Genomic DNA, 57,418 nt, shown 5'->3' with positions numbered 1-57,418 from the left:
GAGCGAGCAGCCCGTGGTCGAGCAGATCCCGCAGCCCGAACCCAGCCCGTGGAACCTGCCCAACGCGCTGACCGTCCTGAGGATCCTCCTCGTCCCCGTCTTCGTGTGGTTCCTGCTCCAGGACGGGGGTGAGGACGCGACCTCACGCTGGTGGGCCCTCGGGATCTTCACGATCGCGATCGTCACCGACCGGATCGACGGGGATCTCGCGCGCTCGCGCGGGATCGTCACGACCTTCGGCAAGGTCGCCGACCCGATCGCGGACAAGGCACTGACCGGCGCGGGCTTCATCGCGCTGTCGATCATCGACGTCGTCCCGTGGTGGATCACGGTGCTCGTCCTGGCCCGCGAGCTGGGGATCACCCTCATGCGCTTCTTCGTCATCCGGCACGGCGTGATGCCGGCGAGCCGTGGCGGCAAGGTCAAGACCTTCCTCCAGGCGCAGGCCCTGATGATCCTCATGGCGCCGCTGTGGACGCTGCCCCTGGCCCGCCTCTGGGAGGTCCTTGGCTGGATAGTCCTCGCCGCGGCCGTCATCGTGACCATCGCGACGGCCGTCGACTACGTCCTCAAGGCGATGACCCTGCGGGAGACGAGCGACCGGGCCGAGATGAAGCGGGCCCGCAAGGCGCAGGGCTGACCCTCGTGACCGCGGTCGAGGATGGACCCGACCAGGCGGCGGTGCGCCTCGTCGAGGTCCTCCGTGCCGGCGGCCTGACCCTGGGCTGCGCCGAGTCGCTCACCGGTGGCCTGCTCACGGCCGCGGTCGTCGGCGTGCCAGGAGCCTCGGACGTGCTGCGTGGGGGCGTCGTCGCCTACGCGCCCGAGGTCAAGACCCACGTGCTCGGCGTCGACGACTCGCTCATCGCTCGCGTCGGGACGGTGGACGCCGACGTCGCGGTCGCGATGGCACGCGGGGCGCTGCACGTCCTGGGCTGCGACCTCGCCGTCGCCACGACCGGGGTCGCCGGGCCGGGGCCGAGCGAGGGCCACCCCGCCGGCACCGTCTACGTCGCCTGCGTGATGCGCTCGACGAGCGAGGTCCGGGGGCTCCTCATCGACGGCGACCGGGCCGAGGTCCGGGAGTCGACGGTCCGCACGGCGCTCGAGATGGCCGCCTCGGTGGCGTCGTCGGACCATCGGGGTACGGTGGAGGCCTCGTCATCACCGGACGCCGTCGAGGGAGAGGAGGGCACGCCATGACCCTGCTGCGTGAAGAGCTGGGCGAGGTCCTGCGCGAGGCCCGGACCTCCCAGGGACGCACCCTGCGCCAGGTCTCCTCAGCCGCCTCGATCTCCCTCGGCTATCTCTCCGAGATCGAGCGCGGGGAGAAGGAGGCGAGCTCCGAGCTGCTCGCCTCCGTGTGCGGTGCTCTCGGGGTGCCGCTGTCCGGCGTCCTCGCCGAGGTCTCCGGCCGCCTGGCCGTCGCCGAGAGCGCGAGCGCCCCGGTCGTCCTGCCGGTCGTGACCGACCGGGTCTCCGCCTCCGCCGCCTGAGCCCCTGTCGGTTCGAGGTATCTGCGACCGTCCCGCCGGTCGCCGTTACCTCGACCGGCTGCTCCCTCGACCGCGGGCGGGGCGGCGGGCGCCGAGCGGGGCCTGGGGGCGTCCGTCGTCCGTCGGCGCGAGTCCTCCCTGGCACGTGGGGCAGGAGAAGATCGTGCGCTCCTGGCCCGCTGGCCCCGCCATCGCGACCCGCACCGTCTCGCCGCAGCGTCGGCACGGCCGCCCCGAGCGGGCGTGGACGTAGGCCGTCTCGCCGTGCCGGTAGACGCCGGTGCTCGACTGGACGGCGTGGCCTGTCGCACGGCGCATGAGCAGGTGGCACCGGCGCACCAAGCGGGCCAGGACCTGCGGTCCCAGCTCGTCCGTCCGTGCCCACGGGTGCACCCGCTCGACGAAGAGGGCCTCGCTCGCCCAGAACGTCCCGATCCCTGCGACGAGCCGCTGGTCGAGCAGGCTCTCCGCGACCGGACGACCCGACGCGCGCAACGCCTGGACGACGCTCTCGACGTCGAGGGCCTCGTCGAGGATGTCCGGTCCGAGATGCCCGGTCAGCGCGCCCTCGTCGCTCGTCCGGACGAGGTCGAGCATGCCGAGCCGCAGGCCGAAGGCAGCCCACGCCCCGGCGGCAAGGGCAGCCCGGGTCTGCCGGCTCGCGAGGTAGCGGCGCTCCTCGGGACCCGCGACCCGCTCGACGCGCCACTGGCCCTCCATGCGCAGGTGCGAGTGGATCGTCCAGCCGCCCTCGACGCGGTGCAGGAGGTGCTTGCCGCGGCTGACCACCTCGAGCGTCGTGGCACCGATCAGCCCACCGCCGTCGAGCTCGCCCCACCGCAGCTCCACCCGGCTCAGCGGCGTCCCCGCGAGCGCCGCGTGCAGGCGGCTCGCGCTCCGGTGGACGGTGTCTCCCTCAGGCACGGGTCGTCCTGCGCAGGCGCAGACCACGGGGGGTGGCGTGGAACCCGGCCGTCTCCAGCGCCGCCGCGAGGGGGTGGTCGCTGCCGAGCAGCTGCTGCCCGTCGGCCCGCTCGACGGTGAGCCGTCCGAGCGCCCCTCTCGCCACCGCGTCGGCGAGGCCCGCGGCGGCGCGCGCGAGCACGTCCGGGTTCTCCGACCACGAGAGGAGCGTCCGTCCACCCCGCTCGACGTAGAGCACGAGCCGACCGTCGACGAGGACGACGAGCGCGCCGGCCTTGCGGCCCGGCTGGTGCTTGCCCTCGCGCTCCGACGGCGGCCAGGGGAGGGCGGCGCCGTACGGGTTCGCCGGGTCGGTCGCCGCGAGGACCCAGGTCTGGCCCTCGCCGCTGGCCGAGCGGACCTGATCGACCGCACCCGGGACGGCGAACTGCGAGGCCCCGAGCGACTCGACGAAGTAGCCGCGCCGCACCTGACCGGCCTCCTCCGCCGCGGAGAGCACGCGGTGGATGGCGGCGAAGCCACCGGGCACCGCCTCCGCCGCGACGGCCCCACGGGTGAGCACCCCGTGCCGGTCGATGAGCCCTTCCGCGAAGGCGTGGGTCCGCACGGTCGCGTCGGTCTCGGCCTCGGGGAGCAGTGACCACCGCCCGGCCACCCGGGGTGGGCCGGTGCGGCTCGGCAGCGCCGCCCGTCCCAGGCTCGGCCGCCCTCGGTACCGAGCGCGGGGGGCCTGGCGTCGCTGGGTCCGGTGCGCCGCTCGCCCGCCGGCGAGCAGCCCGCGGACCGGGACGGCGGTGTCACCGGTGACGAGCCCGCGCCACGCGAGCTCCCACAGCAGGTCGGCGAGCCCCTCGTCGTCGGTGGACCCGACCTGGTCGCTCAGCTGACGGAAGAGATAGGAGCCCCCGCCGGTCAGGGCCTCGAGGACTGTCTCGTGCTCCTCGGTGAGGCCCTCACGGTCGGCCGCAGGCAGCGTCAGCGGTGCGCTGTCCGCGAGGTGCAGCGACACCCAGCCGTCGTCGCCCGGGAGCGACCCGTGGCCGGCCCAGAGCACCTCGCCCGTCGAGATGAGCCCGTCGAGCATCGCGGGCGTGTAGTCGCGGACGCGCGCGGGCAGGACGAGCGACTCGAGGGCGGACGCGGGCAGCCGGACCCCGCCCAGCTGCTCGACGACCCGGACGAGGCCGTCCTCACCGCGCATCGTGCCGCCGACGCCCTGCCACCCGGGCAGGAAGGTCCCCAGCTGCTCCGGCGCGACCGGCTCGACGTCGTGGCGCAGCGCGGCGAGCGAGCGTCGCCGCAGCATCCGGAGGACCTCGGCGTCGGAGAAGTCCGCCCCGGTGCCACTGCCGAGCTCAGCCGGGCGCAGGTCGCCCTCGACGACCCGACCGGACTGCACGAGCCGGCGCAGTCCGTCGCGGGCGACGGCGGTGCCGACGCCCCACCACTGCGCCGCGTCCGAGGCGGCGAAGGGGGTGTGCGTCCGGGCGTAGCGGGCGAGGAGGTCACCGAGCGGGTCGGCGACCGGCTCGAGGAAGACCTGAGGGACGCCGACGGGCAGCGAGACGCCGAGGGCGTCGCGCAGGCGGGCGGCGTCCTCGACGACGGCCCACCGGTCGGTGCCGGCGACGCGGACCGGGATGACCTGACGTGACTCCTGGAGGGTCGCGAGCGCCGCCGCCACACCCCCTTCGTCCATGGTCGAGCGCACCACGATGTCGTCGACGCCGAGCGGCCCGAGGACCCGGAGCAGGTCGGCGACGTCCTCGGCGTCACGGGCCTGGCGACCCTCGGCGAGCCGCTGCAGCTCGGCCTCGGTACGGCGCACCTGCTCGACGTCGAGCAGGTCGGACAGGGCGATCTGCTCGCCACGGCCGAGGAGGTCGGCGAGCAGCGCGGGGTCGAGCGTCAGGGCGGCGGCCCGACGCTCGGCGAGCGGGGAGTCGCCCTCGTAGAGGAACTGGGCGACGTAGCCGAACATCAGCGACGCGGCGAAGGGGGAGGGCCGTGGGCTCTCGACGGCGACGAGGGTCACCTCGCGGCGCTCGATGCCCTCCATGAGCCGGACGAGACCGGGCACGTCGTAGACGTCCTGGAGGACCTCGCGGACGGCCTCGAGGACGATCGGGAAGCTCGGGTACTGGCTGGCCACCTCGAGCAGGGCGGCGGACCGCTGCCGTTGCTGCCACAACGGCTGACGGCGGTCGGGACGGCGGCGCGGCAGCAGCAGGGCCCGCGCTGCGCACTCGCGGAAGCGGGAGGCGAAGAGGGCCGACCCGCCGACCTGCTCGGTGACGAGCGGCATGACCTCGGCGGGCTCGATGCGGACGAGGTCGAGGAGCTCCGCCTCGATCGCCGCGCCGTCGTCGAACTCGAGGTCGGGCAGTCGCAGCACGATCCCGTCGTCGCCGTGCATCGCCTGCACGTCGACCCCGAAGCGCTCGCGCATCCGGGCGGAGATCGCCAGCGCCCACGGCGCGTGCACCTGCCCGCCGAAGGGGGAGAGGACCGCGACGCGCCAGTCGCCGATCTCGTCGCGGAAGCGCTCGACGACGATCGTCCGGTCATCGGGCAGGTGGCGGGTCGCCTCGCGCTGCTCGGCGAGGTAGCCGAGGAGGTTGTCGGCCGCCCACTCGTCGAGCCCGGCAGCGGCGAGCCGCTCGCGGGCGGGGCCGGGAGCGAGCGCGCCGAGCTCGCGCACGGTCGCGCCGAGGGCAGCCCCGAGCTCGGCCGGCCGGCCCTGCTGGTCGCCGTGCCAGAACGGCAGCCGGCCGGGCTGCCCGGGCGCGGGGGAGACGAGCACCCGGTCGTGGGTGATGTCCTCGACCCGCCAGGTCGACGTGCCGAGGGTGAAGACGTCGCCGACGCGGGACTCGTAGACCATCTCCTCGTCGAGCTCGCCGACGCGACGGCCGGGTCCCTCGCCGGTCGCGAGGAAGACGCCGAAGAGCCCGCGGTCGGGGATCGTCCCGCCGCTCGTCACGGCGAGCCGTTGGGCCCCGCGCCGGCCCGAGAGGGTCCCGGCGATCCGGTCCCAGACGATCCGCGGCCTCAGCTCGGCGAAGTCGTCGGAGGGGTACGCGCCGGCGAGCATGTCGAGCGTGGCGTGGAGCACCGGGTCGGGGATCGAGGCGAAGGGGGCGGCCCGCCGGACGAGCGTCGCCAGGTCGGTGACGGTCCAGTCGTCGAGGGCGCACATCGCGACGACCTGCTGGGCGAGGACGTCGAGCGGGTTGGCGGGGACAGCGATGGACTCGATGGCGCCCTGGCGCATGCGCTCGACGACGACGGTGGCCTGGACGAGGTCGCCGCGGAACTTTGGCATGACGACGCCGTGGCTCACCGCCCCGACCTGGTGGCCGGCGCGACCGACGCGCTGCAGCCCGGAGGCGACCGAGGGCGGCGACTCGATCTGGACGACGAGGTCGATCGCGCCCATGTCGATGCCGAGCTCGAGGCTGCTCGTCGCGACGACGCAGGGCAGCCGTCCCGCCTTGAGCGCCTCCTCGATCTCGTCGCGCTGCTCCTTGCTCACGGAGCCGTGGTGGGCGCGGGCGAGCACCGTGTCTGCGTCCTCGACGCGCTCGAGGTAGATCTCGTTGAGCCGCGTCGTGAGTCGCTCGGCCAGGCGACGCGAGTTGACGAAGACGAGCGTGCTGCGCCGCTCGAGCACGAGGTCGACGACCCGATCCTCGACGTGCGGCCAGACCGAGGTGCGGGCCACCTCGCCGGCTGCCGCGCCGGACAGGTCCTCGGTGGGCTGACCGAGGTCGCCGAGGTCGGGGACGGGGACGACGACGTCGAGCTCCCACTCCTTCGTCGACGGAGGCTGGACCACCGCGACCGGTCGACCGCCCGCGAGGTAGCGGGAGACCTCGTCGACCGGGCTGACGGTCGCCGAGAGCCCGATCCGCTGCGCCGGCTGCGGGAGCAGGGCATCGAGCCGCTCGAGCGAGAGGGCGAGGTGGGCGCCGCGCTTGGTGCCCGCGAGGGCGTGGATCTCGTCCACCACGACCGTCTCGACCCCGACGAGGGCCTCGCGGGCCTGCGAGGTGAGCATGAGGAAGAGCGACTCGGGCGTGGTGATGAGGATGTCGGTGGGCGTGCGGGCGAAGGCCCTCCGCTCGTTGGCGGGGGTGTCGCCGGAGCGCACCGAGACGCTGACCTCCGGAGCCTCCTGCCCGAGACGGCGTGCGGCGTGCCCGATGCCGACGAGCGGGGCGCGCAGATTGCGCTCGACGTCGACGGCCAGCGCCTTGAGCGGCGAGATGTAGAGGACCCGGCAGCGGGCGAGCCGCTCCTGGGGCGGTGGTGTGGAGGCGAGCCGGTCGAGGGCCCACAAGAAGGCGGAGAGCGTCTTGCCCGAGCCGGTCGGCGCGACGACGAGGGCGTGGCTGCCCCCGCTGATCGCCGACCAGGCCCCCTGCTGGGCCTGGGTGGGCGCCGCGAAGCTGCTCCGGAACCACGCGCGGGTGGCCGGGGAGAAGCGCTCGAGGATGTCGTCGGTGCTCATGCCGGGGTCAGCGTCTCACCTCGGGCCGACAACGCGGGCCGGCAGGCCCCGACAGGCCACGACGACCCGCACGAGCCAAGGCTCCTGCTCAGACCGCGGGCTGCTGCTGGGTGATGCAGTGGATCCCGCCGCCGCGCGTGTAGAGCGGGCGCGCGTCGACCCCGACGATCGCGCGCCCGGGGTAGGCGCTGCGCAGCACGGCGAGCGCCTCCTCGTCGCGTGGGTCGTCGAAGGTGCAGGCCACGACCCCGCCGTTGCACACGAGGTGGTTGATGTAGCTCCAGTCCACCGGTCCCTCGTCGTCGGTGAGGGTCGCCGGCGCGGGCACGCGCACGACGTGCAGCGGATCCCCCTTCGCGTCCGTGGCGGACCGGAGGACGGCCTCGGCCTCCTGGCTCACCTCGTGATCGGGGTGCGCCGGGTCGTCCTGCCAGTGGAGGAGGACGACGCCCGGCTCGCTGAAGCAGGCGACGATGTCGACGTGGCCGCGGGTGCCGAAGTCGTCGTAGTCGCGTGTCAGGCCACGGGGCAGCCAGATGGCGTGCGTCGCCCCGATGGTCCGGGCCAGCTCGGCCTCGACGGCGGCCTTGGTCAGCCGGGGGTTGCGACCCGGGTCGAGCTGCACGGTCTCGGTGAGCAGGACGGTGCCCTGCCCGTCGACGTGGATGCCGCCGCCCTCGTTGACGAGCGACGACGGGAGGTGGACGGCACCGGCGACGTCGCTCACGAGCTCGGCGACGGCTGCGTCGGCCTCCCAGCTGGCCCACTCCTGGGCGCCCCAGCCGTTGAAGACCCAGTCGACTCCGCCGAGCCGGCCGTCGGCGGTGACGAAGCTCGGTCCGATGTCGCGCATCCAGGCGTCGTCGAGCGCCGCCACGACGACGTCGATGTCGAAGGGCGAGTCCGTCCCGAGGTGGTGCCGGGCGATGCTCACGTCGGCGCTCGTGACGACCATCGTCACGGGCTCGAAGCGGGCGACGGCACGGGCGACGGCGGCCCAGGTGGACCGTGCCTCGTCGGCCTCGGCCTCGGTCTCGCCGAGCGTGTAGCCGGCGCTGGGCCAGGCCATCCATGTGCGCTCGTGCGGCTCCCACTCGGCGGGCATCCGCCAGCTGGTCACCTCTCGACCTCGGTGCCGTGGGTCACGGCGTGCGGGTCGACCCGGACGTGCTCGGGCCGGACCGGCTCGGTGAGGATGCCGTAGCTGTCCGGTCGGCGCGTCGAGAGGAAGGGGAAGAGCGCCAGCCAGTCCTCGCGCTGGGCGAGATCGAGGTCGGCGACGAGCACCGCCTCCTCGTCGCGCGGGGCCTGGACGAGCACCCGGCCGTACGGGTCGGAGATGAAGCTGCTGCCGTAGAAGTCGTTGACGCCCTCGTCGCCGGTGCGGTTGGGCACGACCATGAAGAGCCCGTTGGCGATGCCGTTGCCGACGATCACCTGCTGCCACAGCGGCTGGGTGTCGAAGTCCGGGTGGTCGGGCTCGGAGCCGATGGCGGTGGGGTAGCAGAGCACCTGCGCGCCCCCGATGGAGTACGCGCGGGCGACCTCGGGGAACCACTCGTCCCAGCACGTCGGCAGCCCCAGACGAAGGGGGACCGAGGTCGCGACGTCGTGGACCGGGTAGGCGTCCTCGGCGGGGCCGGCGCGGAAGTAGCGGTCCTCGTGGTAGCCCGCGGTGACAGGGATGTGGGTCTTGCGGGTGCGGGCGACGACCTCGCCGTCGGGGCTGACGACGACGGCGGTGTTGTAGCCGAGGCCGTCGGGCGGGGTGCTGGGGTCGGCCCCGTCGGGGCGCTCGGCGCGCTCGTAGAGCGAGGCGTGGACGAAGACCCCGTGCCGGGTCGCGGCGGCGCGCGCGAGGGAGACGGTCGGGCCGTCCTCGAGCGACTCTGCGCCCGGCCCGGGAGGCTCGGTGGGCAGCACGTCGGCGGGGTAGCGCAGCACGGTGATCTCGGGGAGGAAGACGATCTCGGCCCCGGCCTGCGCGGCCTGGCCGACCGCCTCGTCGAGCACGCGAGCCAGCTCGTCGGCGTCCTCACGCCACCGGTGCTGGACGAGCGCGACACGCAGCGGCGCGGCCGCGGGAGGCCCGTCGGGGGCGGGGACGCGGGCGAGGCTGGGCGGGGTGCCGTCGGCTGTGATGAGGCGCACACGCGCACTCTAGCCAGGGACGCCGACAGCACGGCCACGTCCGCACGTCCGCACGTCCGCACGTCCGCACGTCCGCACGTCCGCACGTCCGTAGACTGCGCCGGATGCGGATGAGTCAGTTCTGGGCCCTCATGGAGGGCGAGTTCGGTGCGGGGTACGCCCACACCCTCGCCCGGCACCAGGTGCTCGGCGCTCTCGGTGACCGGACCGCGCAGGAGGCGCTCGTCGCCGGGCAGCGACCCCGCGACGTGTGGGACGCGGTGTGCGACGCCATGGACGTGCCCTCCGACCGGCGCCTCGGCCGGGACGTCCAGATGGACGTCCCCCGCCACGTCCTCGACTCGATCCCGGACTGAGGCGCTACCGCCGCGTGCGGTCCGGCTCGACCCGCAGCGTCATGAGCGTCGTCGCGAGCATGTCGTAGTGCCCGACGAGCAGCAGCAGCTCGATCGCCTCCCGCTCGCTCGTCACCGCCCGCAGGGCCGCCCACTGCACGTCGTCGAGGTCCTTCGTCGCGACGAGGGCGCGGGCGGCCTCCTGGAGCGCGAGCTCGCGCGGGCTGAAGCTGCTCACCCCGGGGCCGCCGAGGAGCGCCTCGATCTCGTCGGTCGTCAGCCCGGCTCGGCCGCCGAGGAGGCGGTGGTGCTCCTCCTCGTAGGTGCACCGGCGGGCGTGGGCGACGGTGAGGATGACGATCTCGGACTCGCGACGGGCGAGCGACCCGAAGGGCATGAGCCGAGCGGCGAAGTGCAGCCAGCCGGTGAAGAGCCCCTTCGTCCGGCCGAGGGTCGTGAAGATCGCCGGCGGCTCGGTCCCGGTGACCCGGCCGGCCGCGCGGGCGAACCCCCACCGCAGCGGCCCGAGCTCGCGGACACTGCCAGGACCGATGCGGGCGGTCACGGCTGCTCCAGGTGGCGGGCGTCGTCGGGCTGGCGCGTCGTGTACTCGACGACCTCGCGACGGGCGATCTCGAGGGACTCGACGAGATGCGGCAGCGGCTTGAGCTCGATGACCCGCTGGGCGATCGCGCGGGCGGGGACGATCGGCGGCACCCAGAAGGGCGCGGCGATCCGGCGGCTGCGGCGGGCGATGCCACGCTCGAGCGCCTTCATCGCGCAGGACACCGGCGCGACCCCGCTCACCGTGCCGCCCCCGGTGAGGCGCGTGCCGGCCTCGGTGGCGAAGCCGCGGCTCGTCATGTCGGTGTCGAGCTCGGAGTAGTACGCGACGCCGACCTTGGCGCCTGACGGCCTGACCTCCTGGCGGAAGGTGTTGCCGATCGCCTCGACCGCGGCCTTGCTCGCCGAGTAGGCACCGAGCAGCGGCAGCTGGACGGCGGCGGCGAGCGAGGCGGTCGCGAGGGCGTACCCGCGGGGGTGGCTGATGTGCGGTCCCGCGGCGCGCAGGGTGTAGAAGACGCCGAGGGTGTTCACGGCGAGGTGGGCCTCCATGACGCCGGGCTGGCCGCCGATGATCGGGAGCTGCTTGGCGATGCCGGCGTTGGCGACGACGACGTCGAGCCCGCCGAGCTCCTCGACGAGCTCGGCGACCGCACGGTCGACGGCATCGGGGTCGGAGACGTCGCACTCGCGCCACGGGGCGTCGTTGCGGCTCGCGACCTCGCGGAGCAGGTCCGGCTCCAGGCCGGCGACGGCGACCCGCGCCCCGTGCGCGGTGAGCAGGTCGGCCAGGCCGGCGCCGATGCCACGAGCCGCCCCGGTGATGAGCACCCGGCGGTCCCGCAGCGCGGGGGTGTGCCGGGGGTTGGGGGCGTACGGGGCCGGGTGCTTCGTCGCGTGTGCCATTACCCGACGGTAACGACGAAGGGGTGCCGCCGCACCCCGTCGTCGGGGCGGGTCAGGCGACCGGCTCGATGAAGTAGCTGTCGTCCATGGCCGGGTGGGGCTGGACGGGCACGACCTGCAGGCGCACCCGCTCCTCCTCCCAGCGGCGCTGCTCCACGGCCTCCCGGGCGTCGTTGACGAGGTTGCACTGCTCCTGGTTGAGGTAGAACTCGAGCAGCTCGCAGGTGCGGTCGAGGCGGGCGAACTTCTCGTAGGAGTCGCCGTCCTCCGCCGAGGCGACGAGCCGGTCGACGGCGCGCTGGACCGTCGTGCGGCGGACCCGGCGCATGAGCTTGGGCAGGAGGTCGATCTTGCCGTCCTCGCTGACGATGATGACCATCGAGCCCTTGCCGTTGCCGGCGAGGTAGCGGATCGCGGAGTTGTAGCGGGCGCCGCGCGAGGAGTCGCCGGTGCCGGTGGCCTCGCCGTCGAGGATGACCCCGACCGCGTGGGTCAGCCCGTCGGGGGAGACGAGGACGGCGCCGTCGATGTTCGTCAGGGTCGTGAAGGCACGCGGCCCCAGGCGGGTCGGGCTGATCGTGTGCGCCTGGGGGAGCAGCCGCTGCCCCTCGGCCTCGGCGTCCGGGTGGACGACGAGCATCGTCCCGTGCATCTGGCGGGTGCACGCCTCGGCCATGCCCCAGATCGCCTGCGCGTCATCGGCGGAGGCCCTCGGGAAGACCCGCTTGAGGGTGTCGATGAAGGTGTCCGGGTCCATGAGGTCGCGCGGCATCCCGGGCTGCCCGTTGTCGACCCGGAGGAAGGGGATGCCGGCGTGCCAGAGCTCCCACGAGCCGTTGCCGACGATCCGGGCGACGAAGACGTCCTCGTCGGCGCGACGGTAGGCATCGTCGTCGACCTGCCCGAGCCCGTAGACCTCGCGGCCGTCGCAGAGCAGCGCCAGGCCACGGCCGGCCATCTCGAGGACCTTGCGGAAGGACCGGGGGACGGTGATCGGAACTGGGTGGTCGAAGGAGATCTCCTCCTGGACGGCCGGGTGGCCGCGGCGGGCCAGGACGATGCAGCCGAGCCCCGCCCGCCCCTCGTAGGTCTGGGCCGAGACCGCGTCGAAGGCGTCCCGGCAGCCGTGGGCGAAGTCCTGCCCCGTCCGGGAGACGGCACCGTTGACGAAGGTGTCCGCGGCCGAGCGGAGGATGGCGCCCGCGTCGACGCCCATGAGGGTCGTCGGCTCGGTGCGGTCGAGCTCGCGGGAGGCGGCCCGCAGCACGTCGTGGACGACGGCCTCCTGGAAGGAGGTGTCGACGGGGTGACCGTCGACGTTGCTCGAGGTCAGGCTCGGGAGCTCCTCCCAGGAGTCCTCGGTGACGGCGAGGACGGGGAAGACCCGGTAGTCGCCGACGACGCAGCTCAGGCCGACGACGACGGCGCGGTCGTCGAACTTCGCGGCGTGGTGGAGGGCGTCGGCGACCACCTGACGACGGCAGCCCTCGAGCAGCGCGGCGTGGTGGAAGGCCCGCTGCTCCTCCGAGGCGTCCTCGGGCAGGTCCTGCTTCTTCAGCTGGCGCTCGTAGAGCCGGTCGGCCTCGTCGAGGAGGTCTCCGAGGTCCTCGACGGCGAAGGACGCCCGGGGCGGCTCGACGAGGACCGGGAGGCCCGGGTCGCGCTCGGGCAGCCCGACGAGGAAGCCGCGGGGGTCGAGCCCGACCCCGGCCCGGTCGAGGGCGTCGTCGGCGATCCGCTCCATCGACCACCGGAGCTCGCGCTGGCCCTCCCACATCTTCCCCACGCCGTGCGATCCTGCCACCTGTGACCAGGCACGATGCAGCCGACCACCTCGACGAGGAGGCATTCACCCCCTTCGTCGAGGGACTCGACTACCCCGTCTACGTCGTGACGACCGCGGCGGAGGGCGAGACCTCGGGCTGCCTCGTCGGCTTCGCCACCCAGAGCAGCATCGACCCGCCCCGCCTGCTCGTGTGCCTCTCCCAGGCTAACCACACCCACGGCGTCGCGCTCGCCGCGACGCATCTCGCGGTGCACCTCGTGCCGGCCGACCGCCACGACCTCGCCGAGCTCTTCGGCAGCGAGACCGGCGACGAGGTCGACAAGCTCTCGCGCGTCGCGTGGACGCCCGGTCCCGGCGGCGTCCCGCTCCTCGACGACTGCCCCCGCCGGTTCGTGGGCGAGATCCTCGCCCGCCACGACCTCGGCGACCACACGGGTCACCTCCTCGCCCCGGTCACCGTCGGGGAGGCGAAGGGGGAGACCCTCGCCTTCGCGGACGTCCAGGACCTCGACCCCGGCCATGACGCCTGAGCGTCGCACGACAAGGAGAGCCATGCCCATCCTGCGCCGCCTGCTGCCCGCCCCTTCACCCTCCGTCGAGGCCGGGGTCGAGTACGCATACCCCGGCGGCGGCACCCCCTTCGTCCGGGCCAACATGGTCTCGAGCGTCGACGGCGCGGCCGTCCTCGAGGGACGCGTCGGTGATCTCACCGGACCGGTGGACTTCGACCTGCTGCTCCTCCTGCGCTCGCTCTCCGACGTCCTCCTCGTCGGTGCCGCGACGGTGCGCGCCGAGGGCTACGGGCCCGTGCGTACCCGCGCCAAGGATCGCGAGCACCGGGGCGACCGGCCGCTCGCGCACCCGCGGCTGGCCGTCGTGAGTCGCAGGGTCGATCTCGACCTCACGTCGAGCGCCTTCACCGAGGCGCCGGAGCGACCGATCGTCGTGACGACGGGGCTGGCCCACGCGGACCGGGTGGCGGCCGCGGAGGAGGTGGCCGACGTCCTCGTCGCCGGCGAGACCGACGTCGACATGGGGGTCGTCGTCGGCCACCTCGCCGGGCTCGGGCTGACCCGGGTGCTCAGCGAAGGGGGACCGCAGATCCTCGGGACGCTCTACGCAGCCGGCCTCGTCGACGAGCTGTGCCTCGCGCTCTCGCCGCGGGTCGCCGGCGGCGGCGAGACGAGCCGGATCACGGCGGGCGCGACCCTGCCGGAGGTCGAGGGGGTGCGCCTGACCGCGGCGTACGAGGCCGAGGACTTCCTGTTCCTCCGGTACCGCCGCGCGGGATAGCGTCACCCCTCGTGACCACGGCCGCCGATCCCGAGATCCTCCGAGCACGCGGGCTGACGAAGACCTTCGGGGACTTCGTCGCGGTCAGGGGCATCGACGTCGACGTGGCGAAGGGGGAGTCCTTCGGCTTCCTCGGGCCCAACGGTGCCGGCAAGTCCTCGACCATGCGGATGGTCGCGGCGACCTCGCCGCGCACCGGTGGCGAGCTGAGCATCTTCGGTCTCGACCCCGACACCGACGGACCGGCGATCCGGGGGCGGCTCGGCAGCTGCCCGCAGCAGGACAATCTCGACGAGGAGCTGACCGTCGAGGAGAACCTCCACGTCTACGGCCGCTTCTTCGGCCTGCCGCGCAGCGTGATCCGCGGGCGCACGGACGAGCTGCTCGACTTCGCCCAGCTCGCGGAGCGGCGCAAGGACCGGGTCGAGCCGCTGTCCGGCGGGATGAAGCGGCGCCTCTCCATCGCGCGCTCGCTGGTCAACAGCCCCGAGCTGCTGCTCCTCGACGAGCCGACGACGGGTCTGGACCCGCAGGCCCGGCACGTGCTGTGGGACCGGCTCTTCCGGCTGAAGCGGCGGGGCGTCACGCTGATCATCACGACGCACTACATGGACGAGGCGGAGCAGCTGTGCGACCGGCTCGTCGTCATGGACCAGGGGCAGATCGCCGCCGAGGGGTCACCGCGCTCGCTCATCGAGCGCTACTCCACGCGCGAGGTGCTCGAGCTGCGACTGCCGCTGGACGGGGACGCCGACCACACCGACGCGGCGGTCCTGTCCTCGCTCGAGGGCGTCGGCGAGCGGGTGGAGGCCCTGCCCGACCGGGTGCTCGTCTACGCCGACCACGGGGACGCGGCGCTGGAGATCGCAACCGACCGTGGGCTGCAGCCGCTCTCGGCGCTCGTGCGCCGATCCACCCTCGAGGACGTCTTCCTCCACCTCACCGGCCGGACGCTGGTCGACTGATGCCCGCCGAAGGGGTCCGCCCGGCGATGACCCGGATGCAGCGGGTGGGCGGGGTGGCCGGGTACTTCCTGCGCGTCTGGCGGCGGACCTGGCTCGGGTCGGTGATGAGCCGGCTGCTCAGCCCGCTGCTCTTCGTCCTGGCCTTCGGCGTGGCGCTCGGCTCGCTCGTCGACGAGAGCTCCGGTGGGGTCGACGGCGTGCCGTACCTGCTCTTCGTGGCGCCGGCGATGGTGGCCGTGCAGGGAATGCTCGACGCGACGAACGAGTCCCTCTGGCCGGTGTACGGGCTCTTCACGTGGAACCGGATGTACCACTCGATGCTCGCCACCCCCCTCACCGTCGGAGACCTTCTCCTCGGGCACCTCAGCGTCATCGCGCTGCAGGGCGCGATCGGGGCCGGCGCCTTCGTGCTCGTCGCGAGCACCTTCGAGGCGTTCACCTCGCCGTGGGCGGCGCTGTGCGTCCCGGTCGGCGTGCTCACCGGGCTCGCCTTCGCGACGACGCTCTTCGGGATCGCGGCGCGGGCGTCCGGTGACGGGGTCTTCAACCTCGTCTTCCGGATCGTCATCACCCCGCTCATGCTCTTCTCCGGGGTCTTCTTCCCGGTCTCCTCGCTGCCGCTCCCGCTCGAGGCGCTCGCCTGGGTCACCCCGCTGTGGCACGGCGTCGAGCTCTCGCGGGACGCGGCGGCCGGGACGGCCGACCCGATGTCGGCGGTCCACCTTGTCGTGCTCCTCGCCTTCGTCGTCGGCGGGTTCCTCTTCGCCCGAAGGGGGTTCACCCGGAGGTTGGTCGTATGACCTCGCTGACCCCTGGCCTGATGCTCTGGCGGACGGTCGTCGCACGCAACGTCATCGCCTTCCGCCGGCAGTGGGCGATCTTCCTCAGCGGCTTCCTCGAGCCGGTCTTCTACCTCTTCTCGCTCGGGATCGGGGTCGGGGCGCTCGTGCCGCTGGTGACGACGGACTCCGGGCGCCAGGTGGAGTACGCGGTCTTCGTCGCGCCGGCGCTGCTCGCCAGCTCGGCGATGAACGGCGCGATCATGGACAGCACCTTCAACGTCTTCTTCAAGCTGAGGTACGCCCGGCTCTACGACGCGATGCTCGCGACTCCGGTCGGGCCGCGCGACATCGCGGTCGGCGAGGTCGTCTGGTCGCTCATCCGGGGCGGCCTGTACGCGCTCGCCTTCTTCGTCGTCGCGGCCGTCGTGGGGGTCGTCGACCTGACGAACCCGTGGGCCTGGCTCTGCGTGCCGGCGGCGGTCTTCATCGGGCTCGCCTTCTCCGGCGTCGGGATGTTCGCGACGACCTTCATGCGCAGCTGGGTCGACTTCGACTGGATCTTCTTCTTCGTCCAGCCGATGTTCGTGCTCTCGGCGACGTTCTTCCCGCTCTCGGTCTACCCCGGGTGGGCGCAGCCGATCGTCCAGGTCAGCCCGCTGTACCACGGCGTCGCGCTGGAGCGCGCGCTCATGCTCGGCGAGGTGGGCTGGGGGACGCTCGGCCACGTCGGGTACCTCGTCGCCCTCGGGGCGCTCGGCATCTGGGGCACCTCACGACGACTCGAGGCGATGCTGCGCTCCTGAGACCTGCGAGGTCGTGAGTCAGCGGGCGTAGCGGCCGACGAAGTTGCGCAGGACGAGGCTGACCGACGAGACGTCGGCGGCGCGGGCCTGGGCGACGAGGTGGATCGCCTCCTCCGGCTCGCAGTAGCCCTGCCCGGCGTAGATCTCGAGCCGGGTCTCGAGGCTGTCGGCGTCGAGCTCGGGGTGGAACTGCGTCGCGTAGACGTTCTTGCCCATGCGGAACATCTGGACCGGGCAGGCGGCGCCGGCGGCGAGCAGGGTCGCACCGTCCGGGAGGACCCGGCAGGCCTCCTTGTGGCCGACGATCGCGTGGAAGGGCGAGGGGATCCCCGCCAGGAGCGGGTCGTTCTGACCGGCCTCGGTCTGGGTGATCTCGATCGAGGTCGGGGGCTCGGAGAAGGTCCGGTCGACGACCCCGCCGTGGGTCGAGCCGAGGACACCGACGCCGAAGCACGCGCCGAGGAAGGGGAAGTCCTCCTCGACGACGCGCCGGGCGATCCGTGCCAGGTCGGCCTCGACGCGCCGCTGCACCTCGCCCTTCGCCTCGTCGGAGACGTTGAAGGGGGAGCCACCGACGATGATCCCGCTCCACGCGTCGAGGTCGAGGTCGCCCAGCGGCGCGGCCTCGAGGCGGTGCCGGACGAGCTGGTGCTCGACGAGCCCGGAGTAGCGCAGGAAGCCGGCGTACTCGTCGTCCGCGGCGGGGTCGTCGGCGCGGGTGGCGAGCAGCAGGAAGGGCCTCACCCGACCAGGCTAGGTCGGGACCCCGACGGTGCGACACGCGGTCCGCGTGTCGCACCTCGCCTCGAACACCTGTTCGGCTACTGTCGTCCCCAGTGATCGCTCCGGCGACATCGGTATCCACAGCCTCACGGCGGCCGCGGATCGTTGTCGGTGGTGCTCTCTAGCGTCTGATCCGACCGCACGACGAGACCGATGGTGCGCCGGTTCGCCGGTGGACGCGCCCGACACGAGAACCCAGAAGGTAGGTACCGCACATGGCTGATGTCACCGCCATCGACGCCAAGCTCCAGGAGCAGAAGCTCAAGTCCCTCGACGCCGTCATGGGACAGATCGAGAAGTCGCACGGCAAGGGCGCGGTCATGCGTCTCGGCGACGACGTCCGTCCCCCGATCGCGGTCATCCCGACCGGGTCGATCTCCCTCGACATCGCGCTCGGCATCGGCGGCCTGCCCCGCGGCCGGGTCGTCGAGATCTACGGCCCGGAGTCCAGCGGCAAGACGACCGTCGCGCTCCACGCGGTCGCCAGCGCGCAGAAGGCCGGCGGCATCGCCGCCTTCATCGACGCGGAGCACGCCCTCGACCCCGACTACGCGAAGAAGCTCGGTGTCGACACCGACGCGCTCCTCGTCTCGCAGCCCGACACCGGTGAGCAGGCCCTCGAGATCGCCGACATGCTCATCCGCTCCGGCGCCCTGGACATCATCGTCATCGACTCCGTCGCGGCGCTCGTGCCCCGCGCCGAGATCGAGGGCGAGATGGGCGACAGCCACGTCGGCCTCCAGGCCCGCCTCATGAGCCAGGCCCTGCGCAAGATCACCGGTGCCCTCAACACCTCCGGCACGACGGCGATCTTCATCAACCAGCTCCGCGAGAAGATCGGCGTGATGTTCGGCTCGCCCGAGACGACCACGGGTGGCAAGGCGCTGAAGTTCTACGCCTCGGTCCGCCTCGACGTCCGCCGCATCGAGACGCTCAAGGACGGCACCGACGCCGTCGGCAACCGCACGCGGGTCAAGGTCGTGAAGAACAAGGTCTCCCCGCCCTTCAAGCAGGCCGAGTTCGACATCCTCTACGGTCAGGGCATCTCCCGCGAGGGTGGCCTCATCGACATGGGTGTCGACCAGGGCTTCGTCCGCAAGGCCGGTGCCTGGTACACGTACGAGGGCGACCAGCTCGGCCAGGGCAAGGAGAACGCCCGCAACTTCCTCAAGGACAACCCCGACCTCGCCGACGAGATCGAGGCGAAGATCAAGGCCAAGCTCGGCATCGGCGTCCAGCCGGTCGAGGCGACCGAGATCGCCGACGTCCCGGTCGACTTCTGAGCGAACAGCAACTGATCACCGTGCCTGAGCACGACCCGGCCGCACGCAGCGCCTCCCTCGAGGAGCTGCGTGCGGCCGTCGCGCGTGCGGAGCAGGGCGGGCGACCGGAGCAGCGCCCGACGTCCGACGGGCCGCCGCCGCCCGAGCCGCAGGATGCCGACGCCGACCCGCACGCCGTGGCTCGGGCGGTCGTCCTGCGCCAGCTCACCGGCTCGCCGAAGTCGCGCTCCCAGCTCGCCCAGGCCCTGCGGCGCAAGGGCTGCCCGGATGACGTCGCCGAGGCGGTGCTCGACCGGTTCGAGGAGGTCGGGCTCGTCGATGACGAGGCCTACGCACAGATGTTCGTGAGGTCTAAGCAGTCCGGCCGGGGCCTGGCCCGTCGCGCCCTCCAGCACGAGCTCCGCTCGAAGGGGGTGGACGACGAGATCGCCCGCGGCGTGATCGACGACATCGACCCCGACACGGAGCGCGAGATCGCGCGCGGGCTGGTCGAGAAGAAGCTCCGCTCGCTGCACGGCCTCGACCGGCAGGTCCAGGTCCGGCGCCTCGCGGGGCTGCTCGCCCGCAAGGGCTACGGCGCCGAGGTCAGCCGTCAGGTCATCGCCGAGGCGCTCGACGCGCTCCCGGAGCACCAGCGGGACTGAGCCGCACCCGCGCGCCCGGCACGAGCTGGGCTGCGCGGTCGCACGACTCCGCGGTGAGCACCGCGATGACGGGGTAGCCCCCCGTCACCGGGTGGTCACTCAGGAAGAGCGTGGGCTGCCCGTCGCTGCTCACCTGGACCGAGCCGCGCACCACGCCTTCGCTCGGCAGCTCGTCGGTGACCGCCCGCCCGAGGGCCGGTCCGCGCAGCCGCGCCCCGACCCGGTCGACGTCGGCGGTCACGGTCCACTCCGCGGTCGTCAGGGCCTGCCAGGCGGCGTCGGTGAACCAGTCCGCCCGCGGGCCCGGCTCCACGAAGAGCACGGAGGGCGCAGCGACGAGCCGCCGGGGATCGGCCGGTCCGGTCGCCGCGTGGTCGACGGCGAGCCGGACGTCGGTGCCCGCCTCACCGGCGGCGAGGACGTCGCCCGGGCGCAGCGGCGCCGGGCCCGTCCCCGAGAGGGTGTCGTAGGCGCGCGACCCGAGGACGGGGTCGCGCAGCCAGCCGCCCGAGACCGCGAGGTAGGAGCGCAGGCCGTGCACCGGCCGGTCGATCCGCAGGACCGACCCGCCCGGCCAGCGCACGACGGACGACGGGGCCACCGCCCGGCCGTCGACAGTGATCGCTGCCGTGGCGCCGGTGACGGCGACGAGGAGGTCCTCGCGGGCCCGGGCCACGAGACCGCCCAGGGTCACCTCGACGGTGGCCGCGTCGGTCGCGCACCCGGTGAGTCGCAGCGCCAGGGCGTGCGAGGTGAGATCGGCCGCCCCCGAGCGCCCGAGCCCGACCGCGGCATACCCCGGACGGCCGAGGTCCTGAAGGGTGGCGAGCGGGCCGGCCTCGAGCACCTCGACGGCGCGGCGGGCGCCCGGCGCGAGACCCTCCGGGGCACGTGCCGGGGCGCCGTCCTCGAGCGCCCCCGGCAGGTGGTCGACGGGGACGAAACGCACCCTGTCCCCGGGCGCGAGGAGTGCCGGGGACAGCCGGTCGATGTCCCACAACGGCGCGTCCGTGCGGCCCACGAGCTGCCACCCGCCGGGGGTGGTGCGCGGGTAGATGCCGCACCACGTGTCCGCCAGCGCCACCGAGCCGGCGGGCACAGCGGTCCGTGGGGAGGACCGCCGGGGAACTCGGAGCGAGTCGTCCCCGGCGAGGTAACCGAAACCCGGGGCGAAGCCGGCGAAGGCGACCTCCCACGAGGTGCTGGCGTGGCGCTCCACGACCTCCTCGACGGACATGCCGAGGGACGCGGCGACGACCGTGAGGTCCGCGCCGTCGTAGACCACGGAGAGCTCGTGGGTCCGGGCCGGCCCCGACCCCGTGGGCCGGCCGAGGGCGCCGGCGACAGCGGCGACCCGGCCGGCCACCCCCTTCGTCGTCGTGACCCGCGGGTCGAAGGTGACGATGACGGTCCGGGCCGCCGGGACGAGGTCGAGGACCCCGGGCAGCCCGCCGCCCTCGACCTCGGCGGCCAGCGCGGCGTGCAGCGCCCGGCTCTCGGCGAGGGAGCCGACCTCGGCGAGGACGGCGGCCGAGCCGGCGGGCAGCAGACGCATCAGGCGAAGGGGGCGACCCGCACCCCGGCCTCGGCCAGGGCGTCCCGCACGGCGCGGGCGTCGTCGACAGCACTGGGGGAGTCGCCGTGCACGCAGATGGAGGAGACCCGTGAGGCCACGACGCTGCCGTCGGTGGCGGTCACCGAGCCGGTCGCCAGCTGGCGGGTCTGCGCGACGATCCGCGGGCCGGCGAGGACCGCCCCGGCCTCGCCGCGGGGGAGCAGCGTGCCCGCAGCCGTGTATGCCCGGTCGGCGAAACCCTCGGCAGCGGAGCGGATCCCGCCCTCCTCGGCGCGCCGCAGCCAGGCCGAGCCGGGCAGCCCGAGCGCGACGAGCTCGCCCCCCAGCAGGCGCATGGCCTCGACGAGGGCTGCTGCCTGGGTTTCGTGGTGGACCACCGCGTTGTACAGCGCCCCGTGCGGCTTGACGTAGGCGACGCGGGCGCCGACCGCCTCGGTGAAGGCCCGCAGAGCCCCGACCTGGTAGACGATCTCCGCGGTCAGCTCGGCCGGGTCGACGTCGATGAAGCGACGACCGAAGCCGCCGAGGTCGTGGTAAGAGACCTGGGCGCCGATGACGACACCGCGCTCCGCGCACCGGGCGACGACCCGCTGCATCGTCCGGGCATCCCCGGCGTGGAAGCCGCAGGCGACGTTGGCGCTCGTCACGACGTCGAGCAGCCCGTCGTCGTCGGTCAGGGCCCAGCGGCCGAAACCCTCGCCGAGGTCTGCGTTGAGGTCGATCGTCACCACGAGGGCATCGTGGCAGACCCAGGCGCACCCCTTCGCCCGAAGTTGCCCTCCGCCCCGCAACCTCACGACAACATCCCCCACCTAAGGTGGGCGCGTGACCCAGGTACAGCGACAGTCCCAGGGACCCGACGGCCAGTCCCAGTCCCAGACCCAGGGACTTTTCAGCAGCTACGCCGGCAACCAGGCCGGTTCAGGCAGCACGGCGTGGGACGAGATGTTCGACGCGGGCTGGGAGGAGCCCCGCGCCCCGTACAAGCCGATCCACCACACCCTGCGCTCGATGGAGCCGGAGAGCCTCAAGGAGCGCGCCGACGCGCTCGCCCGGATGTTCCTCGACCAGGGTGTGACCTTCGACCACGCCGGGGAGGAGCGCCCCTTCCCGCTCGACGCCGTGCCGCGCGTCATCGACGCGGAGAGCTGGCAGACCGTCGAGCGCGGCGTCGCCCAGCGGGTGCTCGCCCTCGAGTCCTTCCTCGACGACATCTACTCACGCGAAGGAGCTATGCCACGGGCCGTCGAGGACGGCATCATCCCGTGGCGGCTCATCGCGACCTCGAGCCACTTCCACCGCGCCGTGGCCGGTCTGCGCCCCGCCAACGGCGTCCGGGCCCATGTCTCGGGCATCGACCTCATCCGCGACGAGCAGGGCGACTTCCGCGTCCTCGAGGACAACGTCCGGGTGCCGTCCGGCGTCTCCTACGTCATCGCAAACCGGCGGGCCATGGCCAACGTCTTCCCCGAGGCCTTCGCGACGATGCGGATCCGCCCGGTCCACGACTACCCCCGGCTGCTCCTCAGCGCCCTGCGTGCCGCTGCGCCGGAGGGTCGGCCCGACCCGACCGTCGTCGTGCTCACCCCGGGCGTCTACAACAGCGCCTACTTCGAGCACACCCTGCTCGCCCGGATGATGGGCGTCGAGCTCGTCGAGGGACGCGACCTCGTCGTCCGCGGCGGCGAGGTCCGGATGCGCACCACGAGGGGCGAGGAGCGGGTCGACGTCATCTACCGACGCATCGACGACGACTTCCTCGACCCGGTCCACTTCCGGCGGGACTCGATGCTCGGCGTCACCGGGCTCATCTCGGCCGTGCGCGCGGGGCGGGTCACCCTGGCCAACGCCATCGGCAACGGCGTGGCCGACGACAAGCTCGTCTACTCCTACGTGCCCGACCTCATCCGGTACTACCTCGACGAGGAGCCGATCCTCCAGGGCGTCGACACCTTCCGCTGCAACGAGCCCGAGGCGCTCCAGGAGGTGCTCAGCCGGCTCGACGAGATGGTCGTCAAGCCGGTCGACGGCTCCGGCGGCAAGGGCCTGGTCATCGGGCCGAAGGCCACCGCCGCCGAGCTCGACGAGCTCCGCGCGAACCTCGAGCGCGACCCCCGCGGCTGGATCGCCCAGCCCGTCGTCCAGCTCTCGACCGTCCCGACCCTCATCGACGGCCAGCTCCGGCCACGGCACGTCGACCTGCGCCCCTTCGCCGTCAACGACGGTGACCGGGTCACCGTGCTCCCCGGTGGGCTGACCCGCGTCGCGCTGCCCGAGGGGCAGCTCGTCGTCAACTCCAGCCAGGGCGGCGGCTCGAAGGACACCTGGGTGCTCGCCGGCCGCTACGCCAAGGTCCCGACGAGTGGCGAGGAGGTCATCCTCCTGGGCACCAACCGGCCGATGCCGGGCGACGAGACGGCCCCGCCGAGCGAGCTGCTCGAGTCCGAGACCGGGCCGGGGGACACCTCGCCACCCCAGGCGGTCCCGAACCATGAGGACATGACGGGGGAGGAGGGCTGATGCTCAGCCGGATCGCGGACTCGCTCTTCTGGATCGGCCGCTACATCGAGCGGGCCGACGGCACCGCGCGCATGGTCGACGTCCTGCGGCTCTCGCTCGTCGAGGACCCGGGGCAGGACGAGAACTACACCTCGTGGATGCTGCTCGGCGGCATCATGGGGCTCGAGGACGTCAGCCCCGACGTCACCTACGACGACGTCGCCAGCCGGCTCGTCTTCGACGCGGGCAACCCGAGCGCGATCTCCGGCTCGTGGCTCGCCGCTCGCGAGAACGCCCGCCGGGCCCGCGAGACCCTCTCCACCGAGCTGTGGGAGGTCATCAACACCTCCTGGCACCGGTGGAACGGCCTCGGCGCGCAGACCGCGACCCAGCAGCACCTCAGCTGGGTCACCGAGCGCGCGGCGCTCGTCGCCGGCATCGCCGACTCGACGATGAGCCACGACGAGGCATGGGACTTCCTCAGCCTGGGACGCTCGCTCGAGCGGGCCGACATGACGGCCCGCATCGTCGCGACGGGTGCCATCGAGGGCGGCCCCAACTGGGGTGTCGTGCTCGCGAGCTGCGGTGCCCAGCAGGCGATGCTGCGCACGATGCGTGGGGTCATCACCGACCGGACCGCGGCCGCCTTCCTCACGCTCGACCGGCGCTTCCCGCGCTCGGTGCTCGCGTCGTTGCGCGAGGCGGAGGACCGGCTCACCGCGCTCGCCCCGGACACCGACCGCGTCGGCTTCTCCGACGAGGGCCGCCGGATCCTCGGGCAGACCCGGACGCAGCTCGAGTACGCAGATCCCGACGACGTCCTCGACGACCTGCCCGCGATGATGGGCGTGGTCCAGGAGGCCGTCACCGCGGCATCGGACGCGATCGGCACCCGCTACTTCATGTCGGGCCCGGTCCAGGAGTGGACGGGGGAGATCCTGTGAGCGCGCGACGCCACCGCATCACGCACAAGACGGTCATGCGCTACGACGGCGACGTCGTCGCCTCGCACAACGAGCTGCGCATGACGCCGCTCAGCGAGCCCGGTCAGACGACGCTCGAGGCGCGCATCCGGGTCCGGCCGCACTCCTGGAGCAACGTCTACACCGACCACTGGGGCACCTCGGTCATGGCCGTGGAGTCCCAGGGGGCGCACGACACCCTCGAGATCGAGGCGACCTCGACCGTGGAGCGCTCCGAGACCGTCGCCGAGGCGGCGGGCACCGGGTGGGACGCGCTGGCCAACGAGCAGACGATCGACGCGCTGAGCGAGCTCATCACCCAGACGCCGCGCACCACGACGTCGGAGGAGCTCACCGCCATCGCGCAGGCCGCCCGGGAGAAGCCGACGCCGCGCGCGGCGGCCCAGGCGATCTCGACGCAGGTCCACAAGCGGATGACGTACGCCAAGGGCGTCACCGAGGTCTCCGACACGGCCGTCGACGCGTGGTCGAAGGGGCAGGGGGTCTGCCAGGACTTCGCGCACATCACGCTCGCCGCCCTGCGGTGCATCGGCATCCCGGCGCGCTACGTCTCCGGCTACGTCGCCCGAGAGACGGACCTCCAGCGAGGAGAGTCCTGCCCGGGCGACTCGCACGCGTGGATCGAGATCTGGGACGGCGCCTGGCTGCCCTACGACCCGACGAACCTCACCCCGGTCGGCCTCGACCACGTCGTCGTCGGCCGTGGGCGCGACTACGACGACGTCGCGCCCTTCCGCGGCATGTACGCCGGCCCGGAGGTCTCCGAGCTCGACGTCGAGATCACCTTCACGCGCGTCAGCTGACCCTCGCGGCGGCAGGGGCGCGCCTGAGTGCGCCGACCCACCCCTTCGCCCGCCGTACCCTGGTGGGGTCATGACTGCTGCCCCCAAGACCTACGACGTGCGCACCCACGGGTGCCAGATGAACGTCCACGACTCCGAGCGCCTCGCCGGTCTCCTCGAGACGGCGGGCTACGTCGACCTCGCGTCCCTGCCGGACGAGGGGCGCCCCGAGACGGCCGACGTCGTCGTCTTCAACACCTGCGCGGTGCGGGAGAACGCCGACAACAAGCTGTACGGCAACCTCGGTCAGCTGCGCCCGAAGAAGCTGCGCAACCCCGACCTGCAGATCGCGGTCGGCGGCTGCATGGCGCAGAAGGACCGCGACACCATCGTCCAGCGCGCCCCCTGGGTCGACGTCGTCTTCGGCACGCACAACATCGGCTCGCTCCCGGCGCTGCTCGACCGCGCGCGCCACAACAAGGAGGCGCAGGTCGAGATCCTCGAGTCGCTCGAGACCTTCCCCTCGACCCTCCCGACGCGCCGCGACTCCGCGTACAGCGGCTGGACCTCGATCTCGGTCGGCTGCAACAACACGTGCACCTTCTGCATCGTCCCGGCGCTGCGCGGCAAGGAGAAGGACCGCCGACCCGGTGAGATCCTCGCGGAGGTCGAGGCGCTCGTCGCCCAGGGCGTCCTCGAGGTCACCCTGCTCGGGCAGAACGTCAACTCCTACGGCGTCGAGTTCGGCGACCGGCTCGCCTTCGGCAAGCTGCTCCGCGCCTGCGGCGAGATCGAGGGGCTGGAGCGAGTCCGCTTCACCAGCCCGCACCCGGCCGCCTTCACCGACGACGTCATCGACGCGATGGCCGAGACGCCGAACGTCATGCCGAGCCTGCACATGCCGCTGCAGTCGGGCTCGGACCAGGTGCTCCGCGCGATGCGCCGCTCCTACCGCAGCGAGCGCTTCCTGAAGATCATCGAGTCAGTCCGTGACCGCATCCCCGAGGCCGCGGTCACGACGGACATCATCGTCGGCTTCCCCGGGGAGACCGCCGCCGACTTCGAGGAGACGCTGCGCGTCGTGCGCGCGTCGCGCTTCAGCAGCGCCTTCACCTTCCAGTACTCGATCCGCCCCGGCACGCCGGCCGCGACGATGGACGACCAGGTGCCCACGGAGGTCGTCCAGGAGCGCTTCGAGCGTCTCGTCGCCCTGCAGGACGAGATCTCGTGGGCGGAGAACCGCACCCAGGAGGGGCGCACCCTCGAGGTGCTCGTCGCCACCGGCGAGGGTCGCAAGGACGGCGAGACCAAGCGCCTCTCGGGTCGCGCGCAGGACAACCGGCTCGTCCACTTCGCCGTGCCCGAGGGCGCCGAGGAGCCGCGCCCCGGCGACATGGTCAGGGTCGACGTCACCTACGGCGCCCCGCACCACCTCATCGCCGACGGAGCGCTCGCCGGGGGGACGTACTCGGTGCGCCGGACGAAGGGGGGCGACGCGTGGGCGGCGGCCCAGGACCAGCCGGCCGGCAAGCCGGCCGTCTCCCTCGGCATGCCGCGGATCGGCGTGCCCGCCGCTGCCCCGGCCGCCACGGCCCCCGCCTGCGGCCTCTGAGGCACGACGAAGGGGGGATGTCCCGTCACCGGGACATCCCCCCTTCGTGCTGCTCAGGAGGAGCGAGTCACTCGCTGCCGATGCGGCCGTCCGCGGCCGTGCGACCCTTCTCGACGTGCTCGGCGCCGACGCCCTTGCCCTCGGCGAACTCGCCGGCCTTGTCCAGGCCCGCGTCCGAGTGCTCCTCGATCTTGTCGCCGTGCTGCTCGTTGAGCTCGGCGGCCTTGTCCTTGGCGCTGTCGAAGATGCCCATGCGTGCTCCTTCCGTGCGGTGCGGCGCTGCGGTTGCAGCGCCCACCCCCACGGAACCACAGGTGCGCGGGCAAGGCAACGGATGGGCGCACCCCAGAGAAGTTGACGGTTCAACTTGCGAAATAATCAAACCATCAACTATTATTCTGACCAGCGGCGCACCCAGCGCCCCGGCCCACGGCCGTCCGAAGACCATCTCCCAGGAGTCCTCATGAGCACCAGCATCCCCGCCGGCACCTACGCCATCGACCCGAGCCACACCGAGGTCAGCTTCACCGCTCGCCACGCCATGGTCACCAAGGTGCGCGGCTACTTCCGGGACGTCGAGGGCCAGATCGTCGTCGCCGACGACTTCGCCGCCTCCACGGCCAACGCGACGATGAAGGTCGCCTCCGTCGACTCCGGCAACGCCGACCGCGACGGACACCTCAAGTCGGCCGACTTCTTCGACGCCGACACCAACCCGGACATCACCTTCGTCTCCACCGGCGTCAAGGACGTCAAGGGCGACGACTTCGTCCTCGTCGGCGACCTGACGATCAAGGGCATCACCAAGCCGGTCGAGCTCAAGGCCGAGTACGAGGGCACCGCGCAGGACCCCTTCGGCAACACCCGCATCGGCTTCTCGGCGAAGACCGATGTCGAGCGTGAGGACTGGGGCCTGACCTGGAACGCCGCGCTCGAGACCGGTGGCGTCCTCGTCTCCAAGAAGGTCACGCTGACCCTCGACGTGTCGGCCATCAAGCAGGCCTGACCCACCTCGCTCTGGGGCGGATGGTCGGATGGGAGAATCCCCGTCATGACCATCCGCCCCATCGTCATCTCCGGAGAACCCGTCCTCCACACCCGCGCCCAGGCCGTCGAGACCATCGACGACGAGATCCGCACCCTCGTGCAGGACATGTACGAGACGCAGGAGGCCGCGAACGGCGTGGGCCTCGCCGCCCCCCAGGTCGGGGTCGGCCTGCGCATCTACACGTGGTCGATGGAGAACAACGACGGCGTGCCGACGCTCGGCCACGTCATCAACCCCTTCGTCAAGGCCTCCAAGCCGGTCGCCGGCGAGCCCGACCGCGACCACGAGTCCGAGGGCTGCCTCTCCGTCCCCGGATACTCCTTCCCCCTGCGCCGTGGCGAGAGCGCCCACGTCACCGGCTGGGACGTCGACGGCAACGAGCTCGACTTCACCGCCACCGGCTGGTTCGCGCGGTGCATGCAGCACGAGTACGACCACCTCAACGGCTTCCTCTACGTCGACCGGCTGGGGGAGCGCTGGCTCAAGAAGGCCCGCAAGGCGGTCAAGGCCGAGGGCTGGGGCGTCCCCGGCCACACGTGGATGCCCGGCGCGGACCGCGACCCCTTCGGTCACGACGACGACGAATGATCCCCGAGGCTCCCGCGGTCGAGGTCGTCGCGGTCGTCGGTGCGACCGCCACCGGCAAGTCCGGGCTGGCCCTCGACCTCGCGGAGCGGCTCGGTGGGGAGGTCGTCAACGCCGACTCCATGCAGCTCTACCGCGGCATGGACATCGGGACGGCCAAGCTGCCAGAGGAGGAGCGAAGGGGGATCCCCCACCATCTCCTCGACGTCCTCGAGGTCACCGACGAGTCGACGTTGGCGGCCTACCAGGAGATGTCGCGGGCGGCGATCGCCGGGATCCGCGAGCGAGGCGGCGTGCCCGTGCTCGCCGGCGGGTCGGGGCTGTACGTCCGGGCCGCTCTCGACGAGCTCGACATCCCGCCGGCGGACCGCGCGGTTCGGGCACGGCTCGAGGCGCGCAGCGCCGCGGGCGAGGACGACGCCCTGCGCGAGGAGCTGCGTCGACTCGACCCGGCTGCGGCACAAGCGATCCAGAGCAACAACATCCGCCGGATCATCCGGGCGCTCGAGGTCATCGAGATCACCGGCCGCCCCTTCTCGGCGACCGCCCCCACGAAGACCTACGTGCGTCCCTCTGTCGTCGTCGGCCTGCGCGACGACTGGGACGCGCTCACCGAGCGCATCGAGCGCCGGGTGGAGCAGATGTGGGCCGACGGACTCCTCGACGAGGTGCGCCGGCTCGAGCCGGCCGGGCTGCGCGACGGGAGGACGGCCAGCCGGGCGATCGGCTACGCCCAGGCCCTCGCGGAGCTCGACGGACAGACGAGCCGCGACGAGGCGATCGCCTCGACCCAGGCGGCCACTCGTCGCTACGCCCGACGGCAGGAGTCGTGGCTGAGGCCCGACCCGCGCGTCCGGTGGCTCGACGCGGCCGCGCCGGATCTCGTCGACCAGGCCGTGGCCGTCGTCGCCGGCGACCGGTCACGCCGCTGACCGGTCTGCGACGATTGGCCCATGACGCTGCGATTCACCAAGGGGCACGGGACCGAGAACGACTTCGTCCTCGTCCCTGACCTCGACGGGACCCTCGACCTCACCCCTTCGCAGGTCGCTCTGCTCGCTGACCGGCACGCGGGGATCGGGGCCGACGGGGTCATCCGGGTGGTGCGCACCGTCCACGCCGCCGAGGATGACGTCCGGGCCCAGGCCGCCGAGGCCGAGTGGTTCATGGACTACCGCAACGCCGACGGCTCGACCGCGCAGATGTGCGGCAACGGGACCCGGGTCTTCGCCGCGTGGCTGCGCCGCGAAGGGCTCATCGGGGACGGCGAGACGACGATCGCCACGCGCGCCGGTGCCCGGCGGGTGCGCTTCGAGGGCGACCAGATCGTCACCCACATGGGCCGGTGGAGCTTCGGCGACGAGACGAGGGCCCAGGCCGACGGCTTCGACGCCCTCGTCCACGTCCCCGAGGCCGAGGACATCGACGAGCCCTATTCCGCCGTCTCGATCGACGTGGGCAACCCGCACACCGTCGTCGCGCTGCCGCCCGAGGTGAGCCTCGAGGGGCTCGACCTCTCCAAGGCCCCGCTCGTGCGCCCCGCGCCGACGGAGGGGAGCAACGTCGAGTTCGTCCGGCCGCTCGGGCCGGGGCGTCTTGCGATGCGGGTCTACGAGCGGGGCGTCGGCGAGACGCGCTCCTGCGGGACGGGAGTCTGCGCCGCTGCGCTGGCCATGGGCTTCTGGTCGGGCTCGCACGACGAGAGCACGATCTGGCAGGTCGACGTCCCCGGCGGCTCGCTCACCGTCCGGTCCCTGCCCGCTCGTGAGGTCGAGCTCGCCGGGCCGGCCGTCCTCGTCGCCGACGGGGAGACGGGGCTGCTCGACCTGCCGTGACCTGCGTGCCCTGATCCGGCGAGGCCGTCACCCTCGCGGTCGGTCTCGGCGTCGCCGCGGCGACCCCCCCCGGACCCCGCGCGTGGGTCGTCCTCGTCGCCTTCTCGGTGCGCGGGTCGCTGCCCGGTCAGTGGCTGTGCTCGTCATCGTCGCGCTGCAGGTCGGCGCCGAACCGCTCGTCCGTCCCCGGTTGCCGACCCGCTCGGCCGGCCATACCGTCGTGTGATGCAGCCCACACGTAGCCTCCTCGCCCTCGTCACCGCTGCCGGCCTCGCGGCGACCCTCACCAGCCCAGCCACGGCAGGGTCGAGCGCACGGCCCCACCCGCCCGGCCCACCGCCCGTCGGGCACGACCTGCCCAAGGTCCCGGTGATGCGTGGTGCCGGTGGCGCGGTCTCCAGCGTCGACCCGGTCGCGAGCCAGGTGGGCATCGACGTCCTCGAGCGTGGGGGCAACGCCACGGACGCGGCGATCGCGACCGCGGCAGCCCTGGGCGTCACCGAGCCCTACAGCGCCGGGATCGGCGGCGGTGGCTTCTTCGTCCACTACGACGCCGCGACGCGGCAGGTTGCGACGATCGACGGGCGCGAGACCGCACCGATGACGTACGACGCCGGGACCTTCACCAACCCGGACGGCACGGCGATGGACTTCATGACGGTGGTGAACTCAGGACTGTCCGTCGGGGTCCCAGGCACGCCGGCCACCTGGCAGCGGGCGTCCGAGCGGTGGGGCACCCAGCGCCTCGGCCCGCTCCTCAAGCCGGCCGAGACGATCGCCCGCAAGGGCTTCGTCGTCGACCAGACCTTCCACGACCAGACGGCCGACAACGCCGAGCGCTTCTCGATGTTCCCGGAGACGGCGCGGGTCTACCTGCGCGACGGTCAGGCACCGGCGGTCGGCTCGGTCTTCCGCAACCCCGACATGGCGCGCGCCTACCGCGAGCTGAGGACGAAGGGGGTCAACGTCCTCTACTCGGGCCAGATGGGCCGGGCGGTCGTCGACGAGGTCCGCGACCCGTCGACCGCCTCGGGCGTGAGCGTCCCGCAGGGGGAGATGACGACCGGTGACCTCCGGGCCTACGAGGCCCGCGACCTGGCACCGACCCACAGCACGCACCGCGGCCTCGACGTCTACGGCATGCGCTCACCGAGCTCGGGCGGCATCGCCGTCGGGGAGATCCTCAACCTCCTGCGGGCCTACGAGGAGCGCACCGGCGAGCAGGTGGCCGACCTGCCCGAGGCCGAGTACCTCCACTGGTTCAGCGAGGCCTCCGCGACCGCCTTCGCCGACCGCAACCGGTACGTCGGCGACGTCCCGGGCGTCCCGACGGACGAACTACTCAGCGAGGACTTCGCCCGTGAGCGCTCCTGCCTCTTCGACGAGGACCGCGCGATGACCCGGCCCGTCCCCTTCGGCTCCCCGGACGGCTCGTACGAGGACTGCGCGGACGCGGCGGGCACCACCCGGCTGCCGTCGGACGGCCAGTCGACGACCTCGCTGTCGGTCGTCGACCGGTGGGGCAACGCGGTGAGCTACACGCTGACGATCGAGCAGACGGGCGGGTCGGGCATCACCGTGCCGGGCTACGGCTTCATCCTCAACAACGAGCTGACCGACTTCAACTTCGTGCCCGGCACCGCGGGGGTCCCCGACCCCAACCTGCCCGGCCCCGGCAAGCGGCCCCGCAGCTCGATGAGCCCGACGATCGTGCTCGACGACGGCCAGGCCTACCTGTCGGTGGGCAGCCCGGGCGGCGCAACGATCATCACGACGGTCGCCCAGATCATCCTCGGTCACGTGGACCCGGGGTCTGCCGCTCGTCGACGCGGTCGCGGCGCCCCGGCTCTCGTCGCGCAACGGGACCGAGAGCGCCGAGCCGGCGATCTTCGCGGGACCGATCGGCGACGAGCTCCGCGCCAAGGGTCACCGGCTCTCGCAGAGCCGTGAGATCGGTGCCGCCGTCGCGATCCGGCGCTGGGCCCGCGACGACCTCGAGGCGGCAGCAGAGACGAGCCGCCGCGGTGGCGGGTCGGCGATGGTGGTCGAGCCGACGGAGTGACTAGCGGGTGACCCGCAGGACGCGGAAGCCCTTCGACGAACCCTCGCGGGTGCACCGCAGCCCGAGCTCACCCTCGACCCAGCGCTGGAGCGAGTCGGCGCCGAGGTTCTTGCCGACGACGAGCCAGGCCTCGCCGTCGGGAGACAGTCGCGGCAGCCAGGTCCGGAGCAGCTCGTGCAGGGCGGCCTTGCCGATCCGGATCGGCGGGTTGGACCAGATGACGTCGAAGGACGCCTCCGCCGGGACGTCCTCGGGGCGCAGCGCCGTGACCCGGTCGCAGCCCAAGGCCGCAGCATTGCGCCGGGTGAGGTCGAGGGCCCGCTCGCTGACGTCGACGGCGGTGACGTCGAGGTCGGGGGAGCGCAGCGCCACGGTGAGGGCGATCGGCCCCCAGCCGCAACCGAGGTCGAGGGCGTTGCCCGACAGGGGCGGGGCCGGCACCTCGTCGAGCAGGATCGCCGTGGCCTTGTCGAGCCCGCCGGGGGAGAAGATCCCGCCCGCGGTCTCGACGGTGACCTCGCGCCCGGCCAGGATGAGGCGAAGGGGCCGCCGCTCGGCCTGCGTGGCCGGCTCGTCGGCGGTGAAGTAGTGCTCCACGGGCCTCAGTCCACGTCCTCGTCGACCCAGTCGAGGGTCTTCGTCACGGCCTTCTTCCAGCTCCGGGAGAGGCGACCTCTCACCCCTTCGTCCATCTGCGGGGTCCAGCGGCGGTCCTCCTGCCAGTTCTCCTCGATCTCGTCGGTCGACTCCCAGTAGCCGACGGCCAGGCCGGCGGCGTAGGCCGCCCCGAGCGCGGTCGTCTCGGCGACCTTGGGGCGGACGACGTCGAGGTGGAGGATGTCGGCCTGGAACTGCATGAGGGTCTCGTTGGCGACCATGCCGCCGTCGACCTTGAGCTCGGTGAGCCGCCCGCCGGAGCGGGCGGCGTCGGCGCGCATCGCCTCGAGCACCTCCATGGTCTGGAAGGCGGTGGACTCGAGGACCGACCGGGCGAGGTGGTGCTTGTTGACGTAGCGGGTCAGCCCGACGATCGCGCCCCGCGCGTCGGGGCGCCAGTGCGGGGCGAAGAGCCCGGAGAAGGCGGGGACGATGTAGGCGCCGCCGTTGTCCTCGACCTGCGTGGCCAGCCCCTCGATCTCGCTCGCGTCGTCGATCATCCCGAGGTTGTCGCGGACCCACTGCACGAGCGACCCGGCGACGGCGATCGAGCCCTCGAGCGCGTAGACCGGCTTGCCGTCGCCGAGCTGGTAGCAGACCGTGGTGAGCAGGCCGTTGTCGCTCGTCACGACCTCCTCGCCGGTGTTGAGCAGCATGAAGCAGCCGGTGCCGTAGGTGTTCTTCGCCGTCCCGGGGGTCAGGCAGGCCTGGCCGAAGGTGGCCGCCTGCTGGTCGCCGAGGATGCCGGCGACGGGGGTGCCGTTGAGCACGCCCGGCTTGCACTCGCCGTAGACCTCGGAGGAGGAGCGGATCTCGGGGAGCATCGCGAGGGGGACACCCATGTCAGCCGCGATCTGCTCGTCCCACTGCAGCGTGCGCAGGTCCATGAGCATCGTGCGCGAGGCGTTGGTGACGTCGGTGACGTGGATGCCGTCGTTGTCGGCGCCGCCGGTGAGGTTCCACAGCACCCAGGTGTCCATCGTCCCGGCGAGCAGCTCGCCGGCCTCGGCGCGCTCTCGGGCGCCGTCGACGTTGTCGAGGATCCAGCGGATCTTCGGGCCGGAGAAGTAGGTCGCCAGCGGCAGGCCGACGGTCTCCTTCCACCGGTCCGGGCCGGCGTCCCCGCCGAGCTCGTCGACGAGCCTCTGCGTCCGGGTGTCCTGCCAGACGATGGCGTTGCAGATCGGCCGGCCGGTGGCCTTCTCCCACACGACGACGGTCTCGCGCTGGTTGGTGATGCCGATCGAGGCGATGTGCCGGCTGTTGAAGTTGGCCTTGCCGAGGGCGCCGCCGATGACCTCGCGCGTGTTGCGCCAGATCTCGAGTGCGTCGTGCTCGACCCACCCGGCCCGCGGGAAGATCTGCTCGTGCTCGAGCTGGTCGACGGCGATGACCTCGCCGGCCCGGTCGAAGATCATCGCCCGGGTGCTCGTCGTGCCCTGGTCGATCGCGAGGACGTAGGTCTGCGAAGGGGTCATGGGCGGCAGTCTGGCAGGTGGGCCGTACCGTGGACCCATGCCTGTGCCGACCCGACTTGACGGTGCGTACCGCGAGTCCGCCTGGCGGCGGCTCGCCGAGGAGCAGTTCGACGTCCTCGTGATCGGCGGGGGTGTCACGGGGGCCGGGGTGGCCCTCGACGCGGCGACGCGTGGCCTGCGGGTGGCGCTCGTCGAGCAGCGGGACTTCGCCTCTGGGACCTCGAGCCGCTCGAGCAAGCTCTTCCACGGCGGGGTCCGCTACCTCGAGCAGATGAACTTCGCGCTCGTCCGGGAGGCGCTCAAAGAGCGCGAGCTCATGCTCACCCGGATCGCGCCGCACCTCGTGAAGCCGGTCTCCTTCCTCTACCCGCTCGAGCACGCGGTGTGGGAGCGGCCGTACGTCACGGCGGGCCTGACGATGTACGACACGATGGGCGGCTCCCGCTCCGTGCCGCGCACCAAGCAGCTGACGAAGGGGGGCGTGCGCAAGATCGCGCCGGCCCTCAGGCCCGGTGTCCACCACGGCGGACTGATGTACCACGACGCCCAGTGCGACGACGCGCGGCACACCTTCACGGTCGTCCGCACGGCGGCGGCCTACGGGGCGACGGTGCTCAGCTCGGCCAAGGTCGTCGGCCTGCGCAACGCGGGGGAGCGGGTCGTCGGCGCGACCGTCATGGACGTCGAGACGGGCGAGCAGGTCGACGTCGACGCCGAGGTCGTCATCAACTGCACCGGGGTGTGGACCGACGACATCCAGCGGATGGCCGGTGGGCGCGGCCGCTTCCACGTCCGGGCGAGCAAGGGCGTGCACATCGTCGTCGCGCGGGACCGGATCAACTCCGAGACCGGCCTCATCCTGCGCACCGCGACCTCGGTCCTCTTCTGCATCCCGTGGGGCACCCACTGGATCATCGGGACGACCGACACCGACTGGGAGCTGAGCCGGGCCCACCCGGCGGCGACCGCCACCGACATCGACTATCTCCTCGACGAGGTCAACTCCGTCCTGCTCACGCCGCTCACCCGCGACGACATCCAGGGCGTCTACGCCGGGCTCCGGCCGCTGCTGGCGGGGGAGAGCGAGGAGACCTCGCAGCTGAGCCGCGAGCACGCCGTCGCCCGCCCGCAGCCCGGTCTCGTCTCGATCGCCGGGGGCAAGTACACGACCTACCGGGTCATGGCTGCAGACGCCGTCGACGCCGCCCGCGAGGACCTGTCGCCGGGCGTGCCGGACAGTGTCACCGAGCACATCCCGCTCCTCGGCGCCGAGGGCTACCAGGCGCTCGTCAACCAGCTCGACACGCTGAGCCGTCGGCACGACATGCCGGTGTGGCGGGTCACCCACCTGCTCGACCGCTACGGCTCGATGGTCGACGAGCTCTTCGCGCTCATGGCCGAGCGGCCCGAGCTCGCCGACCCGCTCACCGGCGCCGAGGAGTACCTCGCCGTCGAGGTCGTCTACGCCGCCCGGCACGAGGCGGCGCTGCACCTCAACGACGTGCTGACCCGCCGCACCCGGATCTCCATCGAGACCCCGGACCGTGGCGTCGCCGCCGGACGGGCCGCCGCAGCGCTCATGGCGGAGGAGCTGGGCTGGGACGAGGCGCGGACCGCATCGGAGATCGACCACTACGAGCGTCGGGTGGAGGCCGAGATCGACAGCCAGACGATGACCGAGGACGAGAAGGCCGACGCCATGCGTGGCGAGGCCACCGACGTGCGCGTCCGCGCCCACGGCTGACCCCTTGCGTCCGCCACCGTGGGGGCAGGACACCCCTGGTGGCGGACGCAACGAAGGGGTGAGGGGGAGTATTCGGTGGCCGTCCGGTGTTCTCCAGTGAGATCCTGAGGAGAACATGACCGAACGCAGCAACATCGACCGCATCCTGTCCCGCCGCGCCAGCGCGCTCGCGGACCCCACCACCGACGACGAGGGCTTCCTCGTCGAGGACGGCTTCGACGGCGACCAGCTCGACCGCGAGGAGCGCGCCTCTCTCCGCCGTGTCCAGGGGCTCTCGACCGAGCTCGAGGACATCAGCGAGGTCGAGTACCGCCAGCTGCGCCTCGAGCGGGTCGTCCTGGCCTCCGTCTGGGGCGAGGGCACCCTCGAGGACGCCGAGAACTCCCTGCGCGAGCTCGCCGCGCTCGCCGAGACCGCCGGCTCCGAGGTCCTCGCCGGAGTCCTCCAGCGTCGCCACCGCCCCGACCCCGGCACCTACCTCGGCTCCGGCAAGGCCGCCGAGCTGCGCGACATCGTCGTCGCCGAGGGCGCCGACACCGTCATCTGCGACACCGAGCTCGCGCCGAGCCAGCGACGTGCCCTCGAGGACGTCGTCAAGGTCAAGGTCATCGACCGCACCGCGCTGATCCTCGACATCTTCGCCCAGCACGCGAAGTCCAAGGAGGGCAAGGCCCAGGTCGAGCTGGCCCAGATGGAGTACCTGCTCCCGCGCCTGCGTGGCTGGGGTGAGTCGATGTCCCGGCAGGCCGGTGGACAGGCCGCCGGCGGTCAGGGCATGGGCTCGCGTGGTCCCGGTGAGACGAAGATCGAGCTCGACCGTCGACGGATCAACACGCGCATGGCCAAGCTCCGCCGTGAGCTCGCCGCGATGAAGACCCACCGCGACACCCGCCGCGCCTCCCGTCACGACGTGCCTGCCGTCGTCATCGTCGGCTACACCAACGCCGGCAAGTCGACGCTGCTCAACCGGCTGACGAGCGCCGGCGTCCTCGTCGACAACCAGCTCTTCGCGACGCTCGACACGACGGTGCGTCGCACCGAGACCCCCGAGGGCCGCGAGTACACGCTCGCCGACACCGTCGGCTTCGTCCGGGCCCTGCCGACGCAGCTCGTCGAGGCCTTCCGTAGCACGATCGAGGAGGCGGCCGACGCCGACCTCCTGCTCCACGTCGTCGACGGCAGCCACCCCGACCCCGAGGGCCAGATCAGCGCCGTGCGCGCGGTCCTCGCCGACGTCGAGGCCGCGGACGTCAAGGAGGTCATCGTCGTCAACAAGGCCGACGCCGCCGACCCCGAGGTCGTCGACCGGATCCTGCGCCACGAGCGGCACTCCATCGCCGTCTCGGCCCGCACGGGCCGGGGGATCGAGGAGCTGCGCGCCCTCGTCAGCGCGGAGCTGCCCCAGCCCGACCACGAGGTCGACGTCCTCGTCCCTTACGACCGTGGCGACCTCATCTCCCGGATCTACGAGGAGGCCGAGATCCTCGAGGAGGAGCACGTCCCCGAGGGCACCCGCGTCCGCGCGAAGGTCATGGGCGACCTCGCGGCCGAGCTGAACCCCTTCGTCCGGGCATGACCACGGACGCCCGGACCGCCGGTGCCGCCCTCGCCGCCGCCGGCTCCGCCTGCTGGCTGCTCGCGATGCTCGGCGGGACGGTGGACAGCCCCACGGTGTGGGCCGTCGTCGGCGTGGGGGTCGGGGTCTTCCTCGTGGCCAACGCGCTGCGGCTCGCGGCCGGACCGCTGCGGCTCTCGGCGAAGGCCCGCCGGGTCGTGGTCGGGCTGCTCGCGGGCTCGCCCGTGCTCGCCGTCGTCATGGGGCTGATCGGTGGCCTCGGCCCTGGCATCTTCGTCGCGGGCTCCCTCGCCGGGATCGTCCTGTGGGTCACGAGCAGCATGGTCGTCGCGGCCGCATCCCCGGCCGCTTAGGGATCTGCGCGCGCGGCTCTTAGGCTGGAGCGCGTGGACTGGAACAGCTATGACGCCGCACTCTTCGACCTCGACGGGGTCCTGACCCCGACGGCCACCGTGCACATGCAGGCCTGGTCGGAGATGTTCAACGACTTCCTCGCCGGGCAGGACGGCCAGGACCCGTACACGGAGCGCGACTACTACGCCTACGTCGACGGCAAGCCGCGGTACGACGGCGTGCGCTCGTTCCTCGAGTCACGCGGCATCGAGCTGCCGGAGGGCGACCCCTCGGACTCGCCCGAGCAGCAGAGCGTCTGCGGTCTCGGCAACCGCAAGAACGAGGCCTTCAACGCCGTCCTCGAGCGGGATGGTGTGGAGGCCTACCCGGGGTCCGTCCGCCTCCTCGACGCCCTCGAGGCGAAGGGGGTCCGTCTCGCCGTCGTCTCGTCGAGCCAGAACGCGCCGGCGGTCCTCGCGGCGGCCGGGATCGCCGACCGATTCCCGGTCGTCGTCGACGGCCGGGTCGCCAAGGCCGACGGGCTGCCGGGCAAGCCGGCACCCGACACCTTCCTCGCCGCTGCCGAGCGGCTCGGGGTGACCCGGGAGCGCTCCGTCGTCCTCGAGGACGCCGAGTCCGGCGTCGAGGCCGGCCGTGCGGGCGGCTTCGGGCTCGTCGTCGGTGTCGACCGCGGCGCAGGTGCCGACACCCTGCGCGAGCGCGGCGCCGACCTCGTCGTGGGCGACCTCGCGGAGATCCTCCCGTGAGCCCGAACGGCTCGGTCGACCCGACCGCCCTGGGCATGGGGCCGGACACCGACCCCATCGACCGCACGCGGTTCCCGATCGACGAGTGGCGGCTCGTCGAGTGCGCTCCCGACAAGAGCACGCTGGGGCGCGACGAGACCCTCTTCGCGGTCGGCAACGGCTACCTCGGCATGCGGGGCAACCCGACCGAGGGGCGTAACGCCTACACCCACGGCACCTTCGTCAACGGCTTCCACGAGACCTGGGAGATCCAGCACCCCGAGGCGGCGTACGGCTTCGCGAAGACCGGCCAGACGATCGTCAACGTCCCCGACGCGAAGCTCATGAAGATCTACGTCGACGACGAGCCGCTGCTGCTCTCGACGGCGGACCTGCAGCACTACGAACGCTCGCTCGACATGCGCGAGGGGATCCTGCGCCGCGAGATCGTGTGGACCACCCCGTCGCGCAAGAAGGTGCGGATCCGCACCTCCCGCATGGTCTCCTTCACCGAGCGCCACCTCGCGGTGATGACGATGGAGATCGAGATGCTCGAGGGCGATGCCCCCGTGGTCGTCTCGTCCCAGATCCTCAACCGTCAGGACGGCGGCGACGAGTACTACGCGTCCGAGGCCGCGATGGGTGAGGGATTCGACCCGCGCAGGAGCGGCACCTTCGAGCACCGGGTCCTCGAGCCCCAGCTCGACTGGTGCAACGAGCGCCGGATGATCCTCGGCTACCGCGCCGCGACCTCGGGCATGACGATCGCCGTCGCGGCCGAGCACACGATCGAGACGGACAACCCGTGGACCGCGATCGAGACGACCGAGCCAGACCTCGCGCGCAAGGTCTTCCAGGTCGACGCCCGCCAGGGGCAGCCGATCACGATCGTCAAGACCGTCGCGTACCACACCTCGCGCGGTGTGCCCGTGCGCGAGCTCGCCGACCGGGGCCGCCGGACGCTCGACCGCGTGCGACGTCTCGGCGTGGCGTACCTGCGGGAGGCCCAGCGCCGCTGGCTCACCGGCTTCTGGGCCGACTCGGACATCGTCGTCGAGGGCGAGCCGGGGCTGCAGCAGGCGATCCGGTGGAATCTCTTCCAGCTCGCCCAGGCGACGGCGCGCACCGACCAGATGGGCGTCGCGGCGAAGGGGGTGACCGGCTCGGGCTACGAGGGCCACTACTTCTGGGACACCGAGATCTACGTCGTCCCCTTCCTCGTGCACACGCATCCCGAGCTCGCCCGCAGCGTGCTCCTCGCGCGCATCGCGATGCTGCCGCAGGCCCGACGGCGGGCGACCGAGCTGGCGGTCAAGGGTGCCCTCTTCCCGTGGCGCACGATCAACGGCGAGGAGGCCTCGGCGTACTACGCGGCCGGCACGGCGCAGTACCACATCAACGCCGACATCTCGTACGCGCTCATGAAGTACGTGGACGTCAGCGGTGACCTCGACTTCCTGGCCCGCTACGGCGTCGAGGTGCTCGTCGAGACGGCGCGCATGTGGGCCGACCTCGGCTTCTGGCGGGGCGAGGGTGAGGCGCGGACCTTCGAGATCCACGGGGTGACCGGCCCGGACGAGTACACGACGGTCGTCAACAACAACCTCTTCACCAACGTCATGGCCCGAGGCAACCTCGTGCGTGCCGCGGACGTCGTCCGGCGGCTCGACGAGATCGCCGGGGCCGAGGCGGCGGCCCTGAGGACCCGGCTCGGTCTCTCCGAGGAGGAGGCCCAGGAGTGGTGGGAGTGCGCGGCGGCGATGTACATCCCGTACGACGAGTCCCTCGGGGTGCACCCGCAGGACGACCAGTTCCTCAGCAAGGAGCTGTGGGACGTCCAGGGCACCCCGCCGGAGAAGCGTCCGCTCCTGCTCAACTACCACCCGCTGGTCATCTACCGCTTCCAGGTGCTCAAGCAGGCGGATGTCGTGCTCGCGCTCTACCTTCAGGGTGACGTCTTCACCGCCGAGGAGAAGCGTCGCGACTTCGACTACTACGACCCGATCACCACGGGCGACTCGAGCCTCTCTGCCGTCGTGCAGTCGATCATGGCGGCCGAGGTCGGGCTGCCCGATCAGGCGCTGTCGTACTTCCACAACGCGCTCTGGACCGACCTCGACGACCTGCACGGCAACACCGCGGACGGGGTGCACGTCGCCTCGACCGGGGGAGTGTGGGCCAGCCTGGTGCAGGGCTTCGGCGGGATGCGGGACTTCGACGGCAACATCACCTTCGACCCCCGGCTGCCGCGCGAGTGGAGCCGGATGCGCTACCGGCTCAAGGTGCGCGGCTCGCGGGTCCAGGTGGACCTCACCGGCGAGATGCTCGAGATCAGCATCGTCGACGGGCCCGACCTCGAGGTGAGCGTCCGCGGCAAGTCGTACGTGGCCCGGGCCGGCGAGCCGGTGCGGGTCTGGCTCGAGGACCGGCTCGACGAGGCGATGTACCTGCCCGAGTCGGCGTACTGACGCGGGTCAGGGGAGCCCGGCGAGGACGTCGGCGGACGTCGCGAGGGTGACCTGCGGCGGGTAGAGCCCCATGACGTGCAGGGCGGCCGCGTGGTTCTCCGGGGTCGACCCGGCGCAGCCGTCGGTGACGACGACGACCCGCGCGCCCGCGTCGGCGGCCGGCAGCACGGTCGAGAGGACGCAGCAGTCCGTCGAGACACCCGTGACGAGCAGCGTCGGGGTCGGCCCGACGACGTCGGTCAGCTCCTCACCCCACTTGCCGAATGTCGAGACGTCGATCGTCGCGCGCGCGGTGAGCTCCTCGGCCTGGCCGACGAGGGCGAACATCGGGTCGTCGTCCGGCCGGTCGGCGAAGGGCCACGCCCGGAAGTAGTCGGCCCACGACCCCTCCCGCGACGTGCCCGGCACCCAGCGCGTGACGAGGGTCCGCCGCGGCCCGACCCGCTCGGCGAGCCGGTGGACCGGCGCGATGATGTCGCCGAACATCGGGGAGCCCCAGTCCGACTCGGGGTCGGCGAAGATCCGCTGCGGGTCGACGACGAGGAGCCAGGCGTCCGCCAGGTCGGGGAGAGCCGGCGGCGAAGGGGGAGCTGCGGCCACCCCTTCGTCCGTCACGCCCGACCCTCCTGACGTGCGACCTTCGCCCGGCGGGCGAGGTAGGTGACGACGAAGGACAGGACGAGGGCGAGCAGGACGCCGAGGTTGGCGTACGCCCAGTTGCCGTCCCAGTACGGGCCGGCCGGGTCGTCGACGAAGGTGCCGAGGCCGAGGGGCTCGATGAGGAAGCCCTGCCAGTTGTTCCAGCTCGCCTCGTCGGCGAAGGAGTTGACGACGAGGCCCCAGCCGAGGATCGAGGCGAGGACCATGGTGCCGATGGAGGTCCAGTCCCAGGCTCCGTAGCGGCCCCGCGGGTCGAAGAGGGCCTCCTCGTCGTAGTCGCGCTGACGCAGGGCGATGTCGGCGATCATGATCCCCGCCCAGCTCGCGAGCGGCACCCCGAGCGTGATGAGGAAGCTCTGGAAGGGGTTGATGAAGTTCTCGGCGACGAAGACGACGTAGAAGGTGCCGAGCGTGAGGATGATGCCGTCGACGAGGGCGGCCGTCGGACGGGGGATCTGCACGCCGAGCGAGAGGAGCGTCAGGCCCGAGGAGTAGATGCCGAGGACGGCGCCGGAGACGAGCGCGAGGATCGCGGCGAGCAGGAAGGGCACGAGGACCCACGTCGGCAGCAGGGTCGCGAGCGTGCCGATGGGGTCGGCGGCGATGCCGTTCTTCACCGCCTCGTCGGACCCGGCGAGAGCCAGGCCGTAGCAGACGAGCACGGCCGGGGCGATGGCGCCGCCGAGCGTGTTCCACCCGACGATCGCCGCGCCGGGGGCGTCACGGCGCTGGTAGCGCGACCAGTCGGCAGCGATGTTGATCCAGCCGAGGCCGAAGCCGGTCATCACCATGACGAGCGCGCCGATCATCGCGCCGGTCGAGCCCGCGGGGATGTCCATGACCGTGCCCCAGTCGATGTGGGAGACCGTCATCGCGACGTAGAGGATCGTGATGGCGCCCGTGATCCAGGTGAGGATCGACTGCATCCGCATGATGATGTGGTAGCCGGCGACCGACGCCGTGACGATGAGTGCGGCGACGACGACGGCCGCGACGATCTTGGTGCCCGTGCCGCCGCCCCAGCCGAGCCGCTCAAAGATCGTCGCCGTCGCGAGGACGGCCATGATCGCGAGGAAGGTCTCCCAGCCGATGGAGACGAGCCAGCTGACGACGCCCGGGACCTTCTGCCCGGTGACGCCGAAGGCGGAGCGCGAGAGGACCATCGTCGGGGCCGAGCCGCGCTTGCCGGCGAGCGCGATGACGCCGCAGAGCGCGAAGGAGATCACGACGCCGACGATCGTCACGATGATCGCCTGGACGAAGGAGATGCCGAAGCCGAGGACGAAGGCGGCGTAGGAGATGCCGAAGACGGAGACGTTGGCCGCGAACCACGGCCAGAAGAGGTCGCGGGGGCGCGCGGTGCGCTCCGACTCGTCGATGATCTCGATGCCCGTGGTCTCGACGCCGCGGCGACGGACCGCCTCGACGTTCGAGCCCGTGCCGGTGCCGGGGGTGCTGGTCATGGGGTGAGCGTCCCACAGTGCGCGCCCGGTGCGGGGGAGGTCGGCGGCTGCGACGATGGTCGGGTGATCGAGGGTTTCGTCGATGCGGTGCGGGTGCTGGGTGGCCGGCCTGCGGCCGACGGCTGCGAAGGGGTGGCCGCCCGGCTGCTCGAGCGGTGGCGTGAGCCGCACCGCGGCTACCACGACGAGCAGCACCTGCGCGAGGTGCTCGCTGCCGTCGACACGGTGCGCGGTGCCGCGCTCGACCTCAGGGGACGCGCCGCCGTCACCCTCGCCGCCTGGTACCACGACGCGGTCTACGAGGGCCGTCCCGGTGAGGACGAGGAGGCGAGCGCACGGCTCGCCGAGTCCGAGCTGTCGGCCCGCGGCCTGGACGGTGGGGCAGCGGCGAGGGTCGCGGGCCTCGTCCGCTCGACGGCCGAGCACCGCCTGCCGAGCGACCCTGACGGCCCCGAGGCCGTCCTCCATGACGCCGACCTGTGGATCCTCGCCTCGCCGCCGGAGCGGTTCGACGAGTACTGCCGCCAGGTCCGGGCGGAGTACCCCCACGTGAGCGACGACGACTACAGCCGCGGACGAAGGGGGGTCCTCACCCCCTTCGTCACGCGGCCGCGTCTCTACGCCACCAGGGACGCCCACGAGCGGTGGACGGCCGCGGCCCGCGCCAACCTGCGGCGCGAGCTCGCTCGTCTCGGCTAGGCGTCGCCTCGCCCGTGCTGCTCACGCCGCAGACAGCGGTCGACGAACGCAGCCTCGACCAGGCCGAGGGCAATGGCTGATCACGCACGGCGGACGCGTGATGGTCGACTGGCTGCAGACGACGGGACCGCACTCGCCACGCGTGGCCGACAAACCTGCGGTGGACCGCGAAGTATCCCGGCCGCGAAGGGGTTTCCTGGTCCAGCGCGGGTTTCCCGGCCTGGTGCGCGGCATGGGCCGTGACTCTCGACCTTCACGAACGAACGACTCTCGGGAGGAGCGGGCGTCCTGACGGTGGTGTCAGGGACTGCAGCGCCGACGCCGCTCAGCCTCGGTCACGCGGAGCCCGGAAGCCCGCAGGCGGGAGATGAGCTCCCGACCGCTCACCGGTGTCGCGCCCGCCTCCACCACGTCGTCGTAACGTCGGAGGGGCACGTCGTAGTGGTCGAGGTCGAAGAGTCTCCGGGGCAGTCCGACCTGCGCGGCGAAGGCATGGAGCTCGTCGAGCGAGGTGTCGGACACGAGGTGGCTCCAGGTCGTGTCCCACCCCTCCCAGGTCGGCGGGTCGACGAGGATCACAGCCGCCTCAGCGCTGTCGCGAGGACGACCGCCTCACCCACCCGGTCGGAGGCGTCGAGGTCGACCTCGGCCTCGATGACCCAGTCGCCGTCGCCCTCGGGGTCGGCGAGGGTCTGGGTAACCCGCCACAGGCGCACGTCCTGCGTCGCCTCGTCGCCCTCGTCGGGCATCCCCGGGGCGGGGCCGGTCACGTCGGTCTCGACCCGGATCCGGTGCGGGCCGCGGGCGTCGGCATCGGTACCGATCGAGCCGTGCTCCTCCCAGTAGTCACCGAGCGCGACGTCCCAGTCGTCACGGGTCATCACGGGGGACCGGCCGTCGTCGGCGAGCGCGCACGCCGCATGCTCCAGCGCAGCCAGCCCCCCGAGGTCGTCACGTGCCGCCAGCGCCACGCGCTGCCACAGCGCGCCGCGGACCATCGGCCGGAAGGCGTGCGGTTGCGCAGAGATCGGGCGCGAAGGGGGACGAAGGTCGTCCGGGTCGTGGTGGGCCACGGCATCGGCGAGCGATCCGTCAGGGTTGGTGAGCGCCTCCCACTCGTCGAGCAGCGAGGAGTCGGTCTGCCGGATCGTCTCGCCGAGCCAGGCGATGATCTCGGCGAGCTCGTCGCTCCGGTAGGCCTCCGGCACGGTGTGGGCGAGCGTGCGGTAGGCGTCAGAGAGGTAGCGCAGCAGCAGGCCTTCTCGCGGTGCCAGCTCGTAGCGGCGCACGAGGTCGGAGAAGGACATGCCGTCCTCCCACATGTGCCGCACGATGCTGCACGGCACGAGCCCGTCCGCCGGCAGCCAGGGGTGGGCGACCATGTACTCCTCGTAGGCGGGCCGCAGCAGGTCCGCGAGCGGCTCGGGCCAGGTGATCTCCTCGAGCCGGGCCATCCGCTCCTCGTACTCGACGCCGTCGGCCTTCATCTCCGCGATGGCCACGTTGCGGGCGGCCCACTGCTGGGCGAGCAGCAGCGGGCGGGGTGCGTCGAGCACCGCCTCGACGACCGAGATGACGTCGAGCGGGTACGTCGGGGCGTCGGGGTCGAGCAGCTCCAGCGCGGCGAGGGCGAAGTGGGCGAGCGGCTGGTTGAGCGCGAAGTCCGGCGGGAGGTCGACGGTGAGGGCGACCGTCCTCCCTTCGCCGTCCGGCTCGGGCAGCCGCACCAGGACCCCCGAGTCGAGGAGCGACCGGCCCAGCCGGATCGCCCGCCGAGCCAGCCGAGCCCGCCCACGCGCGTCCTCGTGGTTGTCGCGGGTGAGGCGCGACAGCGCGGCGACCGCGTCCCCGGGGCGCGCGACGACGTTGAGGATCGTCGAGTTGTCGACCTTCATCCTCGAGCCGAGAGACTCCGGGGGAGCGGTCGTCAGCTTCGTGAAGGTGTCCTCGGTCCACACGACGAAGCCGTCGGGTGCCTTCTTGCGCTGCACCTTCTTCTGCTTCTTCGGGTCGTCGCCGGCCTTGGCGACGAGCCGGGCGTTCTCGATCGTGTGCTCCGGCGCCTGCACGACGACGTAGCCCTGGGTGTCGAAGCCCGCCCGGCCGGCCCGCCCCGCGACCTGGAGGAACTCGCGCACCCGCAGCACCCGGTGGCGGTGGCCGTCGAACTTCGTCAGCGAGGTGAAGAGGACCGTGCGGATCGGCACGTTGATGCCCACCCCGAGGGTGTCGGTGCCGCAGATGACCTTGAGCATCCCGCGCTGGGCGAGGCGCTCGACGAGCCGCCGGTAGCGCGGGAGCATCCCTGCGTGATGAACGCCGATGCCCTTGCGCAGCAAGGCCGACAGCGTCCGCCCGAAGCCCGCCGCGAAGCGGACCGTGGCGAGCTCGGCGGCGATCGCGTCGCGCTCGGCGGGGGACAGGAGCCGCATGCTCGACAGGGTCCGGGCGTGCTCCGCGGCCGAGGCCTGCGTCTGGTGCACGACGTAGACCGGCACCCGGTCCCACTCGACGAGGTCGTCGATCGTCTCCTGCAGCGGCGTCATCGACCACGAGAAGGTCAGCGGGACGGGCCGTGGAGCCTCCGAGACGACCGTGACGTCACGACCGGTCCGCTCCCGCAGGTCGTCCTCGAAACGGGTCGTGTCACCGAGCGTCGCCGACATGAGCAGCATCTGCGCCTCGAGCAGCTCGAGGAGCGGCACCTGCCACGCCCAGCCGCGGTCAGGCTCGGAGTAGTAGTGGAACTCGTCCATCACGACGAGCCCGACGTCGGCACCACGCCCCTCGCGCAGCGCCATGTTGGCGAGCACCTCGGCGGTGCACACGATGACGGGCGCGTCGGGGTTGACCGAGGCGTCACCGGTGAGCATCCCGACGTCCTGCGCGCCGAAGACCTGGCAGAGGTCGAAGAACTTCTCGGACACGAGCGCCTTGATCGGCGCCGTGTAGAAGGCGACCCGGTCCTGGGCGATGGCGTGGGCGATGGCGGCGGTCGCGACGAGCGACTTGCCCGACCCGGTGGGTGTCGTGAGGATGACGTGCTCGTCCGCGAGGAGGGCCATCGCGGCCTCCTCCTGGTGCGGGTAGAGGCTGATCCCACGCCCCGCCGCCCATGCCGTCACGGCGTCGAGGACGTCGTCGGGGCTCGCACCGGTGCGGACGTCGAGGGTCGGGGGCGCAGTCATCCGGTCCATCCTCGCAGCCGCGTCGGCGAGGGGGCGACACGCGGGCCGGTTGTGACCCACCATGGCCTCATGAGCTACCGCCCGTTCGTCAGGTCGTCGGCAGAGATGCCCACGACCGTCGCCGGGCCGGGCTTCACCCTCCGCCCGCCGTCGCCGGACGACGCGCGGGCCCTCGGTGAGCTCGTCGGCGACCCGGCCCGAGCGGACAGCGTCGTCCGCTGCTGGGTCGATCGGTGGGACCGAGACGGGTACGGCACGTGGGTCGTCGAGGGCGAAGGGGGTGAGTCGCTCGGCTTCGTCGGTCTGCGGCCGCGGGCCCACGACATCACGGTCACGGTGCGCTCCGACCCGGCCTCCGCCCAGGACGGCCGGGCGCGGGCGGCCTTGCGCCGCGCGGTCGCCCACGGGCTCGAGTGGTACCCGGACGTGCCGCTGCGCATGCGGGTACCGGCCGGCGACATCACGACACACGGCGTCTCGGAGTCGGCGGGCCTGATCCCCGTCCCGGCGGCCGACCACGAGGCGCGCGGCACCGAGTGGCGGGTGCTCCAGGCACCCCGGGTCCGGGTCCTCAGGGCGCTCACGCCCGCCGTGCGAGAGCAGCTCATCGACCTGTGGGTCCGGGTCAACGAGGCCGGCGGCGCCGTCGGCTTCGGCGTGGACGCGACCCGCGCGGACGTCGAGGCCGAGCTGGACCGTCGCGCACAGGCCCTCGCGACAGGTGCCCTCACGGTGGTCACGCTGGTGTCGCCCTCCGGGGACCTTCTCGGCGTGGGCTTCCTGCGCCGGGCGAGCAGCGCCCTGCTGTCGCACGTGCGCAACGTCGAGGTCGTCATGGTCGAGCCGGAGCGGCGAGGCCTGAGCCTCGGGCGGCACCTCATGGCAGTCATCCACCGGACCGCACGCGAGGAGGGCGTCGAGATCCTCACGCTGGACTACCGCGACGGTCTCGGCCTCGGGGACTTCTACGAGAGCCTCGGCTACCGCGAGGTCGGGCGTCACCCGGGTCTCATCCGGGTCGCCGAGGGCGACGACCGTGACGGGGTCCTGATGATGCGCCGCATCGACTGACCCTTACGCTTGCGGTCCGTGAGCACACCCCCCGCGCAGCGCGAGACCCGCACCGACGACCGTCCCCCCTTCGGCCTGGGCTGGACCCTCCACGGCGACGGGCGACCGCCGGCCCACGGTGAGGTCGTCCGCCCCGGCGAGCGACTGTCCTGGGGCCGGACCGTCGGCCTCGGCATGCAGCACGTCGTCGCGATGTTCGGCGCGACCTTCCTCGTGCCGCTGCTCACCGGACTGCCCCCGGCGACGACGCTCTTCTTCTCCGGTGTCGGGACGATGCTCTTCCTGCTCATCACCGCCGGCCGGGTCCCGAGCTACCTCGGCAGCTCTTTCGCCTTCATCGCGCCGCTGACCGCCGCGACGGCCAGCCACGACCTCCCGACCGCCCTCGGCGGCGTCGTCATGGCCGGTCTCGCGCTCGCCCTCGTCGGTGTCGTCGTCCACCTTGCCGGCGACCGGTGGCTCCGGGCACTCATGCCGCCGATGGTCACCGGCACCATCGTCGCCCTCATCGGGCTCAACCTCGCACCGGCGGCGAAGAACAACTTCGTCGTCTCGCCCGTGACGGCCACCGTGACGCTCGTCGTCATCCTCGTCCTCACCGTCCTGAGCAAGGGGATGATCTCCCGCCTGGCGATCCTCGGTGGTGTCGCGGCCGGCTATGCCACCGCAGCGGTGCGCGGGGAGCTCGACTTCTCCAAGGTCGAGACCGCGGCCTACGTCGGCATCCCGAGCTTCACCGCCCCGAGCTTCGACATCGCCGTCGCCGGCCTCTTCATCCCCGTCATCCTCGTCCTCGTCGCGGAGAACGTCGGCCACGTCCGCTCGGTCGCGACGATGACCGGTGAGGACCTCGACCCGGTCATGGGTCGAGCGCTCATCGCCGACGGTCTCGCGACGACCCTCGCCGGCTCCGGCGGCGGCTCGGGCACGACGACCTACGCGGAGAACATCGGCGTCATGGCCGCCACCCGCGTCTACTCGACGGCCGCCTACTGGGTCGCGGCGATCTTCGCCGTGCTCCTCTCGATGAGCCCGAAGTTCGGCCAGCTCATCGCGACCGTGCCCGCCGGCGTCCTCGGCGGCGCCGGCACCGCCCTCTACGGGATGATCGGCCTGCTCGGCATGAAGATCTGGATCGAGAACCGCGTCGACCTCGGCAACCCGATCAACCTCATGACCGGGGCGGTCGCGCTCATCATCGGCATCGCCGACTACACGTGGGAGATCGGCGACATCCAGCTCGCCGGCATCGCTCTCGGCACGGCCGCCGCCCTCATCGGCTTCCACGGCATGCGGGCGCTCAACCGGGTGACCGACGCGGTGCCCGACCCGTTGATCCCCCTTCGCGACTGAGCGAACCTACAGTTGGCGGCGTGACCGAGCCGACGACCTCTCCCGAGCACGCCCGACTCCACGACTCCGCCGACAGCGACGCCCCCTGGCGGCTGTGGGGGCCCTACGTCTCGGGACGCCAGTGGGGGACCGTCCGCGAGGACTACTCCGCCGACGGCGAGGCGTGGGACTCCTTCCCCTTCGACCACGCCCACACCCGCGCCTACCGCTGGGGCGAGGACGGCATCGGCGGGCTCACCGACCGCTACGGCTTCCTCAACGTCGCCGTCGCGCTGTGGAACGGGCAGGACGACCGGCTCAAGGAGCGGCTCTTCGGGCTCGCCGGCCCGCAGGGCAACCACGGCGAGGACGCCAAGGAGTACTGGTGGCACGTCGACGCCACCCCGACCCACTCCTTCGCCGAGTACCTCTACCGCTACCCGCAGGCCGCCTATCCCTACGAGCAGCTCGTCGCGGAGAACGCCGCGCGCGGCTACGACGCCGACGAGTACGAGCTCAGCGACACCGGGGTGCTCGAAGGAGACCGCTTCTTCGACGTCGTGACCCGGCACGTCAAGGCCTCGCCGACCGACATGTACCTCGAGTACACGGCGACCAACCACGGCCCGGACGCGGCGCCGCTCGACCTCGTGCCGCAGGTGTGGTTCCGCAACACCTGGTCGTGGGGCCGGGACGACCGGCGCCCCTCGATCACCGTGCAGGACCGGGGCGAAGGGGGTGACAGCCACGTCGTCCTCGTCACCGAGCACGAGTGGCTGGGTCGGTATGTGGTCTTCGCCGAGTCAGGGGCGCACGGACCCCCCGAGGTGCTGCTGTGCGACAACGAGACCAACACGCTCGCGACCTTCGGCCACGGCGACGGCCAGGCGGCGCACCCCACCAACGCGATCGACCAGACCGTCGTCCACGGCGACCCCTCGCTGCTCGCCGAGGGCACCGGCACCAAGGCCGGGCTGCGCTGGCACCTCGACGCCGTCCCGCCGGGGGAGAGCGTCACCGTGCGCCTCCGTCTCGTCCGCGAGGACGAGCTCGACGACGAGGCGAGGGCTCACCCCTTCGCCCATGCGGACGCGACGGCCCAGGCGCGGCGGGCCGAGGCCGACGAGTTCTACGGGACCGTCATCCCGGCCGCGACGCCCGAGGAGGACCGCCTCGTCGCGAGGCGGGCCTTCGCCGGCCTCATGTGGTGCAAGCAGCTCTACCGCTACGACATCGGCGAGTGGCTCGAGGGTGACCCGAGCCAGCCCGAGCCGCCGGCCGAGCGCCGGGCGAAGGAGGAGGGGCGCAACGTCGAGTGGCGCCACCTGGCGCTGGCCGACATCATCTCGATGCCCGACGAGTGGGAGTACCCGTGGTTCGCCGCCTGGGACCTCGCCTTCCACTGCGTGGCGATCGCGCACGTCGACCCGGCCTTCGCCAAGGACCAGCTGCGGCTCATGTGCCGCGAGTGGGCGCAGCACCCCAACGGCCAGCTGCCCGCCTACGAGTGGAACTTCGGTGACGTCAACCCGCCCGTGCACGCCTGGGCGGCCTGGCACGTCTACGCCATCGAGGGGGCGCAGGACACGGACTTCCTCGTGCGCATCTTCACCAAGCTGCTGCTGAACTTCGGCTGGTGGGTCAACCGCAAGGACTCCGACGACTCCAACCTCTTCGAGGGCGGCTTCCTAGGGATGGACAACATCGGCCCCTTCGACCGCTCCGAGGGACTGCCCGAGGGGCAGCGGCTCGAGCAGTCCGACGCGACGAGCTGGATGGCGTTCTTCTGCCTCAACATGCTCCGGATTTCGTGGGAGCTGGCGCGGCAGACCCCGGCATGGGACGAGAGCGCGACGAAGTTCCTCGAGCACTTCCTCGCCATCGCCGACGCGATGAACCACTTCGGTACCCACGCGGTCTCGCTCTGGAACGACGAGGACGGCTTCTACTACGACGTCGTCGTCGACGAGGCCGGCCGCTCGACGCCGATCAAGATCCGCTCCATGGTCGGCCTGCTGCCGCTCATGGCCGTGGCCGACGAGCCGGACTGGGTCGAGGGAGACCTGCCCGACTTCACCCATCACCTCGCCTGGCTGCGGGAGAACCGCCCCGATCTCACCCGGTCGGTCCTGCACACCGTGCACGACGGCGAGCCCGACCTCACCCTCTCGCTCATGCACCCCGACCGGCTGCGCCGGGTCCTGTCGGTGCTCCTCGACGAGTCCGAGTTCCTTTCGCCCTACGGGATCCGCTCGCTCTCCGCCGCCTACCGCGACGGGGTGAGCGTGCACCTCGACGGACAGGACATGTCGGTCCGGTACACCCCGGCCGAGTCGGAGAACGGCATGTTCGGCGGCAACAGCAACTGGCGCGGACCGGTCTGGTTCCCCGTCAACGTCCTGCTCACCGACGCGATCCGCACCTACGGGGTCGACCTCATGCGCGACGAGACGCTGGAGTTCCCGACCGGGTCGGGCCACCAGGCCACGTACAAGGAGGTCGCGCTCGGCATCGAGCAGCGGCTCATCGACATGTTCCGCGTCAAGGAGGACGGGCGCCGGCCGAGCGACCCGGTCCACGTGCCGACGGGTCCGCTGTGGGGCCAGGCGCACCCGACCTTCTCCGAGTACTTCCACGGCGACACCGGCGCCGGTCTCGGCGCATCCCACCAGAGCGGGTGGACCTCGATGGTCGCCCACCTCATCTGCATCACCCACCGCGACGTCCACGAGGAGATCGAGAAGTGAGCAAGGCGCTGCATGACAAGGTCGTCGTCGTCACCGGCGGCAACAGCGGCATCGGCGAGGGCATCGTCCGTGAGGCGTCCGCGCAGGGGGCGAGGGTCGTCATCGACTACGTCTCCGAGCCCGAGCATGCTGCCCAGATGGTCGAGGAGCTCGGTGGCCCCGAGCGGGCGATCGCCGTCGAGGCCGACGTCAGCTCGGTCGCCGACCTCACGCGTCTCAAGGACGCGGCCGTCGAGGCCTTCGGTCGCATCGACGTGTGGGTCAACAACGCCGGCGTCGAGCTCCACCAGCAGCTGCTGACCCTCACCGAGGAGCGCTACGACCTCCAGATGGCGATCAACCTCAAGGGCGCGACCTTCGGCACCAAGATCGCCGCCGAGCAGTTCATCGCCCAGGGCGGTGGGGGGGTCGTCATCAACACGAGCAGCACCCACGAGGACTGGCCGATGCCCAGCGACCTCACCTACTGCATCTCCAAGGGGGGCATGCGGATGCTCGCCCGGACCGCCGGCGTCGAGCTCGGCCCGCACGGTATCCGCGTCGTCAACGTCGCGCCGGGCGCCATCGAGACCCCGATCAACACGGGTGACGACGCGGCCCACAAGGCGGCGCTGCGGGCCGCGATCCCCCTTCGCCACCTGGGGACGCCCGAGCAGATGGGCAAGGTGACCTGCTTCGTCGCCTCCGACGCGGCCGCCTACATCACCGCGACGACGATCTTCGCCGACGGCGGTCTCATGCAGCAGCCCGGGGCGACCTGATCTCTGAGGCGCTCAGGAGAGTCCGGAGATCATGCCGTCGGCGGAGATGTCGATGCGCTCGGCGTTGGGGTGGCGGGACAGGCCCGGCATCGTCCGCATGTCCCCGCAGATCGCGTAGACGTAGCCTGCGCCGACGTTGGCGCGCACCTCGCGGACCGGCATCCGCCAGCCTGTGGGCGCCCCGAGGAGCGCGGGGTCGGAGCTGATCGACAGGTGGGTCTTGGCGATGACGACCGGCAGCTCGCCGAAGCCCAGCCGCTCGTACTCCGCGAGCGCCTTGGCGGCGGCCGGTGCGACGTCGATGCCGTCCGCGCCGTAGACCCGCGTCGCGACGGCCTCGATCTTCTCGGTCAGGCTCGCCTCGAGCGGATAGGTGAAGCGGAAGTCGACGTCGTCGTCGCAGGCGGCGAGCACGGCCCGGGACAGCTCCTCCGCGCCGGCGCCACCCTTTGCGACGTGCCGGGTCACCGCCCAGCGCACCCCGAGCTCCTCGGCGAGCTCGCTGATCACCGCGTGCTCGCTGTCGTGGTCCTGGGGGAAGGCGTTGATCGCGATGACGGGGGAGACCCCGAAGGACCGCACGATCTCGACGTGCTTGCGCAGGTTGGCCAGCCCGGCCCGCACGTCCTCGGGGGACTCGGTGAGCAGCTCCTCGGGCAGTGCCCGGCCGGCGCGGATGTCGAAGCGCCCCGAGTGTGCCTTGAGCGCACGGACGGTCACGACGACGACGGCCACGTCCGGGGTGAGGCCGCCGACGCGGCACTTGACGTTGAAGAAGCGCTCGGCCCCCATGTCGGAGCCGAAGCCGGCCTCGGTCACGACCACGTCGGCGTGGTCGAGCGCGATGCGGTCGGCGATGATCGAGGAGGTACCGGTCGCGATGTTGCCGAAGGGGCCGAGGTGGACGAGCGCGGGTCCGCCCTCGAGCGTCTGCATGAGGTTGGGCTTGAGGGCATCGCGCAGGACGACCGCCATCGCGCCGGCGGCGCCGAGCTGCTCGGCGGTGACGGGGTCGCCCGTCGTGGAGTATCCGATCACGATCCGGCCCAGGCGCTCACGGAGGTCCTTGAGCGAGGTGGCCAGGGTCATGAGGACCATGAGCTCGCTCGCCGCCGTGATGTCGAAGCCGGTCTGCCGAGGCACACCGTCGACGCGGTCACCGAGACCGACGACGATGTCGCGCAGCGAGCGGTCGTTGACGTCGAGGACCCGTCGCCAGGTGATGTTGCGCGCGTCGAGGTCGAGCTCGTTGCCGAAGTGGAGGTGGTTGTCGATCATCGCGGCGAGCAGGTTGTGCGCCGCAGTGATCGCGTGGAAGTCGCCGGTGAGGTGGAGGTTGAGCTTGTCCATCGGCACGACCTGGCTGTAGCCGCCACCGGCGGCCCCGCCCTTGATGCCGAAGGTCGGCCCCATCGACGGCTGGCGCAGGGTGACGACGGCGTTGGTCCCGAGCCGCCGCAGGCCCTGGCTCAGCCCGACGCAGACGGTCGTCTTGCCCTCCCCGAGCGGGGTCGGCGTCACGGCGGTGACGACGACGAGACGGCCCTGCGGCCTGGTGGAGGCGGCTAGTGCCGCGAGGTCGAAACGAGCGAGGTCGATCTTGGCCAGGTCACGGCCGTAGTCCTCGACGTCGTCGGGCTCGAGGCCCAGGGCGGTGGCGATCTCGTCCATCGGGCGCAGGGTTGCGGCGCCGGCGATCTCGAGGTCGGAGGGGAAGGGGTGAGCGTCCGTGGTCACGAGTCCACGCTAGTCCTCCACAACGGGCGAAGGGGGAGTCGGTGCGGGCCACTAGGGTGGCCGGGTGCCAGCCCAGCCCCCTCTCGACGACCTGCTCGCGGCCGCCGTGGGTGGCGTCGGCGGGTCGACCCGGACCGGCCAGGTCGAGATGGCGCGGGCCGTCGCCGCGGCCGTCGAGACCGGCGAGCACCTCCTCGTCCAGGCCGGCACCGGCACCGGCAAGTCGCTCGCCTACCTCGTCCCCGCCGTCGCCCACGCGATGCGCAGCGGCCGCCCGGCTGTCGTCGCGACGGCCACGCTCGCGCTCCAGGCCCAGATCGTCGACCGTGACATGCCCCGGCTCGCCGCGTCCCTCGCGGGACCGCTCGGCCGCCGCCCGACCTACGCGCTCGTCAAGGGCCGGCGCAACTACGTGTGCCGGCACAAGCTCGTCGGCGGCTTCCCCGATGACGACCCCGGCCTGCTCGACCTCGGTGAGGTCGACGCCGCCGCCGGACGGCTCGGCCAGGAGGTCGTCCGCCTGCGCGAGTGGGCGCAGGAGAGCGAGTCCGGCGACCGCGACGAGCTCGTCCCGGGCGTCTCCGAGCGGGCCTGGCGCCAGGTGTCGGTGAGCGCCGAGGAGTGCCTCGGCAGCCGGTGCCCCGAGCTCGCCGAGTGCTTCGTCGAGCGCTCCCGCCAGGCCGCCAAGGACGTCGACGTCGTCGTCACCAACCACTCCTTCATGGCGATCGACGCCTTCGAGGGTCGCCACCTCCTGCCGCCGCACGACGTCCTCGTCGTCGACGAGGCCCACGAGCTCGTCGACCGGGTCACCTCGACGATCACCGACGAGCTGACCGCCGGGGCGATCCGGGGCGCGGCGAAGCGGGCCGGGAAGATGGTCGACTCCACCGACGAGCTCGAGGACCTGGCGGTCGCGCTCGAGTCTCAGCTCGAGGAGGCCCCCGAGGGGCGGATGCGTGCCGGTCTGCCCGACGCGCTGGCCCTGACCGTGGGGCGGCTCCGCGAGGTGAGCCGCGGTCTGCTCACCGAGCTCAAGCCGGAGAAGGGCGCCGACGTCGACGGCGGCCGCCAGGTCGCCCTCGCCGCGATGGAGGCCCTCTTCGACGTCGCCGGCCGCATCCTCGAGGAGCGCGACCTCGACGTCGTCTGGCTCTCGAAGGACCCCCGCCGCGGCCCGGTCCTGCGCGTCGCCCCGATGAGCGTCGCGATGCTCGTCCGCGACAAGATCTTCGAGGACGACTCACCATCCGAGGCAGGCGAGGAGGGACCGACGAGTCGCACCGTCGTCCTCACCTCCGCCACCCTCGAGCTCGGCGGCACCTTCGACGCAGTCGCCGGCACCCTCGGGCTGCGCGGCGAGGGCGCGCCACCCTGGCGAGGACTCGACGTCGGGTCCCCCTTCGCCTATCCCGAGCAAGCGATCGCCTACGTCGCCGAGCACCTCCCCGCCCCGGGCCGTGACGGGCTGGCCCCGCAGACGCTCGACGAGATCGAGGAGCTCGTCCGGGCCGCGGGCGGGCGCACCCTCGGCCTCTTCTCCTCGATGCGCGCCGCCCGTGAGGCGTCCGAGGCGATGCGCGAGCGGCTGGGTGACGACTACCCGGTCCTGTGCCAGGGGGAGGACCAGATCACCACCCTCGTGCGTGAGTTCGCCAAGGACCCCCGGACCTGCCTCTTCGGCACGCTCACCCTCTGGCAGGGCGTCGACGTGCCGGGCAGCAGCTGCCAGCTCGTGCTCATCGACCGCATCCCCTTCCCGCGCCCCGACGACCCGCTGTCCTCCGCCCGCGCCGAGGAGATCGGGCGACGGGGCGGCAACGGCTTCATGGCCGTCTCGGCGACGCACGCCGCGCTGCGGCTGGCCCAGGGCGCCGGCCGGCTCGTCCGGCGCGGTGACGACCGCGGGGTGGTCGCCTTCCTCGACCACCGGATGGTCAAGGCGCGCTACGCCGGCTTCCTCCAGCGCTCGCTCCCGCCCTTCTGGCCGACGACCGACAAGCAGCTCGTGCTCGGGGCGCTGCGTCGGCTCGACGAGACGGCGCCGCCGCCGATGCCCGTCGCCGACCCCGCGCGGCGCGGCCTCACCGGCGCGGTCGTCGCCGGTGGCGTGGCGGCGAGCACGGATGCCGACGGTGCGGAGCACCCTCGGCCGGTCGCGGTCGACCCGGGTCCCGCAGGCGGCGCCCGTACCGCGGTGACCAAGGGGGTGGGCTGGGGGCAGCAGGACGACGACGAGCTGCGCGACGGTGCCGATCTCGGCCTGACCCTCGAGGAGCTCGTCCGGCAGAGCGGGCGCAGCGCCGAGTCGGTCCGGGCGAGGGCCACCGCCCTCGGCCTCGAGGTGCCGGACTGATGGGGCTGTCGGCCCGGCGTGGCAGGGTGAGCCCGTGAGCGAGACCGTCGACGTCCGGTCGGGCGTGCCACCACTCGTGCTCGTCAGCGGCCCCGAGGAGCTGCTGGCCGAGCGGGCCGTCGACCAGGTGGTGAGCGATCTGCGGGTCGCGGCCCCCGAGCTCGAGGTCGTGAGCATCGAGCCGTTCGGCTA

Annotated in this window: 50 protein-coding genes and 1 pseudogene (3 of these 51 cut by a window edge); 33 read left to right on the top strand and 18 right to left on the bottom strand. The window is 72.4% G+C overall.

Going from position 1 to position 57,418, the window contains the following annotated elements; all coding sequences use genetic code 11:
- Positions 1-2, top strand: partial view of a 30S ribosomal protein S12 methylthiotransferase RimO gene (gene rimO / locus JNO54_RS11360; protein WP_204143996.1) — a 2-nt sliver only. Its footprint begins 1,429 nt before the window's first position; just 2 of its 1,431 coding nucleotides fall inside the window; its start codon lies off the left edge, out of view; its stop codon straddles the left edge of the window (only 2 of its three bases are visible, at positions 1-2).
- Positions 1-640, top strand: partial view of a CDP-diacylglycerol--glycerol-3-phosphate 3-phosphatidyltransferase gene (gene pgsA, locus JNO54_RS11355; RefSeq protein WP_204143995.1) — the 3' portion only. Its footprint begins 2 nt before the window's first position; 640 of the gene's 642 nt are visible here — the last part of the coding sequence; only part of the start codon is in view: it crosses the left edge, with 1 base visible at position 1; it ends in the stop codon at positions 638-640. Before rimO ends, pgsA begins: the two co-directional genes overlap by 4 nt.
- Positions 641-645: 5 nt before the next feature.
- Positions 646-1,203, top strand: a complete 558-nt coding sequence (locus tag JNO54_RS11350; protein WP_204143994.1) for a CinA family protein — start codon at positions 646-648, stop codon at positions 1,201-1,203.
- Positions 1,200-1,496, top strand: coding sequence for a helix-turn-helix domain-containing protein (locus tag JNO54_RS11345; RefSeq protein WP_204143993.1), 297 nt, complete (start codon positions 1,200-1,202; stop codon positions 1,494-1,496). Before JNO54_RS11350 ends, JNO54_RS11345 begins: the two co-directional genes overlap by 4 nt.
- Positions 1,497-1,541: 45 nt before the next feature.
- Here the strand turns inward: JNO54_RS11345 and JNO54_RS11340 are convergent, their stop codons facing one another.
- The 4 genes from JNO54_RS11340 to JNO54_RS11325 form a co-directional block, all read right to left on the bottom strand.
- Positions 1,542-2,420, bottom strand: coding sequence for a DNA-formamidopyrimidine glycosylase family protein (locus tag JNO54_RS11340; RefSeq protein WP_204143992.1), 879 nt, complete (start codon positions 2,418-2,420; stop codon positions 1,542-1,544).
- The gene (locus tag JNO54_RS11335; protein WP_204143991.1) at positions 2,413-6,933 is read right to left on the bottom strand and encodes a DEAD/DEAH box helicase; all 4,521 of its coding nucleotides are present in this window, start codon (positions 6,931-6,933) and stop codon (positions 2,413-2,415) included. Before JNO54_RS11335 ends, JNO54_RS11340 begins: the two co-directional genes overlap by 8 nt.
- 88 nt (positions 6,934-7,021) lie before the next feature.
- Positions 7,022-8,053 carry an agmatine deiminase family protein gene (locus JNO54_RS11330; protein ID WP_307818185.1) on the bottom strand — a complete coding sequence of 344 codons (1,032 nt, stop codon included), beginning with the start codon at positions 8,051-8,053 and terminating at the stop codon, positions 7,022-7,024.
- Positions 8,050-9,084, bottom strand: a complete 1,035-nt coding sequence (locus JNO54_RS11325; RefSeq protein ID WP_204143990.1) for a nitrilase-related carbon-nitrogen hydrolase — start codon at positions 9,082-9,084, stop codon at positions 8,050-8,052. The genes JNO54_RS11330 and JNO54_RS11325 overlap by 4 nt, the downstream gene beginning before the upstream one ends.
- Before the next feature lie 110 nt (positions 9,085-9,194).
- Here JNO54_RS11325 and JNO54_RS11320 point away from each other — a divergent pair, with 110 nt between their 5' ends.
- Entirely contained in the window at positions 9,195-9,440 is a 246-nt protein-coding gene (locus JNO54_RS11320; protein WP_372430720.1) for a DUF3046 domain-containing protein, read from the top strand.
- Positions 9,441-9,444: 4 nt separating this feature from the next.
- On the opposite strand, the gene JNO54_RS11315 is transcribed toward JNO54_RS11320, so the two are convergent.
- The 3 genes from JNO54_RS11315 to JNO54_RS11305 are packed head-to-tail and all read right to left on the bottom strand — an operon-like array spanning position 9,445 to position 12,666.
- Positions 9,445-9,984, bottom strand: a complete 540-nt coding sequence (locus tag JNO54_RS11315) for a carboxymuconolactone decarboxylase family protein (protein WP_204143988.1) — start codon at positions 9,982-9,984, stop codon at positions 9,445-9,447.
- Positions 9,981-10,889 (bottom strand): SDR family NAD(P)-dependent oxidoreductase, encoded by a 909-nt coding sequence (locus tag JNO54_RS11310; protein WP_204143987.1) that lies wholly within the window; start codon positions 10,887-10,889, stop codon positions 9,981-9,983. Before JNO54_RS11310 ends, JNO54_RS11315 begins: the two co-directional genes overlap by 4 nt.
- 52 nt (positions 10,890-10,941) lie before the next feature.
- Positions 10,942-12,666 carry a hypothetical protein gene (locus JNO54_RS11305; RefSeq protein ID WP_204144691.1) on the bottom strand — a complete coding sequence of 575 codons (1,725 nt, stop codon included), beginning with the start codon at positions 12,664-12,666 and terminating at the stop codon, positions 10,942-10,944.
- 29 nt (positions 12,667-12,695) lie between these two features.
- Here JNO54_RS11305 and JNO54_RS11300 point away from each other — a divergent pair, with 29 nt between their 5' ends.
- From JNO54_RS11300 to JNO54_RS11280, 5 genes are read left to right on the top strand one after another with little or no spacing between them, the layout of a single operon-like run.
- Positions 12,696-13,205 carry a flavin reductase family protein gene (locus JNO54_RS11300; protein ID WP_204143986.1) on the top strand — a complete coding sequence of 170 codons (510 nt, stop codon included), beginning with the start codon at positions 12,696-12,698 and terminating at the stop codon, positions 13,203-13,205.
- A gap of 22 nt (positions 13,206-13,227) precedes the next feature.
- Positions 13,228-13,968, top strand: a complete 741-nt coding sequence (locus tag JNO54_RS11295; RefSeq protein WP_204143985.1) for a dihydrofolate reductase family protein — start codon at positions 13,228-13,230, stop codon at positions 13,966-13,968.
- 11 nt (positions 13,969-13,979) lie between these two features.
- A complete protein-coding gene (locus JNO54_RS11290) occupies positions 13,980-14,933 on the top strand; it encodes an ABC transporter ATP-binding protein (protein WP_307818184.1) in 954 nt (317 codons plus the stop codon).
- Complete coding sequence (locus tag JNO54_RS11285; protein ID WP_204143984.1) at positions 14,933-15,733, top strand: ABC transporter permease; 801 nt, start codon at positions 14,933-14,935, stop codon at positions 15,731-15,733. The genes JNO54_RS11290 and JNO54_RS11285 overlap by 1 nt, the downstream gene beginning before the upstream one ends.
- Positions 15,730-16,518 carry an ABC transporter permease gene (locus JNO54_RS11280; RefSeq protein WP_204143983.1) on the top strand — a complete coding sequence of 263 codons (789 nt, stop codon included), beginning with the start codon at positions 15,730-15,732 and terminating at the stop codon, positions 16,516-16,518. The genes JNO54_RS11285 and JNO54_RS11280 overlap by 4 nt, the downstream gene beginning before the upstream one ends.
- Before the next feature lie 18 nt (positions 16,519-16,536).
- Here the strand turns inward: JNO54_RS11280 and JNO54_RS11275 are convergent, their stop codons facing one another.
- Entirely contained in the window at positions 16,537-17,262 is a 726-nt protein-coding gene (locus JNO54_RS11275) for a glutamine amidotransferase (protein WP_204143982.1), read from the bottom strand.
- A 254-nt stretch (positions 17,263-17,516) separates the two neighbouring features.
- Here JNO54_RS11275 and recA point away from each other — a divergent pair.
- A pseudogene (recA, locus tag JNO54_RS11270) lies at positions 17,517-18,530 on the top strand (recombinase RecA); the annotation flags it as partial.
- A 74-nt stretch (positions 18,531-18,604) separates the two neighbouring features.
- Positions 18,605-19,228, top strand: coding sequence for a regulatory protein RecX (locus JNO54_RS11265; protein ID WP_307818183.1), 624 nt, complete (start codon positions 18,605-18,607; stop codon positions 19,226-19,228).
- Here the strand turns inward: JNO54_RS11265 and JNO54_RS11260 are convergent.
- The gene (locus JNO54_RS11260) at positions 19,182-20,783 is read right to left on the bottom strand and encodes a 5-oxoprolinase subunit B/C family protein (protein ID WP_204143980.1); all 1,602 of its coding nucleotides are present in this window, start codon (positions 20,781-20,783) and stop codon (positions 19,182-19,184) included. The genes JNO54_RS11265 and JNO54_RS11260 overlap by 47 nt on opposite strands.
- Positions 20,783-21,535, bottom strand: a complete 753-nt coding sequence (locus JNO54_RS11255) for a LamB/YcsF family protein (RefSeq protein WP_307818182.1) — start codon at positions 21,533-21,535, stop codon at positions 20,783-20,785. Before JNO54_RS11255 ends, JNO54_RS11260 begins: the two co-directional genes overlap by 1 nt.
- 214 nt (positions 21,536-21,749) lie before the next feature.
- Here JNO54_RS11255 and JNO54_RS11250 point away from each other — a divergent pair, with 214 nt between their 5' ends.
- The 4 genes from JNO54_RS11250 (at position 21,750) to miaB (ending at position 26,680) form a co-directional block, all read left to right on the top strand.
- Complete coding sequence (locus JNO54_RS11250) at positions 21,750-23,324, top strand: circularly permuted type 2 ATP-grasp protein (RefSeq protein WP_204144687.1); 1,575 nt, start codon at positions 21,750-21,752, stop codon at positions 23,322-23,324.
- Positions 23,324-24,247: an alpha-E domain-containing protein gene (locus JNO54_RS11245; protein ID WP_204143979.1), complete on the top strand. Its 924-nt coding sequence runs from the start codon at positions 23,324-23,326 to the stop codon at positions 24,245-24,247. The genes JNO54_RS11250 and JNO54_RS11245 overlap by 1 nt, the downstream gene beginning before the upstream one ends.
- On the top strand, positions 24,244-25,089 hold the full coding sequence (locus JNO54_RS15015; protein WP_204143978.1) for a transglutaminase family protein: 846 nt from the start codon (positions 24,244-24,246) through the stop codon (positions 25,087-25,089). Before JNO54_RS11245 ends, JNO54_RS15015 begins: the two co-directional genes overlap by 4 nt.
- 70 nt (positions 25,090-25,159) lie before the next feature.
- A complete protein-coding gene (gene miaB, locus JNO54_RS11235) occupies positions 25,160-26,680 on the top strand; it encodes a tRNA (N6-isopentenyl adenosine(37)-C2)-methylthiotransferase MiaB (RefSeq protein WP_204143977.1) in 1,521 nt (506 codons plus the stop codon).
- A gap of 67 nt (positions 26,681-26,747) precedes the next feature.
- Here miaB and JNO54_RS11230 read toward each other — a convergent pair whose 3' ends face one another.
- Positions 26,748-26,933 (bottom strand): Rv0909 family putative TA system antitoxin, encoded by a 186-nt coding sequence (locus tag JNO54_RS11230; protein WP_204143976.1) that lies wholly within the window; start codon positions 26,931-26,933, stop codon positions 26,748-26,750.
- 210 nt (positions 26,934-27,143) lie between these two features.
- Between JNO54_RS11230 and JNO54_RS11225 the strand changes: the two genes are divergently transcribed.
- The 5 genes from JNO54_RS11225 (at position 27,144) to ggt (ending at position 32,098) form a co-directional block, all read left to right on the top strand.
- On the top strand, positions 27,144-27,686 hold the full coding sequence (locus tag JNO54_RS11225) for a YceI family protein (protein ID WP_204143975.1): 543 nt from the start codon (positions 27,144-27,146) through the stop codon (positions 27,684-27,686).
- Between the two features lie 45 nt (positions 27,687-27,731).
- Positions 27,732-28,316 (top strand): peptide deformylase, encoded by a 585-nt coding sequence (gene def, locus JNO54_RS11220; RefSeq protein WP_204143974.1) that lies wholly within the window; start codon positions 27,732-27,734, stop codon positions 28,314-28,316.
- Positions 28,313-29,245, top strand: coding sequence for a tRNA (adenosine(37)-N6)-dimethylallyltransferase MiaA (gene miaA, locus JNO54_RS11215; RefSeq protein ID WP_204143973.1), 933 nt, complete (start codon positions 28,313-28,315; stop codon positions 29,243-29,245). Before def ends, miaA begins: the two co-directional genes overlap by 4 nt.
- Positions 29,246-29,266: 21 nt before the next feature.
- On the top strand, positions 29,267-30,148 hold the full coding sequence (gene dapF, locus JNO54_RS11210) for a diaminopimelate epimerase (protein WP_204143972.1): 882 nt from the start codon (positions 29,267-29,269) through the stop codon (positions 30,146-30,148).
- Positions 30,149-30,373: 225 nt separating this feature from the next.
- On the top strand, positions 30,374-32,098 hold the full coding sequence (gene ggt, locus JNO54_RS11205) for a gamma-glutamyltransferase (RefSeq protein ID WP_307818181.1): 1,725 nt from the start codon (positions 30,374-30,376) through the stop codon (positions 32,096-32,098).
- A gap of 112 nt (positions 32,099-32,210) precedes the next feature.
- Here ggt and JNO54_RS11200 read toward each other — a convergent pair whose 3' ends face one another.
- The gene (locus JNO54_RS11200) at positions 32,211-32,816 is read right to left on the bottom strand and encodes a class I SAM-dependent methyltransferase (protein ID WP_204144686.1); all 606 of its coding nucleotides are present in this window, start codon (positions 32,814-32,816) and stop codon (positions 32,211-32,213) included.
- Complete coding sequence (gene glpK / locus JNO54_RS11195) at positions 32,813-34,345, bottom strand: glycerol kinase GlpK (RefSeq protein ID WP_204143971.1); 1,533 nt, start codon at positions 34,343-34,345, stop codon at positions 32,813-32,815. The genes JNO54_RS11200 and glpK overlap by 4 nt, the downstream gene beginning before the upstream one ends.
- Positions 34,346-34,382: 37 nt before the next feature.
- Here glpK and JNO54_RS11190 point away from each other — a divergent pair, with 37 nt between their 5' ends.
- The 5 genes from JNO54_RS11190 to JNO54_RS11170 all read left to right on the top strand — a co-directional run bounded on the left by JNO54_RS11190 (position 34,383) and on the right by JNO54_RS11170 (position 41,212).
- Positions 34,383-36,089, top strand: a complete 1,707-nt coding sequence (locus JNO54_RS11190) for a glycerol-3-phosphate dehydrogenase/oxidase (RefSeq protein WP_204143970.1) — start codon at positions 34,383-34,385, stop codon at positions 36,087-36,089.
- Positions 36,090-36,204: 115 nt separating this feature from the next.
- Complete coding sequence (gene hflX, locus JNO54_RS11185) at positions 36,205-37,665, top strand: GTPase HflX (protein WP_204143969.1); 1,461 nt, start codon at positions 36,205-36,207, stop codon at positions 37,663-37,665.
- The gene (locus JNO54_RS11180; RefSeq protein WP_204143968.1) at positions 37,662-38,018 is read left to right on the top strand and encodes a hypothetical protein; all 357 of its coding nucleotides are present in this window, start codon (positions 37,662-37,664) and stop codon (positions 38,016-38,018) included. Before hflX ends, JNO54_RS11180 begins: the two co-directional genes overlap by 4 nt.
- A gap of 33 nt (positions 38,019-38,051) precedes the next feature.
- Positions 38,052-38,765 (top strand): HAD family hydrolase, encoded by a 714-nt coding sequence (locus tag JNO54_RS11175; RefSeq protein WP_204143967.1) that lies wholly within the window; start codon positions 38,052-38,054, stop codon positions 38,763-38,765.
- A 35-nt stretch (positions 38,766-38,800) separates the two neighbouring features.
- On the top strand, positions 38,801-41,212 hold the full coding sequence (locus tag JNO54_RS11170) for a glycoside hydrolase family 65 protein (protein WP_204144685.1): 2,412 nt from the start codon (positions 38,801-38,803) through the stop codon (positions 41,210-41,212).
- A 6-nt stretch (positions 41,213-41,218) separates the two neighbouring features.
- Here the strand turns inward: JNO54_RS11170 and JNO54_RS11165 are convergent, their stop codons facing one another.
- Positions 41,219-41,827, bottom strand: coding sequence for a cysteine hydrolase family protein (locus JNO54_RS11165; protein WP_307818180.1), 609 nt, complete (start codon positions 41,825-41,827; stop codon positions 41,219-41,221).
- The gene (locus tag JNO54_RS11160) at positions 41,824-43,335 is read right to left on the bottom strand and encodes a purine-cytosine permease family protein (protein ID WP_204143966.1); all 1,512 of its coding nucleotides are present in this window, start codon (positions 43,333-43,335) and stop codon (positions 41,824-41,826) included. The genes JNO54_RS11165 and JNO54_RS11160 overlap by 4 nt, the downstream gene beginning before the upstream one ends.
- A 3-nt stretch (positions 43,336-43,338) precedes the next feature.
- On the opposite strand from JNO54_RS11160, the gene JNO54_RS11155 reads away from it, so the two are divergent.
- Positions 43,339-44,034: an HD domain-containing protein gene (locus tag JNO54_RS11155; protein ID WP_204143965.1), complete on the top strand. Its 696-nt coding sequence runs from the start codon at positions 43,339-43,341 to the stop codon at positions 44,032-44,034.
- Positions 44,035-44,334: 300 nt separating this feature from the next.
- On the opposite strand, the gene JNO54_RS11150 is transcribed toward JNO54_RS11155, so the two are convergent.
- Entirely contained in the window at positions 44,335-44,613 is a 279-nt protein-coding gene (locus tag JNO54_RS11150) for a DUF4031 domain-containing protein (RefSeq protein ID WP_204143964.1), read from the bottom strand.
- Positions 44,610-47,222 (bottom strand): DEAD/DEAH box helicase, encoded by a 2,613-nt coding sequence (locus JNO54_RS11145; protein WP_204143963.1) that lies wholly within the window; start codon positions 47,220-47,222, stop codon positions 44,610-44,612. Before JNO54_RS11145 ends, JNO54_RS11150 begins: the two co-directional genes overlap by 4 nt.
- 69 nt (positions 47,223-47,291) lie before the next feature.
- Here JNO54_RS11145 and JNO54_RS11140 point away from each other — a divergent pair, with 69 nt between their 5' ends.
- Genes JNO54_RS11140 through JNO54_RS11125 form a run of 4 tightly spaced genes read left to right on the top strand, consistent with a single transcriptional unit; the run spans position 47,292 to position 53,133 of the window.
- Complete coding sequence (locus tag JNO54_RS11140) at positions 47,292-48,293, top strand: GNAT family N-acetyltransferase (protein ID WP_204143962.1); 1,002 nt, start codon at positions 47,292-47,294, stop codon at positions 48,291-48,293.
- Positions 48,294-48,311: 18 nt separating this feature from the next.
- On the top strand, positions 48,312-49,646 hold the full coding sequence (locus tag JNO54_RS11135; RefSeq protein ID WP_372430719.1) for a uracil-xanthine permease family protein: 1,335 nt from the start codon (positions 48,312-48,314) through the stop codon (positions 49,644-49,646).
- Between the two features lie 20 nt (positions 49,647-49,666).
- Positions 49,667-52,372 (top strand): MGH1-like glycoside hydrolase domain-containing protein, encoded by a 2,706-nt coding sequence (locus tag JNO54_RS11130; RefSeq protein ID WP_204143961.1) that lies wholly within the window; start codon positions 49,667-49,669, stop codon positions 52,370-52,372.
- A complete protein-coding gene (locus tag JNO54_RS11125) occupies positions 52,369-53,133 on the top strand; it encodes an SDR family NAD(P)-dependent oxidoreductase (RefSeq protein WP_204143960.1) in 765 nt (254 codons plus the stop codon). The genes JNO54_RS11130 and JNO54_RS11125 overlap by 4 nt, the downstream gene beginning before the upstream one ends.
- Positions 53,134-53,145: 12 nt before the next feature.
- Here the strand turns inward: JNO54_RS11125 and JNO54_RS11120 are convergent, their stop codons facing one another.
- Positions 53,146-54,870 (bottom strand): formate--tetrahydrofolate ligase, encoded by a 1,725-nt coding sequence (locus tag JNO54_RS11120; RefSeq protein ID WP_307818179.1) that lies wholly within the window; start codon positions 54,868-54,870, stop codon positions 53,146-53,148.
- A gap of 64 nt (positions 54,871-54,934) precedes the next feature.
- Between JNO54_RS11120 and JNO54_RS11115 the strand changes: the two genes are divergently transcribed.
- Positions 54,935-57,226, top strand: a complete 2,292-nt coding sequence (locus JNO54_RS11115; RefSeq protein ID WP_307818178.1) for an ATP-dependent DNA helicase — start codon at positions 54,935-54,937, stop codon at positions 57,224-57,226.
- A gap of 34 nt (positions 57,227-57,260) precedes the next feature.
- Positions 57,261-57,418, top strand: the beginning of a protein-coding gene (gene holA / locus JNO54_RS11110) for a DNA polymerase III subunit delta (protein ID WP_307818177.1). 823 nt of this gene lie beyond the right edge of the window; 158 of the gene's 981 nt are visible here — the first part of the coding sequence; the start codon lies at positions 57,261-57,263; the stop codon falls past the right edge of the window.

The organism is Janibacter endophyticus (assembly GCF_016888335.1).
GTDB classification, from domain to species: Bacteria; Actinomycetota; Actinomycetes; order Actinomycetales; family Dermatophilaceae; genus Marihabitans; species Marihabitans endophyticum.
This window is presented reverse-complemented; position numbering and strand designations above follow the sequence as displayed.

Excerpts from the sequence above, each read along its gene's own strand:
- JNO54_RS11345 (WP_204143993.1), top strand. The coding sequence starts at position 1,200 with ATGACCCTGCTGCGTGAAGAGCTGGGCGAGGTCCTGCGCGAGGCCCGG.
- JNO54_RS11335 (WP_204143991.1), bottom strand. The coding sequence starts at position 6,933 with ATGAGCACCGACGACATCCTCGAGCGCTTCTCCCCGGCCACCCGCGCG.
- JNO54_RS11320 (WP_372430720.1), top strand. The coding sequence starts at position 9,195 with ATGAGTCAGTTCTGGGCCCTCATGGAGGGCGAGTTCGGTGCGGGGTAC.
- JNO54_RS11310 (WP_204143987.1), bottom strand. The coding sequence starts at position 10,889 with ATGGCACACGCGACGAAGCACCCGGCCCCGTACGCCCCCAACCCCCGG.
- JNO54_RS11305 (WP_204144691.1), bottom strand. The coding sequence starts at position 12,666 with ATGTGGGAGGGCCAGCGCGAGCTCCGGTGGTCGATGGAGCGGATCGCC.
- JNO54_RS11295 (WP_204143985.1), top strand. The coding sequence starts at position 13,228 with ATGCCCATCCTGCGCCGCCTGCTGCCCGCCCCTTCACCCTCCGTCGAG.
- JNO54_RS11285 (WP_204143984.1), top strand. The coding sequence starts at position 14,933 with ATGCCCGCCGAAGGGGTCCGCCCGGCGATGACCCGGATGCAGCGGGTG.
- JNO54_RS11280 (WP_204143983.1), top strand. The coding sequence starts at position 15,730 with ATGACCTCGCTGACCCCTGGCCTGATGCTCTGGCGGACGGTCGTCGCA.
- JNO54_RS11260 (WP_204143980.1), bottom strand. The coding sequence starts at position 20,783 with ATGCGTCTGCTGCCCGCCGGCTCGGCCGCCGTCCTCGCCGAGGTCGGC.
- JNO54_RS11250 (WP_204144687.1), top strand. The coding sequence starts at position 21,750 with ATGTTCGACGCGGGCTGGGAGGAGCCCCGCGCCCCGTACAAGCCGATC.
- JNO54_RS11245 (WP_204143979.1), top strand. The coding sequence starts at position 23,324 with ATGCTCAGCCGGATCGCGGACTCGCTCTTCTGGATCGGCCGCTACATC.
- miaB (WP_204143977.1), top strand. The coding sequence starts at position 25,160 with ATGACTGCTGCCCCCAAGACCTACGACGTGCGCACCCACGGGTGCCAG.
- JNO54_RS11230 (WP_204143976.1), bottom strand. The coding sequence starts at position 26,933 with ATGGGCATCTTCGACAGCGCCAAGGACAAGGCCGCCGAGCTCAACGAG.
- JNO54_RS11225 (WP_204143975.1), top strand. The coding sequence starts at position 27,144 with ATGAGCACCAGCATCCCCGCCGGCACCTACGCCATCGACCCGAGCCAC.
- def (WP_204143974.1), top strand. The coding sequence starts at position 27,732 with ATGACCATCCGCCCCATCGTCATCTCCGGAGAACCCGTCCTCCACACC.
- miaA (WP_204143973.1), top strand. The coding sequence starts at position 28,313 with ATGATCCCCGAGGCTCCCGCGGTCGAGGTCGTCGCGGTCGTCGGTGCG.
- dapF (WP_204143972.1), top strand. The coding sequence starts at position 29,267 with ATGACGCTGCGATTCACCAAGGGGCACGGGACCGAGAACGACTTCGTC.
- ggt (WP_307818181.1), top strand. The coding sequence starts at position 30,374 with ATGCAGCCCACACGTAGCCTCCTCGCCCTCGTCACCGCTGCCGGCCTC.
- glpK (WP_204143971.1), bottom strand. The coding sequence starts at position 34,345 with ATGACCCCTTCGCAGACCTACGTCCTCGCGATCGACCAGGGCACGACG.
- JNO54_RS11190 (WP_204143970.1), top strand. The coding sequence starts at position 34,383 with ATGCCTGTGCCGACCCGACTTGACGGTGCGTACCGCGAGTCCGCCTGG.
- hflX (WP_204143969.1), top strand. The coding sequence starts at position 36,205 with ATGACCGAACGCAGCAACATCGACCGCATCCTGTCCCGCCGCGCCAGC.
- JNO54_RS11180 (WP_204143968.1), top strand. The coding sequence starts at position 37,662 with ATGACCACGGACGCCCGGACCGCCGGTGCCGCCCTCGCCGCCGCCGGC.
- JNO54_RS11170 (WP_204144685.1), top strand. The coding sequence starts at position 38,801 with ATGGGGCCGGACACCGACCCCATCGACCGCACGCGGTTCCCGATCGAC.
- JNO54_RS11160 (WP_204143966.1), bottom strand. The coding sequence starts at position 43,335 with ATGACCAGCACCCCCGGCACCGGCACGGGCTCGAACGTCGAGGCGGTC.
- JNO54_RS11145 (WP_204143963.1), bottom strand. The coding sequence starts at position 47,222 with ATGACTGCGCCCCCGACCCTCGACGTCCGCACCGGTGCGAGCCCCGAC.
- JNO54_RS11140 (WP_204143962.1), top strand. The coding sequence starts at position 47,292 with ATGAGCTACCGCCCGTTCGTCAGGTCGTCGGCAGAGATGCCCACGACC.